Annotated in this window: 42 protein-coding genes and 1 tRNA gene; 29 read left to right on the forward strand and 14 right to left on the reverse strand. The window is 37.9% G+C overall.

Going from position 1 to position 45144, the window contains the following annotated elements; translation table 11 throughout:
- Positions 1-22: 22 nt before the first annotated feature.
- Positions 23-99: transfer RNA gene (locus R5R67_RS04355), tRNA-Ile, on the forward strand.
- Between the two features lie 197 nt (positions 100-296).
- Here the strand turns inward: R5R67_RS04355 and R5R67_RS04360 are convergent.
- Positions 297-1160: a hypothetical protein gene (locus tag R5R67_RS04360; protein ID WP_001124727.1), complete on the reverse strand. Its 864-nt coding sequence runs from the start codon at positions 1158-1160 to the stop codon at positions 297-299.
- Between the two features lie 275 nt (positions 1161-1435).
- Here R5R67_RS04360 and R5R67_RS04365 point away from each other — a divergent pair, with 275 nt between their 5' ends.
- The 3 genes from R5R67_RS04365 to R5R67_RS04375 all read left to right on the forward strand — a co-directional run bounded on the left by R5R67_RS04365 (position 1436) and on the right by R5R67_RS04375 (position 3639).
- The gene (locus R5R67_RS04365) at positions 1436-1996 is read left to right on the forward strand and encodes a TetR/AcrR family transcriptional regulator (protein WP_000037168.1); all 561 of its coding nucleotides are present in this window, start codon (positions 1436-1438) and stop codon (positions 1994-1996) included.
- A gap of 185 nt (positions 1997-2181) precedes the next feature.
- Complete coding sequence (locus tag R5R67_RS04370; RefSeq protein ID WP_000713976.1) at positions 2182-2727, forward strand: 1-acyl-sn-glycerol-3-phosphate acyltransferase; 546 nt, start codon at positions 2182-2184, stop codon at positions 2725-2727.
- A gap of 162 nt (positions 2728-2889) precedes the next feature.
- The gene (locus R5R67_RS04375) at positions 2890-3639 is read left to right on the forward strand and encodes a YebC/PmpR family DNA-binding transcriptional regulator (RefSeq protein ID WP_000907230.1); all 750 of its coding nucleotides are present in this window, start codon (positions 2890-2892) and stop codon (positions 3637-3639) included.
- A 30-nt stretch (positions 3640-3669) separates the two neighbouring features.
- Here the strand turns inward: R5R67_RS04375 and R5R67_RS04380 are convergent, their stop codons facing one another.
- A complete protein-coding gene (locus R5R67_RS04380) occupies positions 3670-4140 on the reverse strand; it encodes an Lrp/AsnC family transcriptional regulator (protein ID WP_000418050.1) in 471 nt (156 codons plus the stop codon).
- Between the two features lie 347 nt (positions 4141-4487).
- On the opposite strand from R5R67_RS04380, the gene R5R67_RS04385 reads away from it, so the two are divergent.
- Complete coding sequence (locus tag R5R67_RS04385) at positions 4488-5804, forward strand: DcaP family trimeric outer membrane transporter (RefSeq protein ID WP_193789705.1); 1317 nt, start codon at positions 4488-4490, stop codon at positions 5802-5804.
- A 50-nt stretch (positions 5805-5854) separates the two neighbouring features.
- Here R5R67_RS04385 and R5R67_RS04390 read toward each other — a convergent pair whose 3' ends face one another.
- The 5 genes from R5R67_RS04390 to R5R67_RS04410 all read right to left on the reverse strand — a co-directional run bounded on the left by R5R67_RS04390 (position 5855) and on the right by R5R67_RS04410 (position 10423).
- Entirely contained in the window at positions 5855-6598 is a 744-nt protein-coding gene (locus R5R67_RS04390; protein ID WP_001132006.1) for an amino acid ABC transporter ATP-binding protein, read from the reverse strand.
- A gap of 13 nt (positions 6599-6611) precedes the next feature.
- On the reverse strand, positions 6612-7289 hold the full coding sequence (locus R5R67_RS04395; RefSeq protein WP_000347804.1) for an amino acid ABC transporter permease: 678 nt from the start codon (positions 7287-7289) through the stop codon (positions 6612-6614).
- Positions 7290-7291: 2 nt separating this feature from the next.
- Entirely contained in the window at positions 7292-8134 is an 843-nt protein-coding gene (locus tag R5R67_RS04400) for an amino acid ABC transporter permease (RefSeq protein ID WP_000110649.1), read from the reverse strand.
- Between the two features lie 94 nt (positions 8135-8228).
- Positions 8229-9122, reverse strand: a complete 894-nt coding sequence (locus R5R67_RS04405) for an amino acid ABC transporter substrate-binding protein (protein ID WP_000830363.1) — start codon at positions 9120-9122, stop codon at positions 8229-8231.
- Positions 9123-9658: 536 nt separating this feature from the next.
- The gene (locus tag R5R67_RS04410) at positions 9659-10423 is read right to left on the reverse strand and encodes a glutathione S-transferase family protein (RefSeq protein WP_001265504.1); all 765 of its coding nucleotides are present in this window, start codon (positions 10421-10423) and stop codon (positions 9659-9661) included.
- A gap of 345 nt (positions 10424-10768) precedes the next feature.
- Here R5R67_RS04410 and R5R67_RS04415 point away from each other — a divergent pair, with 345 nt between their 5' ends.
- The 8 genes from R5R67_RS04415 (at position 10769) to ychF (ending at position 19251) form a co-directional block, all read left to right on the forward strand.
- Positions 10769-12004: an SfnB family sulfur acquisition oxidoreductase gene (locus R5R67_RS04415; protein ID WP_085943456.1), complete on the forward strand. Its 1236-nt coding sequence runs from the start codon at positions 10769-10771 to the stop codon at positions 12002-12004.
- A 12-nt stretch (positions 12005-12016) separates the two neighbouring features.
- On the forward strand, positions 12017-13240 hold the full coding sequence (locus R5R67_RS04420; protein WP_000205188.1) for an SfnB family sulfur acquisition oxidoreductase: 1224 nt from the start codon (positions 12017-12019) through the stop codon (positions 13238-13240).
- The gene (locus tag R5R67_RS04425) at positions 13240-14652 is read left to right on the forward strand and encodes an LLM class flavin-dependent oxidoreductase (protein WP_000753083.1); all 1413 of its coding nucleotides are present in this window, start codon (positions 13240-13242) and stop codon (positions 14650-14652) included. Before R5R67_RS04420 ends, R5R67_RS04425 begins: the two co-directional genes overlap by 1 nt.
- 14 nt (positions 14653-14666) lie before the next feature.
- Positions 14667-15497 carry a MetQ/NlpA family ABC transporter substrate-binding protein gene (locus R5R67_RS04430; protein ID WP_000079415.1) on the forward strand — a complete coding sequence of 277 codons (831 nt, stop codon included), beginning with the start codon at positions 14667-14669 and terminating at the stop codon, positions 15495-15497.
- A 13-nt stretch (positions 15498-15510) separates the two neighbouring features.
- Complete coding sequence (locus R5R67_RS04435; RefSeq protein ID WP_318754766.1) at positions 15511-16344, forward strand: MetQ/NlpA family ABC transporter substrate-binding protein; 834 nt, start codon at positions 15511-15513, stop codon at positions 16342-16344.
- 5 nt (positions 16345-16349) lie between these two features.
- Positions 16350-17426: a methionine ABC transporter ATP-binding protein gene (locus tag R5R67_RS04440; RefSeq protein ID WP_085943457.1), complete on the forward strand. Its 1077-nt coding sequence runs from the start codon at positions 16350-16352 to the stop codon at positions 17424-17426.
- Positions 17407-18066, forward strand: coding sequence for a methionine ABC transporter permease (locus tag R5R67_RS04445; RefSeq protein WP_001153960.1), 660 nt, complete (start codon positions 17407-17409; stop codon positions 18064-18066). The genes R5R67_RS04440 and R5R67_RS04445 overlap by 20 nt, the downstream gene beginning before the upstream one ends.
- Positions 18067-18159: 93 nt before the next feature.
- A complete protein-coding gene (ychF, locus tag R5R67_RS04450) occupies positions 18160-19251 on the forward strand; it encodes a redox-regulated ATPase YchF (protein WP_000506572.1) in 1092 nt (363 codons plus the stop codon).
- A gap of 43 nt (positions 19252-19294) precedes the next feature.
- Here ychF and R5R67_RS04455 read toward each other — a convergent pair whose 3' ends face one another.
- The gene (locus R5R67_RS04455) at positions 19295-19816 is read right to left on the reverse strand and encodes a DUF962 domain-containing protein (RefSeq protein ID WP_000067188.1); all 522 of its coding nucleotides are present in this window, start codon (positions 19814-19816) and stop codon (positions 19295-19297) included.
- Positions 19817-19908: 92 nt separating this feature from the next.
- Here R5R67_RS04455 and R5R67_RS04460 point away from each other — a divergent pair, with 92 nt between their 5' ends.
- Positions 19909-20616, forward strand: coding sequence for a Crp/Fnr family transcriptional regulator (locus R5R67_RS04460; RefSeq protein WP_000342695.1), 708 nt, complete (start codon positions 19909-19911; stop codon positions 20614-20616).
- Positions 20617-20788: 172 nt separating this feature from the next.
- Positions 20789-21124: a hypothetical protein gene (locus R5R67_RS04465; RefSeq protein WP_000736695.1), complete on the forward strand. Its 336-nt coding sequence runs from the start codon at positions 20789-20791 to the stop codon at positions 21122-21124.
- Positions 21125-21196: 72 nt separating this feature from the next.
- On the opposite strand, the gene R5R67_RS04470 is transcribed toward R5R67_RS04465, so the two are convergent.
- The gene (locus tag R5R67_RS04470) at positions 21197-21667 is read right to left on the reverse strand and encodes a hypothetical protein (protein ID WP_000477056.1); all 471 of its coding nucleotides are present in this window, start codon (positions 21665-21667) and stop codon (positions 21197-21199) included.
- 119 nt (positions 21668-21786) lie between these two features.
- Here R5R67_RS04470 and R5R67_RS04475 point away from each other — a divergent pair, with 119 nt between their 5' ends.
- From R5R67_RS04475 to dapC, 6 genes are all read left to right on the forward strand, one after another.
- Positions 21787-22509 carry an AzlC family ABC transporter permease gene (locus tag R5R67_RS04475; RefSeq protein WP_085943461.1) on the forward strand — a complete coding sequence of 241 codons (723 nt, stop codon included), beginning with the start codon at positions 21787-21789 and terminating at the stop codon, positions 22507-22509.
- Between the two features lies 1 nt (position 22510).
- Positions 22511-22852, forward strand: a complete 342-nt coding sequence (gene ygaH / locus R5R67_RS04480) for an L-valine transporter subunit YgaH (RefSeq protein ID WP_001047284.1) — start codon at positions 22511-22513, stop codon at positions 22850-22852.
- A 128-nt stretch (positions 22853-22980) separates the two neighbouring features.
- Positions 22981-23370, forward strand: coding sequence for a tautomerase family protein (locus R5R67_RS04485; RefSeq protein ID WP_000084508.1), 390 nt, complete (start codon positions 22981-22983; stop codon positions 23368-23370).
- Between the two features lie 102 nt (positions 23371-23472).
- Entirely contained in the window at positions 23473-24690 is a 1218-nt protein-coding gene (gene purT, locus R5R67_RS04490) for a formate-dependent phosphoribosylglycinamide formyltransferase (protein WP_085940543.1), read from the forward strand.
- A 27-nt stretch (positions 24691-24717) separates the two neighbouring features.
- Positions 24718-27381, forward strand: a complete 2664-nt coding sequence (gene glnD / locus R5R67_RS04495; RefSeq protein WP_000611170.1) for a [protein-PII] uridylyltransferase — start codon at positions 24718-24720, stop codon at positions 27379-27381.
- A gap of 25 nt (positions 27382-27406) precedes the next feature.
- Positions 27407-28576: a succinyldiaminopimelate transaminase gene (gene dapC / locus R5R67_RS04500; RefSeq protein ID WP_002041015.1), complete on the forward strand. Its 1170-nt coding sequence runs from the start codon at positions 27407-27409 to the stop codon at positions 28574-28576.
- A 57-nt stretch (positions 28577-28633) separates the two neighbouring features.
- Here dapC and R5R67_RS04505 read toward each other — a convergent pair whose 3' ends face one another.
- The 4 genes from R5R67_RS04505 to msrB all read right to left on the reverse strand — a co-directional run bounded on the left by R5R67_RS04505 (position 28634) and on the right by msrB (position 31077).
- Positions 28634-29266, reverse strand: coding sequence for a LysE family translocator (locus R5R67_RS04505; protein WP_000451666.1), 633 nt, complete (start codon positions 29264-29266; stop codon positions 28634-28636).
- 64 nt (positions 29267-29330) lie between these two features.
- Entirely contained in the window at positions 29331-30176 is an 846-nt protein-coding gene (locus R5R67_RS04510; RefSeq protein WP_000535303.1) for an AraC family transcriptional regulator, read from the reverse strand.
- Entirely contained in the window at positions 30176-30661 is a 486-nt protein-coding gene (locus R5R67_RS04515) for a glutathione peroxidase (protein WP_000066032.1), read from the reverse strand. Before R5R67_RS04515 ends, R5R67_RS04510 begins: the two co-directional genes overlap by 1 nt.
- Positions 30658-31077 carry a peptide-methionine (R)-S-oxide reductase MsrB gene (gene msrB / locus R5R67_RS04520; protein WP_000521160.1) on the reverse strand — a complete coding sequence of 140 codons (420 nt, stop codon included), beginning with the start codon at positions 31075-31077 and terminating at the stop codon, positions 30658-30660. Before msrB ends, R5R67_RS04515 begins: the two co-directional genes overlap by 4 nt.
- Positions 31078-31317: 240 nt before the next feature.
- Between msrB and R5R67_RS04525 the strand changes: the two genes are divergently transcribed.
- The 8 genes from R5R67_RS04525 to R5R67_RS04560 all read left to right on the forward strand — a co-directional run bounded on the left by R5R67_RS04525 (position 31318) and on the right by R5R67_RS04560 (position 44880).
- On the forward strand, positions 31318-32748 hold the full coding sequence (locus R5R67_RS04525) for a pyridoxal phosphate-dependent aminotransferase (protein WP_000078699.1): 1431 nt from the start codon (positions 31318-31320) through the stop codon (positions 32746-32748).
- 465 nt (positions 32749-33213) lie between these two features.
- Positions 33214-34521, forward strand: coding sequence for a dicarboxylate/amino acid:cation symporter (locus R5R67_RS04530; RefSeq protein ID WP_000810594.1), 1308 nt, complete (start codon positions 33214-33216; stop codon positions 34519-34521).
- A 683-nt stretch (positions 34522-35204) separates the two neighbouring features.
- Positions 35205-36272 carry a type II asparaginase gene (locus tag R5R67_RS04535; protein ID WP_000956445.1) on the forward strand — a complete coding sequence of 356 codons (1068 nt, stop codon included), beginning with the start codon at positions 35205-35207 and terminating at the stop codon, positions 36270-36272.
- Positions 36273-36486: 214 nt separating this feature from the next.
- Entirely contained in the window at positions 36487-40050 is a 3564-nt protein-coding gene (gene dnaE, locus R5R67_RS04540; RefSeq protein ID WP_001160989.1) for a DNA polymerase III subunit alpha, read from the forward strand.
- Between the two features lie 14 nt (positions 40051-40064).
- Positions 40065-40904, forward strand: coding sequence for an RNA methyltransferase (locus R5R67_RS04545; protein WP_000051404.1), 840 nt, complete (start codon positions 40065-40067; stop codon positions 40902-40904).
- Positions 40897-41712 (forward strand): serine O-acetyltransferase, encoded by an 816-nt coding sequence (cysE, locus tag R5R67_RS04550; protein WP_000917698.1) that lies wholly within the window; start codon positions 40897-40899, stop codon positions 41710-41712. The genes R5R67_RS04545 and cysE overlap by 8 nt, the downstream gene beginning before the upstream one ends.
- 103 nt (positions 41713-41815) lie before the next feature.
- Positions 41816-42757, forward strand: a complete 942-nt coding sequence (locus R5R67_RS04555; protein ID WP_001009738.1) for an ABUW_2363 family tetratricopeptide repeat lipoprotein — start codon at positions 41816-41818, stop codon at positions 42755-42757.
- 116 nt (positions 42758-42873) lie between these two features.
- Positions 42874-44880 (forward strand): esterase/lipase family protein, encoded by a 2007-nt coding sequence (locus R5R67_RS04560; protein WP_000498039.1) that lies wholly within the window; start codon positions 42874-42876, stop codon positions 44878-44880.
- A gap of 53 nt (positions 44881-44933) precedes the next feature.
- On the opposite strand, the gene R5R67_RS04565 is transcribed toward R5R67_RS04560, so the two are convergent.
- The coding region (locus R5R67_RS04565) for an FAD-dependent oxidoreductase (protein ID WP_042053676.1) at positions 44934-45144 on the reverse strand (211 nt) is incomplete at its 5' end.

Here is a 45144-nt window from a genome sequence, read left to right on the forward strand (position 1 = left end):
ATTAAAAGCTTTTCTGATTATAGGGCCTATAGCTCAGTCGGTTAGAGCAGCGGACTCATAATCCGTTGGTCCACAGTTCGAGTCTGTGTGGGCCCACCAAATACAAACCCCAAAAACTTTAAGTTTTTGGGGTTTTTTAACTTTAGATATTTTTAAAATATAGCCAAATATCACTTCATTATTCAAAAATTGTTCAATTAAACATTAAAAGTCTTTTCCAATTTCCGTATTATTGAGCATACCTTTTCAACCTTTAGGACTGTTATATATGTTTGAGTTGATTATTTGACCTGTTCTTAAGCTAAATTTTGTTTCAAGATTGATTTCGAGTTTTCCATTTGAACATCCCAAAACTTTTCCCATAAATCACAGTATTCGAGGCATAGGTTTTCTAAATAAGTGTAGTCTTCTTCTGTACAAGCTTGCATTAAAATAAACCATAGATCTTCTTCATGATCGTCATCTGCTGCCTCAGCAGTTTCATCTTCAGATACTCCATGCACATGGTAATAGCCACCACCCTCGACCGCTATACCTACAGCACTGGTTGCTTTTCGTAAAGGTGGACTGTACAAAATAACTTCTTCTTCAGCTACAGCTAATAAAGCAGAAACGGCTTTATAGTCTTTATAGGAATTTTCTAGAAACTCTCTCACCTGATGTGCAATTTCTGTTGGTTGATAACTCCGGCGCTCTTCCTCCGTCACTCCAAAATCATCAAGGACATCTTCAAATAAAGGATAATGTGCATATTCTGGGTTACCTTGATAATAACCGTCTTTGTCGGTCCCAGGTCGAAACCCAAACTCATCAAATATATTAAGACTCAAAAGACAGCGCGGAAACATCTTTGCACCTGCATGCAACCTAGGTTCTAACTGCTTTGTATGGTATTGAGCCATTAATAAAGCGTCTGTAAATGTTTGTACGATTGCATGGCGATACTCTAAATGAATACGCTTTAAGTTTTCTTTATTAATTTCACCGTTATTTAAAGTTTCTATTGCAGGATGATGAGATACTGGATGTTTCGCAATCTTGGCTCTTAATTGAGTTAAAAAATTAAGATTTTTGTCCCAAAGTTCAGCTGAAATGCTTTGTTTCATCCCTGCAAGTGCTTTTTTCCTAGGATTATTAAAGTCCTCAAATTTTTTAGGCATAATCCACTCTCATTAAACTTATTAATTTTTTAAATCTCTATATTCTATTTTAAAAACAAATAGTTAAGATAAAAACAAGACTCCTTTTGTCGAAAATTCATATTAGAATTAAAATTCTACTAAATCAAATAGAATATTTAAAAAATTTAAAAATAATCTTGAGTAGCTTTTATAATATTCGCTTGAATAAAATTATGTTTTTGATTATGATTAATTTGATTAAAATTTTAAAATCTATATCAAGTAATAATTAGTTTCAATTATATGGAAATGTAATGTCAAAAAAAGAAGATATTATAAATACTGCTTTAGAACTTTTTAACCAAATTGGTTACAATGCTACAGGGGTAGACAAAATTATTGCTGAATCAAATGTAGCCAAGATGACTTTCTATAAATATTTTCCTTCTAAAGAAAGTTTAATCATGGAGTGCCTACATCATCGAAATATTAATATACAAAATTCAATTTATGAAAAATTAAGCTTACATCCAGATGTGAGTCCAATTGAGAAAATACATCTAATTTTTAATTGGTATATTGACTGGGTTAATAGTGAGAATTTTAATGGTTGCCTATTCAAAAAGGCTTTTATTGAAGTGTCTAAACAATACACCTCAATTCGTGAACCATTTCAAGAATATACAAACTGGCTTATAAATTTATTAAATAGTTTATTAATAGAGCTAGATATTAAAGACCCTACTCCACTTACTCATATCATCATTTCAATTATTGATGGTATTATTATTGATGGGACAATTGATAAAGATCTGATTAATCCCTCTAAGAAATGGCAATATATTGAGTACTTGATTAAAACTGAAAATCCTTAATATTTCTAATATATACAATAATATTTTAAAAATTCAATTATATATTTTTCTATTATTAAATTATAATATAATATTTAAAAATATTTTTAAATTAAAATAAATAAAATTTGTTTGGAAGATAATTTTCTACCTTTTTAGACAAACTCATATTAGAATTCTGCAACCTTATTGTCTCCCACATCTCTATGAAAAAGTTTTTAGGCAATTCTATCTTCAAAGCAGTTGGTTGGACCTATGATGCAGATCCTACCATTCTTGAGAAAAAACAAGTTATTATCGGTTTTGAACATACTTCTAACCTTGATGCGATCTTATCAATTGCTTTGTTTCAAATATTAGATTTAAAAATTCATACACTAATAAAAAAAGAACTTTTCAAAGGTCCAATGAAACCTATCCTTGAAAAGCTAGGTGGCATTCCCGTAGACCGAAAAGCAAGCAAAGATATCGTCTCTCAAATGGTCGAAAAATTCCAAAGTAGCGATACATTTAACCTAGTAATTGCACCTGAAGCAACGCGTACCAAAGATGGATCGGAACGCAAACCTATTCGTACCGGTTTTTGGCATATTGCTAAGGCAGCAAATGTTCCGATTGTGCTGATGTATGCAAATGCAAGAACCAAAAAAGGCGGTATTTTAGGTAAGATTTATCCTACCGATTTACAGAAAGATCTTGAAACGATTAAAGAACTTTATGCGCAATATGATATTGATGTGAAAATTAACTAGCTAACTTTCTCATGAAGTTTGAGCCTATATTTTTATGTAAATTTAGGCTCTCTAAGCTTATTTAATTGGCTAACAAAACGTAAGGCAACAGTTTTCAAGAAAACCATGCCTATGCTAATATTCTGTCACTTTTGCATTTTTTAATTTTTGGAGTTCACTTCCATGGCGGGTCATTCTAAATGGGCCAATATTAAGCATCGTAAAGCGAAACAAGATGCCAGTCGCGGTAAAGTTTTTACTAAATATATTCGTGAAATTGTCACTGCTGCAAAACTTGGTGGTGCAGATCCTGCCAGTAACCCTCGCCTTCGTGCCGTTGTCGAAAAAGCGCTTTCTGTCAACATGACACGAGATACCATTAACCGTGCAATTCAACGCGGTGTGGGTGGTGAAGATAATGATGATTTAAAAGAAGTAACCTACGAAGGTTACGGTGTAGGTGGTGTTGCTGTTCTTGTTGAGACAATGACAGACAACCTGAACCGTACAGTTCCAGATGTTCGCCATTGTTTCAGCAAAACTAATGGTAACTTAGGTACCGCAGGTTCTGTTGCTTACCTATTTACCAAACGTGGTGAGATTACTTTTGACGATGTTTCTTTAGAAGATAAGATCATGGACGTTGCTTTAGAAGCTGGTGCAGAAGATATTGAAGTTTCAGAAGATGAAATTTTAGTAATCACTTCTCCAGAGACTTTTGGTGAGGTTCAAGATGCTCTTGCAGCTGCTGGTTTAAAATCAGACAATGCTGAAGTAGTGATGAGCCCTTCTACTAAAGCAGAAATCACCGATATTGATCAAGCTAAACAAGTGATGAAACTCATTGATATGCTTGAAGATCTAGACGATGTACAAAACGTTTATACAAACGTTGAGTTTAGTGATGAAGTTTTAGCGCAACTTGATGCCTAAGATGAGAAAACGCACCAAATGGTGCGTTTTTTATACTTTATTTAATAAGTTATAACAGTTAAATACATTGTATTCTTTAATGACAAAGCTCGAATGCAGAGCAACGACATTATCAATTTTACCAATCCGTCTTAATAAAATTTCGCTATAGTCGTCCATATTACGTGCAACTAATTCAAGAATAAAATCGGCACTTTGACCAGTCACCAAAAAAGCATTTGTTACTTCAGGAATAGCTTCAATTTCAGAAAGAAATTTATCAAATGTCTCACTATCATGCTTGCTTAAAGAGACTTGTAGCAAAATATGCAAGGTAAAACCCAATTTGCTAAAGTTAATTTCTCTTTTGAGTTGCCCCATGATATTAGCTTCAATCAAGTGTTTAATTCGGCGATGAACAGAACTAACTGAAAGATTAATCCGTTCTGAAAGCTCATTCAAATTCAGGTCTTCATGAGACAAAATTTCCAGAATTTGTTTATCAAAACGGTCTAACTCCATTCTTTGCTCCAATTAACACGCTTTATAAATTACAGTATATCCTAAAGCTAAGCCTACTTTGGAAATCAAATACCATTAAAAGAGAGAATTAAGCTTTACCACCCTCTTAATCTAAACTTTTGCTTGTTAACTGTGCAGTAGTATAACGTTCATAGCGCATTTTCAATTACTTATAGCCTATAACTCTTCAATGATTTAATTAGTATATGAATAAAAGCATAATTTAATTTTTAAAAATTTTATAATTTCTTAATTAAAATCAATGAGTTTAAATAATTTTAAAAAGTTGGCACTCTTTTTGTTATGCACATATTGGAAATCTTTTATATCCAATGTGGGGAATGCCTGTGAAAAATATCAAAACATTAGTTCTTGCAATGAGCACTATCAGCTTAACTGGTGTAGTTATACCAGCTCATGCTGCTACTGATGCGGAAGTAGATGCTTTACGCAAAGAAGTTAGTGAGTTAAAGCAACTGGTCCAGCAATTATCAAATCAGCAAAAAGCGGTAACTGTAGTAAATACTCCAACAGTGCCGCCAACTACAATTGCAGCAAGCTCACCCGTTCCTCAGAGCAAACTGGGTTGGATGCAAATGCCTGATGGCCAAACGCAAGTCAAGCTTTATGGGAATGTCCGTGTAGATGCAACCTATGACTTTAAAGGGTCAAATGGCAGCATTTCAAATGGTGCTAACTACCCTTTAAATAAAGATGACCCAAGACAGAACTCATTAAATGTATCTGCAGCGACTACACGCATTGGGTTAGATCTTACTCGACCTACACAATACGGCGATTTAACAGGCAAAATTGAAGCCGATTTTATGGGAGGCAATGGCGATAATGGCAGTGGAACTTTCCGTGTACGCCATGCCTATATGTCTTTAGGCAAATGGTTAGCTGGTCAAACCACTTCACCTTTCGTCAATACAGATACTTCTCCGGAAACACTAGACTTTACCGGTGCAGTAGGTACAGGAACCACACGTACTGTACAGGTTCGCTATACTCAACCAATTAATGCTCAACAAAAAATATTAGTTGCCTTAGAAGGTGGTGATGTTGAAAAAGTGAGTAATGCTGCTGGAGGAAGCCGTTTCCCTGCTCTAACAACTCGTTATGATTTCAAAACCGCAGATAATAAAGGCTTATTACAGCTTCATGGTCTTGCCCATGAAAATCGAGTAGCGCCTAAAGATAGTTCATCTGAAGAAAAATTTGGCTGGGGTGTAGGCATCGGTGGCAAGTACGATATCACGCCTCAGGATAGTGTCGTTGCCAACTATTATCATGTTAAAGGTGATGGCCGCTATTTATCTTATAGCAACTCTGCATATGCATACGATACAACTACTCAAGATATCAACTTAGGTGAATTTGATAGTGCGGTGATCGGCTACCAACGGAAATGGAGCCCTATTCTCCGCTCTACTTTCGCAATAGGCGGTATTCAATATAAAGATGATAACGTCTATGCAAATAGCAATTTAACCAATACTAGCTATAACAAAGAAATTTATAACGCTTTGGTCAACTTAATCTGGAATCCGGTTAAAAATATTGATTTAGGTGCAGAATATACTTACGGCCAGCGTGAAACTTTTGCAGGTGATAAAGGTGATTACTCCCGCATAAATTTATTAGCAAAATATAATTTCTAAAATTTAGATGTAAAAAAAGAGCCACTCATGGCTCTTTTTTATTGTCACAATTAGTGCATTGCCTGAATTTTTTCCAAGAAAATTTTAGCGCGCTCATGACGTGCCTCTAAATTATCAAAGAATTCATGGGTTGGGCAATCTTCAAGAATTTTACCTTCATCCATAAAAATTAAACGGTTAGATACGCGTTTTGCAAAGCCCATTTCATGTGTCACACACATCATGGTCATACCTTCATGAGCAAGTTGCACCATCACTTCAAGAACCTCGCCTACCATTTCTGGGTCGAGTGCCGAAGTAGGTTCATCAAACAACATACAGATTGGGTCCATTGATAAGCCACGGGCAATAGCAACACGCTGTTGCTGACCACCAGAAAGTTGCCCTGGAAATTTATCCTTATGGGCAAGCAGACCTACACGTTCTAAATATTTAAGACCTTTTTCACGCGCTTCTGCAACTGAACGTTTTAAAACTTTTACTTGGGCAATGGTTAAATTTTCCAAAACAGTCATGTGAGGAAAAAGTTCAAAATGCTGGAACACCATTCCTACCCGAGAACGGAACTTTGCAAGATCAGTTTTCGGATCTTTTAGTGAAACCCCATCAACAATAATGTCGCCTTGCTGAAACGGCTCTAAAGCATTTACAGTTTTAATGAGCGTTGATTTGCCTGAACCGGATGGCCCACAAACAACAACGACATCACCTTTTTCAATACTCGTCGTGCAATCTGTTAAAACCTGAAAATCACCATACCATTTAGAGATATGTTGGATGTCTATCATTGGCATTTAAAATCTCCAATTAGCGAATGATGGCAATTTTTTTCTGCAAACGTTTGACTAATTGCGATAGCACAAACGAGCTACAGAAATACACCACAGCGACGATTAAATAGAATGTTGCTTTCGTTTCAGGACCATAGGTATTAGCCAAAGTATCTGCACGACCTAAGAAGTCTGGTGCACTAATGACATAAACTAATGACACATCCTGAAATAAAATGATGGTTTGAGTAAGTAATACCGGAAGCATATTGCGAAAGGCCTGCGGTAACACCACATAACGCATGGATTGTCCATAGGTAAAACCTAAAGCGTAGCCTGCATTGACTTGCCCTTTTGAAATAGACTGAATACCCGAACGTACAATTTCCGAGAAAAACGCAGCTTCAAAAATGGCAAAAGTCACAACGCTGGAAAATAATGGCCCCCAATACGTATCTGATTGAAACTCAAATATCTTTGGCAACAAGAAATAAAAAATAAAAATAACCTGAATTAATGGAATACCACGGAATAAATCGACATAGAACTTCGCAAAGTTACTTGCAAGGGCGTTGTTGGATAAACGCATCATTGCCAAAGGAGTTCCGATGAGGATACCCCCCATCATTGCAAGCACGGTTACGGTAAGTGTAAAAATAAATCCTTCTTTTAATGCCGCAATAACATCAGGGTTATGCAATAGAGAAAAATCCATAATTATTTTCCTCCCGAGCCTAAACCTGGTACAGCCATGCGTTTTTCAATCCATGCCATTATAAATTTAATGGTGTATGTAATGATTAAATAGACAGGTGTAGACAGAATAAGAATGATAATGTCCTGTGAAGTCTCTTCACGCATGGTTTTGGTATAAGCAAAGAAATTTAAAACACTTAAGGCATATAAAACTGCCGAGTTTTTAAAGACGTTCATTGCTTCTGACGTAATCGTTGGCCATACCGTACGGTATGCAACTGGCAAAATCACATAACGATAACTTTGAGCGGTGGTAAATCCCATAGCCGATGCCGCAAACTTTTGACCACGAGATACCGTGTTAATTCCGGCTCTGACATGCTCCGAAACACGCGCCGCAGTATAAAGGCCTAAAGCAAAAACACCGATAACAGCGGGTTGTTGATTTAAAATGTTTTTCCACCATCCCCCTGCTACAACATCTCCACTTCCTGCACTTAAACTGTCCGGTAAGAACTCCGGAAAAACAAAAGCCCAGAAGAATAACTGTACAATTAATGGAATATTACGGAATATTTCGACATAGCAGTTGCCGATAAAAGCAAGTGGTTTATTGGGTAAAGTACGAATTACCCCAAGGAGAGAACCTAATAAAAATGCGATAAGAAAGGCTACAATGGCAGTCCAAACCATAGTAAAGACACCAGAACCTAACATTTGTAACCATGTGGGCGCCTCAGCATAGGCATTGTAGCTAGAACTACCAATAACCTTACAAACTGATTCTGCCCATGCGGCTTTATCGACACCATATTCATTAGACTCCGCACAGAATATAGTCCAGTTTAGTGAGCCGACTGACATGTTTGCCCCTTAAATTAATATCTTTAGAAAATAGACCACTTGTGCAAATGAATTTTTACACCTGCACAAGTAAATTTAGGACAAAAAGATCCAGTTAGATTCCTGCATCTGTTGGGTGAGCTTTGAGTTTTTTATAAGATGAACTTTGTTGCATGTTCAAATTAGTATTTTTCGGTGGAATTGGCGATAAGAACCATTTTTTATATAAAGCATCCATTTGACCAGTTTTCCATAAGTTATTTACAGTACGGTCAGCAATTGCTTTAAATTTTGGATCATCTTTTGCAATCATAATACCATAAGGTTCTGATGAAAGTACTGGACCAACTATTGCAAATGCTTTAGGTGTAGAAGACTTAGCAATTAAGCCTGCTAAAATATTATCATCCATTACAAATGCAGCGGCGCGTCCAGATGCCATCATGGCAAAAGAATCAGCATGGTCTTTACCATAAATATTTTGTACATTAATTGCTTGGCCTTTTTCATTCATCTTAATGTACTTGTCAGATGTAGTACCTTGAGTAGTAACAACTGCTTTACCATTTAAGTCTGCCAAACTTTTAATACCAGAGTTTGCTTTAACAGCCATGCGTACTTCTGTTGCATAGTAGTTAGTTGAGAAACCCACTTGTTGCTGACGCTGTTTAGAATTTGTGGTGGTACCACATTCCATATCAATATTGCCCGCTAAAAGCTCAGGAATACGTGTTGATGAGGTTACTGCCTTGTATTCAACTTTTAAACCAGGCATTTTCAATTCTTTTTTAATATCATTTGCAAACTGGTTACAAATGTCGACTGCATAACCTACTGGTTTACCTGCAACAACATATGAAATCGGGTCAGACGATTCTCGGTGGCCAATAACGATTTTCCCAGTACTTTTAATTTTAGCTAATGTATCTGCTGCCTGAATTTGAGAAGTAGCACCAACCGTACAAAGCATAACTGTTGAAACAATGAGAGAGGTTGCAGAACGTTTCATAAGAACTCCTTGATGATCATTCCCTCTATTTGTCTACAGAATCATTCGTATAGAGAAATAGAGTGATTTATTATTAAATTGCAATTATCGAGCCAACTTTTCCAAGTAGGACACGTCCATTTGCTTCACTTATTATTTATCTGTTTCGCAGAATTAATACCTTTAAAACTGCTCACATGTTTCTACTTTAATCTATGTTTTAATCTTCTGTCTATTATTAAGCTCATCTATTTACACTTAAATGTGGCAATTATTGATTACAATGTAAACACATGCACAATAAAGTGGCTTAAATTTTTCTAAAAACTGTTTTTAGCAAAATTAACTTTTATCCCAAAAATAAAAGATCAAATTTATTAGTAGCTTATACTTAAGATGAATAAACAGTAATAAATATTAAATTAAGCATCAAAATAATATATATAAATGTTTTATTAAAAATCATTTATAAAATTGATAGTAATATTTTTTAAGTATCTTTAAAGTTAAAAAATAAAAAAGCCCCGATTTTATCGGAGCTTTTTAAAAACTAAAATTTAAATTCCTCGCCAGTCAACCCGTGCATTACGTTCAGTTTGATATATTCTTAAAACGTACTGTCCAAGCGGCAAATCAAGTAAATATTTCTGATAATTACTCCAATCAGGCGATACTTCCCCATCTTCTTCCCTTTCCCATGGTGTACCTTTTATTTCTAATAAAGGTGCAAGCATAGAACATACTGAAATATCAGCGAGGCTTAAGCGGTCACTAACCATATAACGTGCTTGGTTTTCAATTAAATAGTGGTTTAATTCATTAATGAGTTCATCCATGCGTCCTTTTGACTGACTTACGAGCTCTTCTTCAAGCTTATAGTTCTTCTTGACTAGAGTCTTGAGAAACGGTTTTGATATTTTCTCAAACTGTCGTAAGTAACCTTGTTCGCCCATCATAATCTCTAGAGCATGATCTCCTTGAGCTAAAGTATGAGCAAGTGCCCAACGACGTACATGCACCCCAAGTTCATCTGCCAAACTATCAATTTTAAGAGTTTGCTGTCTAAGTTGTTCATCACGGCGTAAAAGTGCATGTTCCGGATAAGTATCATCCAGATAAAGCGCAATTTTAGTCGACTCAGCAATCCAGCGATGGTCATCTTTTAAAATCGGCAACAAATTTTGACCTGTTTTAAGTTGTGCAAAAGCACGGTGAAATCCAGGAATCAAATTATGTGCAACGTAATCAAGTTCTTTATGGTCTAACAACCAGCGAGCTTTTTCACAATAATGAGACAAAGGAAACTGATACAAAACCCGCATAAAATCTCCACGTTTATTTTTATTTGACTATTCGTACAAAAATCGTCTTCGGTAAGTAGATACTTTAGAAGCTATTTTTAATGAAAACAATGGATATTGTGCTCATTTTTCACTGACAGTTAGGTCTATATTTTTTATATCTTTTTTTACCGTACTTATAGCTGTTTTTCATATTAAAGTCCTTTTAGTTATTCATTTTACAAATAAAAATTATAATTTATTGATTTTTAATATATTTCTATATCTCTATTTATATATTAAAAATCAAAAAAAGTGCTTTGCATTTTTATTCATAAGCTGAGCATAAGTCCTCGTTTAGTGGAAAAATATTTCTTTTGTAAGGTAATGACAGCAATACAAGGTGTCATTATGTCTAATTCTCTATCTAAAACGACGGCATACGTCCAAGTCATTCAAAATGATCAACAAGCAATTAATGCTGCTTATCAAGTGGCTGATTTTGCTTTAGAGGGTCGTAATACACGTGATCAACAACGCTTATTACCGCAAGAGCAAATCGAAAGCTTTAGCCAAAAAGGCTTAGGCGGAATTCGTATTGCAAAAAAATACGGCGGTGCTTTTGTTTCCAATAAAACACTGGCACAAGTTTTCCGTATTTTAAGTAAAGGCGATGCAAATGTTGGTCAGATTCCACAAAATCAGATTAGCCTGTTAAACCTGATTGAAATCATGGGTACAGAACAACAAAAACAATTTATCTTTTCAGAAATATTAGCCGGTAAACGTCTTGCCAACGGCGGTCCCGAACGAAATACCCATGACTCAAAAACCTTAAAAACTACTCTTACTATTGAAAACGGCAAATATTTTTTAAACGGCGAAAAGTTTTATTCGACGGGAACAAGTTTTGCGCATTGGCTCGCAATTAAAGCGATTCATCCAGAAGGCCATGTCGTTTTAGTGATTGTTAACCGAGATGCTCAAGGCATTGAAGTTATTAATGACTGGAATGGGTTTGGTCAACGTACTACAGCGAGTGGTACAGTTAAATTAAATCAAGTTGAAGTTAATCCTGAACTTATTTTTGATGAGCGATTATTAACACAAGTTCCAACCTATCGCGGTGCGTATTCGCAGTTATTACAAGTGGCAATTGATGTCGGTATTGCGGAAGCTGCTTTTGAAGATACTTTATCGACCATACACAAAGCGCGCCCAATTATTGATGCAAATGTTGAAAAAGCCAGCTTTGAACATTACACCCTACAAGAAGTGGGTAAATTAAATATTTTACTCGATGCGGCAATTTTACTGCTTGATGAAGCTGCTGAATATTTAGATGAACTTGATCAACTTCAAACGGTGACTGACGAACAAGTAGCAAAAGCTTCAATTTTGGTCGCAGAAGCAAAAGTCTATGCCAATGATGCGGCTCTACAGATCTCTGAAAAACTACTAGAGCTAGGTGGTAGCCGCTCAAGCTTAAGCCAACATAATTTAGATCAACATTGGCGAAATGCCCGTGTACATACCTTACACGACCCTGTTCGCTGGAAATTACATGCCATTGGCAATTATTACCTTAATGGTCATTTCCCTGCCCGCCATGCCTGGATTTAAGGAGAAATTGTCATGACTTCATATCAATCGGTTCAAACTAAACAAACATCGGCATCTGGCCAAGCCCACATTATTCAAAATGATGCTGAAGCATTAGAAATTGCCGAACAATTTGCCGAACAATTTAAAAAAACCGCAGTTGAGCGAGACGCTAAGCGAATTTTACCGTATACCGAAATTGATGCATTAAGCCAGTCTGGGCTTTGGGCAATTACAGTACCAAAGCAATATGGTGGTGCCGAAGTTTCAAGCCATACAGTTGCCAAAGTAATTGCGCTTTTAAGCGGTGCAGATGGTTCAATCGGACAAATTCCACAAAACCACTTCTATGCATTAGAAGTGTTACGCAATACAGGTACAGAAACTCAGAAACAACGTTTATACGGCGAAGTGTTAAATGGCACCCGCTTTGGTAATGCATTTGCTGAGTTTAAAACTAAAACTTCAACCCATAAACAAACTAACATTCGTCCGCATGAAAATGGATATCTCATTCAGGGTGAAAAGTTTTACTGCACAGGAAGTTTATTTGCTCACCGTATTCCAACCTTAGTTTTAGATGATGCAGGTCGAGAGTATTTAGCCTTTGTAAAAAGTGGTTCACAAGGATTAAAACTTGTTGATGACTGGTGTGGATTTGGACAAAAAACTACAGGCAGCGGCACAGTTAAGTTTGATCAGGTTTTTGTCGATGCAGATGATGTTATTCCTTTTGATACAGCATTTTTACAACCAACCTTAGTCGGACCTTTTGCCCAAATCATGCATGCATCGATTGAGGTAGGCATTGCACGTGCAGCCTTTGAAGAAAGCTTGCAAAGAGTGCATCAAGCTCGCCCCTGGATTGATTCAAATGTAGAAACAGCCAACCAAGATCCTTTAACGATTTATGAATTAGGACGCATTGCGGTAGATGTACGAGCTAGTGAAGTCCTATTAAAACAGGCAGCTCAATCAATTGATGCCGCAAAAATTGAAACCACACCTGAAAGCATTGCTAAAGCATCCATCGATGTTGCCAAAGTACGTGCTCATAGTACCAATATCGCACTCAAAGCATCGTCTAAGCTGATTGAACTTGCTGGTAGCCGTGGTAGTCAGTCTCAAGATGGCCTAGACCGTTTCTGGCGTAATGCGCGAGTACATACGTTGCATGATGCCGCACGATGGAAATATTACTTTATTGGGAACTACGTTCTTAACGGTGTGCTTCCACCTCGTCGGGGGACATTGTAATGGCAGATTTCAAAGCAAAAGAGATTTTATTAAACGCCTTTGACATGAACTGTGTTGGGCATATCAATCATGGCTTATGGACACATCCACGTGATGAATCACACCGTTTTAATGAACTGAGCTATTGGACAGAACAGGCCAAAACTTTAGAAAATGGTTTATTTGATGGTTTGTTTATAGCTGATATTACCGGTGTGTATGACGTCTATCAAAACGGTATAGATCTCACTTTAAAAGAGTCCATTCAGCTTCCGAGCCATGACCCATCTACACTCATTTCAGCAATGGCGGCAGTCACTCAAAACTTAAGTTTTGGGGTCACTGTGAACTTAAGCTATGAGCATCCATATCAATTTGCTCGCCGCTTTGCAAGTCTCGACCATTTAACTCAAGGTCGTATTGGCTGGAATATCGTGACGGGTTATCTAGATAGTGCCGAACGCTTAATTGGTCAAAAGGGTTTAAAAGACCACGATGCCCGCTATGAGCAAGCAGAAGAGTTTTTAGAACTTTGCTACAAATATTGGGAAGGTTCTTGGGAAAACGACGCAGTTAAAAAAGATAAAGCACGGCGTGTTTTTACAGATCCATCTAAGGTGCATACCATTCACCACCATGGAAAGTATTACCAGAGTGAAGGCGTGTTTCAGGTATCTCCTTCTGTACAACGCACTCCAACCCTATTTCAAGCAGGTGCTTCACCTAAAGGTATGCAGTTTGCAACACGTCATGCTGAATGTGTATTTATTGGCGGTGACAAACCCGAAAAGATACGCGAACAAGTGAAAAAGATTCGTACTCTTGCCGAACAGCAAGGACGCTCAGCGAACGATATTAAAGTGTTTGTCGGCATAACTGTTGTTGTGGCCGAAACACATGATCTGGCTGTACAAAAACTTAATGAATATCGTCAGTATGCGAGCCCTGAAGCAGGCTTAGCGCATTATGCGAGTTCAACAGGCATTGACTTAAGTAAGTTTGCTGACGATGAAGCGATTCCTTACCAAAAAAGTAACAGCATTGTTTCGATTACCGAAAAGTTTAAAGAACAGCAAATCACAAAAAATGACTTAAAAGCTCAGCATGTTTTAGGTGGTCGTTACCCTCTCATCGTAGGTAGTGGCGAAGAGGTTGCTGAATACTTAATTCATCTTTTAGATGAGACTGATATTGATGGCTTTAATTTGACACGTACTGTTGCACCTGAGTCTCACCATGACTTTATTCGCTTGGTCATTCCAGAGCTACAACAACGTGGTCGCTATAAAACTGCATATAAAACGGGTTCACTACGGAACAAAATTTTTAATCGGGGTGATCACTTACCAGAACAGCACCCTGTTCAAGCGTTCCGATGTAGTCCCTATAACAACAGCAAAAACTTAACAAAAATTGAAGAAATAACCGCTTAAATTTGGAGATAGACATGGCTCAAACAGCCTCTAAAAAATGGCTAGGCATAGGCTTGGTTGTTGTAGTCCTTTTTGTTGCTTTGTTCTTATGGAATAAACATCGTCAAAGTGGCTCAAATGAACTTGTGATTGGCATTAGTCCACCATTTGCAAAACCTTTACAAGCTGCTGCCGATGAAGCAAAGAAACAAGGTTTAAATGTAAAACTGGTCGAATTTTCTGACTGGAATACCCCAAACATTACCTTAAATCATGGGGATATTGATGCGAACTTTTTCCAGCATCAACCCTTCTTAGATAATGCAATTAAAGAAACTGGCTTTAAGTTAAAGGCATTTGCAGTAGGTGCAGCCTCACATGTGGGACTGTATTCAAAGAAATATAAAAGTCTTGATGAATTGCCACAAAACGCACGCGTAGTCATTCCAAATGATCCGGTGAACCAAGGCCGTGCCCTACTTCTTTTACAACAAGCTAAGTTAATTACGCTTAAAGATTCAAATAATCACTTATCTGCACTCAAAGATGTTGTTTCAAACCCTAAAAATTTGCAATTTATTGAGGTTGAAGGACCACAGACTGCTCGTGCAATTGATGATGTTGACTTGGCTTTTGGCTATCCACATTACTTGCGCTTAGCAAAAACAGCTGACCCTAATAGTGCGCTTTTACTGGATGACAATACCAATAAACGTTATGCCATTTTGTTTGTAGTGCGTGATGACTATCAGGACAAGGGCGACAAATTAAAGAAATTTGTTGAGATCTATCAAAACTCGCCAAAAGTTAAAGCTGTGTTAGACGCTGAAATTGGGCCAAAACTTTGGTTCCCTGGCTGGAAGTAATAACGGAAAGATTATGGCGATTCAGTTCAAACAGCATAAGCCTTGGTTACTCGGAATTACGATTTTAATCGTAGTTCTGGGCCTTGTCGGTTACCGTTATATTAAAAATAAACAAGCCGATGATGTTTTAACGATTGGCATTAGCCCGCCTTATGCTGAGCTATTACAAAGCGTTGCCAATGAAGTAGAAAAGCAAGGCGTTCATGTCAAACTCGTTGAATTTTCTGATTGGCGAGCACCCAATGTTGCCGTACAAAACGGCGATATTGATGCAAACTTTTTCCAGCAAAGCGTATTTCTACGTAATGCTGTTAAAGAAACGGGTTATAACTTACATGCATTTGGTGTGGGTTCAGGAAGTCATGTGGGTTTATATTCAAAAAAATATAAATCACTTGAAGATTTACCTTTAAATGCACGTGTTGCTATTCCAAATGATCCGGTTAATTTAGCCCGTGCTTTAATTTTATTGCACCGTGCAGGTTTAATTCAGCTTAAAGATATAAATAATGAACTTTCAACCACTCAAGACATTATAGCTAATCCTAAACAGCTGAGCTTTGTTGAAGTTGAAGGCCCACAGACAGCACATGCCTATAACGATGTCGATTTAATTTTCGGCTTCCCCCACTACTTAAAAATGGCAAAGGTAACTGACCCACATAGCGCATTATTTTTAGATCCAATCGATAAAAAATATGCAATTTTGTTTGTGACTCGTCGCGATTACCAAGACAAAAACCAAAAACTTGCAACCTTTGTTAAAGCATTCCAGAACTCAAAACAAGCACAAGATATTCTGGATAAAGACTTTGGTAAAGGTATGTGGTTTCAAGGCTGGAAATAAGGAGAATGACGATGGTGAGTTTTGGATCACAAGTTGATTTTTCTCTACCCCATATCAAAATTCGTGGTTTAAATAAGTTTTACCAATCTCAAGGTCAAAAACTGCATGTATTAAAAGAGATTAACCTTGATATCCCACAAGGTAAGATTTTAGGCATTATTGGTAAAAGTGGTGCAGGAAAATCTTCCTTACTTCGTACATTAAACGGTTTAGAACAAGTAAATACTGGCAGCATTCATATTCATCAACAAAACATTGCTGAATTGAGCCATTCCGAGCTTATTCAAACCCGTCAACGAATTGGAATGATTTTTCAACATTTCAATTTAATGTCGGCAAAAACAGTTTGGGAAAACGTGGCATTGCCCTTAAAAGTTTCCAATTACAACAAAGCAGATATTGACCAACGCGTAAATGAGGTTCTAGCTCTCGTAGGTCTTGCAGATAAATCTAACTATTATCCATCACAACTTTCTGGCGGACAAAAGCAACGTGTTGGTATTGCACGCGCACTTGTTCACCACCCAGAAATTTTACTGTGTGACGAGGCAACCTCGGCACTTGATCCTGAAAGTACTGCCACTATTTTGGCTTTACTTAAAAAGATTAATCAGGAACTTGGTCTCACCATTGTATTAATTACTCATGAAATGCAAGTGATTCGAGAAATTTGTGATCAAGTCGTGGTGATTGACCAAGGTGAGATTGTAGAGGCTGGGCAAGTTTGGTCGGTATTTTCACGACCAGAGCAACAAATTACTCAAGAACTATTAAACCTTGAGCAGATCACTCTGCCTTTTAAAATCAGCCGTCTACCCGATGAAGATTCGACTCATATTATTGTAAAACTGAAATATGAGGCTGAAGCACATCAGGTTCCAGATATTCAAGAACTACTTGCCAAATTCAAAGCACCCGTCAATTTATACCAAAGTCAGGTCGATACCATTCAAGGGCACATTATTGGTTCTCTTTTAGTGGGTATTCCCAATGTAGAAATTGATCTTTCACCTATACAACAAGATGCATTAACAGCAATTGCACAATTTGAGGTACTTGGCTATGCAAGACCAGCTCATTGATTTATTAATTACTGGAACTGTAGATACCTTGCTCATGGTAGGCGCATCTGCGTTCATTGCCTTTTTAATTGGCTTACCTATCGCTGTTATTTTAGTCAGCACTTCTGAACATGGTATTCATCCGTCGCAAAAGATTAATCAGGCTTTGGGTTGGGTCATCAATATCACTCGCTCAGTACCCTTTCTAATTTTAATGGTTGCACTTATTCCGCTTACTCGCTGGATTGTGGGTACAAGTTATGGCGTATGGGCAGCGGTTGTTCCCTTAACGATTGCGGCCATTCCGTTTTTTGCCCGTATTGCAGAAGTCAGCTTACGTGAAGTCGATCAAGGCTTAATTGAAGCAGCACAAGCCATGGGTTGTAACCGCAAACAAATTATCTGGCACGTACTTTTACCAGAGGCTTTGCCAGGTATTGTGGCAGGCTTTACAGTGACTATTGTGACAATGATTAACTCATCTGCGATTGCTGGTGCTATTGGTGCAGGTGGCTTAGGAGACATTGCTTATCGATATGGTTATCAACGTTTTGATATGCAAATTATGTTGGCTGTTATTTTAGTATTGATTGTTTTAGTCATGTTAGTACAAGCGACTGGTGATGCATTAGCCCAGCAACTCGATAAACGTAAAGTTTAAACACAACAGAACCCTGCTCTAGCCATGACTTTGTCATGGCTTTCATGTAAAATCAGCCACAATTTTTAATTTACACATTTGTGAGTGGTTTTCATGGGTTTTAATTGCGGTATTGTTGGTCTGCCAAATGTAGGGAAATCTACCCTTTTCAATGCATTAACTAAAGCAGCGATTGCAGCGGAAAACTTCCCGTTCTGTACCATTGAGCCAAACACAGGTATTGTTCCTGTTCCAGATCCACGTTTAGATAAACTTGCTGCGATTGTTAACCCTCAGCGTGTTTTACCAACCACTATGGAATTTGTGGATATTGCAGGTCTTGTTGCTGGTGCATCAAAAGGTGAAGGTTTGGGTAACCAGTTCCTTGCTAACATTCGTGAAACTGATGCAATCGCTCATGTGGTGCGTTGTTTCGAAGACGAAAACGTCATCCACGTAAATGGTAAAATTGATCCATTAGATGACATTGCAACTATCAATACTGAACTTGCACTTGCAGATCTTGAAACTGTTGCTAAAGCAATTTTACGTTTAACTAAAGTTGCTAAAGGCGGTGATAAAGAAGCTGTAGCAACTAAAGCAGTTTTAGAAAAAATCCAACCTTTACTTGACGAAGGTAAACCAGCTCGCGCGGCTGATTTGTCTGATGACGAACGCAAATTAATTCGTGGTTTTGGTTTAATGACTTTGAAACCAACCATGTACATTGCAAACGTTGCAGAAGATGGTTTTGAAAACAACCCACATTTAGAAGCTGTTAAAAAACTTGCTGCTGAAGAAAATGCGATTGTTGTGCCGCTTTGCAACCAAATCGAAGCTGAAATTTCATTATTAGAAGATGAAGATCGTGCTGAATTCCTAGAAGCAATGGGCATGGAAGAACCGGGCTTAAACGTAGTTATTCGTGCAGGCTATAAACTTTTAGGCTTACAAACTTATTTCACTGCTGGTGTACAAGAAGTTCGTGCATGGACAGTAAAAGTTGGTGCAACGGCTCCTCAAGCAGCTGGTGTTATTCATACTGATTTCGAAAAAGGCTTTATCCGTGCTGAAGTTGTTGCATATGATGACTTCGTACAATACAACGGTGAAAACGGCGCTAAAGAAGCAGGTAAATGGCGTTTAGAAGGTAAAACTTACGTTGTTCAAGACGGCGATGTAATGCACTTCCGTTTTAACGTTTAAGTTAAAGCTTAAAAAAGCCCCACTAGATTGGGGCTTTTTATATTTAATGGCTTAAATCCATCATCTCTCGTTTATTTCGCGCCTCGTGTAAAATTCGCTCATGTAAAGGCTTTCTAAAGCCTAACATAAATATAAATTCTGCCAATACAAATAACGGTCCTATCGCGAGTCCAATCACATCATCAACAAAAGCAGGTTTTTTCTTTTCAAAATAATGCCCCACAAACTGAAAAGCCCATCCCACAACAAAGAAACCAATACTTGCAGCCAACCATTGTCCTAAAGAAAGTTCGGCAATTTGGCTCGCTAATGGATACACAGCCACCAATATCATGAGCATGATTAAGCCAAAAACTTTATCTAGAAATAAATAATAGATCGTACTAGCTGCAATCAGTACCATAGCTAAAGTAACTTTAAAGTTACCAATATCGATTCCTACCCTCGCTGTTAAACATAAAATTGAAAACACGATGAGTGGAATGCCTATAAAATGCGTCAAAATATTTTGATGATTTAAATGATAAGCCGCATATTGGCTCAGTTTCTGCTCCAGATTTGACATGAGTTATTCCCTATTCACTTAACTATAGTCATACTGTACAAATAAGGAAAATTTAAAGTTGTCAGCTATTTGACAAAATAATGAATTTTTTCATGGATGACCGAATATTGGACCTAATTTATATTAACCGATTAAAAGAAAACACATGGTTTAGTGTGCTTCCAGAAGCATTCCAAAAGTTTATTTTAGAACATGGCAAGCAAATTACTTTTGAGAAAAATAGCTACGTTTTCCACGCTCAAGATGAGTTTGATGGAATTTATACCGTCCTTGAAGGCTCAATTAGCTTAGGTTATGTCGATGTAAATGGTAATGAAGCACTTTCTGCAATTGCTGAGCCGATTATGTGGTTCGGTGAAATATCTTTAATTGATCATGAGCCACGGTCACACGACGCGATTGCTTTGAAAAAAAGTATAGTTCTGCATATTCCTGCAAAACCATTAAATGAGCTACTAAAAGAACATCCATATTATTGGTATTATTTTGCACGTTTAACCAGCCAAAAACTCAGGTACGTTTTCTTAGAACAGATTGCGATACAAACACGCAGTATTTCTCAAAGGCTTGCACAACGTCTTCTGTTCATTTTAGAAGGATACGGTAACCATATTCTTATTCAAGATCATCACATTCAGATTTCTCAAGAGCAATTAGCCAACATGCTAACTACATCTAGGCAGACGATCAACCATGAATTGAGCCTACTTGAAAAACAAAATATTATTAAAATTGCTTTTAGAAAAATTGAGATTTTAGATATTGAAAAATTAAAAGTAATTGCTCAAGTTCATTCATAATTGTACGAAACGCCGCTATATAATAAAAACTTAAAATTAAATTAAAAAATTAGATAACACTGCAAATCAAAACATTGTTCAAACTCTATTTCCACAAAATAAATGTTTTAAAGCAGAATTTTTCACCTTACACTCAAGCTGAGCAATAATACTCAACAAGGCGCTGATTAACATGAAAAAATTATCAACAATTCTTACAGCAGGCGTATTGGCTATGTTAAGTGTTTCGGCATTTGCATGTCCAAAAGGAACTCAACTACAAGGCGGTACTGGACCAAATCACAAAGGTGGAAAATGTGTAGCGGTACATGGAAAAGCTACAGCTCAAAAAGCAAAGAAAGAGGCAACTAAAACTAAACAGGAAGTTAAAAAAGACTTAACCATGCAAAAGCATGATGCAATGACTAGTGCGACTCATGCACAACATGAATCACATCAAATGACTCACCAGATGAAGCAAGATGCTGTAAAAACTGCCAACACAGCTAAAGCTGCGACAAAACCTTAATTATCATTCACCCATTATCGTTTAAAGCAAAAAAGCGAGATTGATCATCTCGCTTTTTTATATGTATAGGCTTTATTTAGGAGATGTGTTTCCTAAATTCGGATTTTCAATCGCTTCCTTACACTGTTGTTTATCGCGCTCATAATCTGCCTGTTTTTGAGCAACCGAACTATTATTTTCAAGCGTTTCGCGCGCCCATACATCTAGACTTGTTAAAGCTTTACGACAAAGCGCATATTTTCCTTCAGTGACCGAATCTGTCATTTTTACATTGATACGCCAGTCTGTACTGAGCTGACGTAGTGGTTTACGAACATTATCATTAATTTGGCTGAGCTGTTTTTCATAGACTAAATGATCAACAGTATTGATTAATGTCCATGCCTTTTTTGCATAAACTGTCGCATCATTCGTTAATTTCGGCGCTGGTTTAATTTCTACTTTTTTATCTGAGCTCTGATTGCCATTATCACAACCTTGCAATATAAATACGCTCGCACTCAGGATGGCGATATAAACTAAACGAGTCTTTGATTTGAACATATCAAACTGCCGAATTAAACATTTCGGCACTATGCTATTAAATTCGGCTACAATACTCAATCTTTCAAGTTTTTATAATTGGTTTACTGCCAAGGTGTATTGTGTCAAATCAACAACAGATGGCTGCTCAAACAGCAACTTTTTGGCAAGGTGCCAAAGATAGTCAAGCCATCGTTCTCACCTACTTACCAGTTTCTTTTGCCTTTGGCGTTTCTGCATCTCAATTTGGTTTTAGCCCATGGGAAGCATTTTTTCTTTCTTGTTCCATGTATGCAGGTGCAAGCCAATTTTTAGTGGTCGCACTTTTAGCAAGCGATTCTTCTATATGGTTAACCGCCTTAACAGTCATTGCACTTGATATACGACATGTACTTTATGGGCCTGCTCTTTATAATTTAATTCCCACTAAATTAAATTTAAAGAAGACAGCCGTTTGGGCTTGGGGTTTAACGGACGAAGTTTTTGCCAGTGGTATGATCCAACTTTCACAGCGCAGACAACAATGGTCCGAGTCTTGGATGTTGGGCTTAAGTCTATTTAGCTGGATGTCTTGGGCAAGTGGTTCATTATTAGGCGGGTTATTTGCAGATCAAGTCGCACACCTTCCAAAGTTTTTACAAGCAGCTTTAGATTTCTTATTACCTGCTTTATTTTTAAGTTTTTTATTAGCGGCATTTGAACGAAAGCATAGCCTTGTAGTTGCTGTATCGTTAGTGGTTTCAGCTTTGGCATGTTATTGGATTAACTTATCAGCGGCTATCTTTATTGGCATTCTTTCAGGCATTTTAGCAGGTCTATTTAAATATTATGTGCTGAAACAATTTGATGAGGTTGAAGCTTAATATGAACCTAGAAATTATTTTGGTCGGCATCATTGTGGGTATTGCTAATTTTGCTTCACGCTTCGGACCATTTTTCGTAATACAAAAACTACAGGGCAACCAACAAAGACGCGGCTCAATCTGGTTAAAAATCGCTTTAGGAAGTATTGGTATATCTGCAATTAGCGCCATGCTTGTGGTTGCAACTCTTCCACCTTTACTTGAAACCCCAAATAAGAGTTTAGCAATGCTTATCGGTTTTATGGTTCTAGCTGGTCTTTATTTTAAATTTAAGAAAATTGTTCCTGCCACCTTAACAGCCGCAATCGTTTATGGCCTTATCTATACTTATTTACCTTTATAAATAGATAAACTGATCAACCTTATATAATATATAAATGCTAGAAGTGATTAAGAATAATAACTTCTAGCATAAAAACTTATTTTTGAAATTTATTAGAAGATAAATCCATCTAGCGATTAGAGATAAAAATGTCACAAGTTAAAATTTATGCAAATGAACGAACCATTATTCAGTATCGCGAACTGCTCTCTCATGCGATCCATCAAGCACTTATTGAAGAATTGAAGTATCCCGTCGAGAAAAGATTTCAACGCTTCATTAGTCTTAAACCTGAGAATTTTATTTATCCATCTGACAGAAGCCAGCATTACATTATCATCGAACTTTCAATGTTTGCAGGCCGCAGTCCAGCCACTAAAAAGCAACTTATTCAAACCTTATTTCGCAATATTGAAGAGCAATGCAAAATTGCACCTCATGACATTGAAATTACCATTTTTGAAACACCTAAGGAAAATTGGGGCATCCGTGGTAAAAATGCAGATGAATTGCTTTTAAACTATCAGGTTAATATCTAAAAACTACATTTTTAATTGTCCGACAAAATTACTTTTTTTATGCATGATAAGGCTTAACTCCACCCTAAGTTCTGCTATGCTTAAAAAAATAATTTTGTCAGGATGATTCGCATGAGCGTGACACTCGGTACCCCACTTCAATCTTCTGCATTTAAAGTTTTATTGTTAGGTTCAGGAGAGCTTGGCAAAGAAGTTGTAATTTCCTTACAACGCCTTGGTGTAGAAGTACATGCAGCCGACCGTTATGATCATGCTCCAGCTATGCAAGTAGCACATTTTTCTTATGTGTTAAACATGGCAGATCCAGCCCAATTAAAACAACTCATTGAAAAAGTTAAACCAAATTTAATTGTTCCAGAAATTGAAGCGATTGCGACAGAAGTTTTACTGGAAATTGAAGCAAATAAAACTGCAACAGTCATCCCATCTGCTAAAGCTGTAAACCTGACCATGAACCGTGAAGGTATTCGCCGTCTTGCGGCTGAAGAACTTGGCCTACCTACTTCTGCTTATCGTTTTGCTGATACGCTCGAAAGCTTCCGCGCTGCTTGTGATGACATTGGTTATCCAAACTTTGTAAAACCGGTCATGTCTTCTTCTGGTAAAGGACAGTCTCGTGTAAAAAGTTTCGATGAAGTCGATGCTGCATGGGAATATGCAATGCAAGGTGGCCGTGTTAACCAAGGCACTGTTATTATCGAGTCTCAAATTGATTTTGACTTTGAAATTACACTCCTTACCGTTCGCGCTAAAAACCCTGAAACAGGTGAAATTGAAACTCATTACTGTGACCCAATTGGTCACCGCCAAGATGCCGGTGATTATGTAGAAAGCTGGCAACCTCAACCAATGACTCCTGCAGCACTCGAGGAAGCCAAACGCATTGCAAATAAAGTGACTACAGCACTTGGTGGCTGTGGTATTTTTGGTGTAGAACTGTTTATTAAAGGCGACAAGGTTTGGTTTAGTGAGGTTTCACCTCGTCCACATGATACAGGCCTCGTCACTTTAGCATCTCAATTTCAAAGTGAATTTGAATTACATGCACGTGCAATTTTAGGCTTACCTGTAAATACAGCACGTCACAGTGTTGCCGCAAGTGCGGTAATTTATGCTGGAGTTGATGCTAACAATTTAAGTTATAGCAATCTGAATGTGGCTTTAGCTCATCCAGATACCGACTTACGTTTGTTTGGTAAACCGGAAGGTTTCAAACGTCGTCGTATGGGTGTGGCAACTGCTCGCGCTGAAAATACTGATCTTGCCCGTACTTTAGCGAAAGAAACCGCTGATCAAGTAAGCGTTCAAACTAACTCTTAATTTTTACTTATTGGTAGACCCATTTTCATGATCAATACATCGCCATTGCTGAACTATGTCTCAAGTCATCATGATATTAAAGCCATTAATCAGTGGCGAACGGATGTAGAAAAGCAATTGCAAGATTCATATGAAAATGGGCAATCTATTCGAGAAATCATTAAAGCCCGTTCAGACTTAGTAGATGAAGCGCTCTTCTTTTTATGGAAACATGCAGAACTTGACCAGTCAAAACTAGGTCTTTTTGCAGTAGGTGGTTACGGGCGCCGTGAAATGCTGCCCTATTCTGATGTAGATATCATGATTTTGTCTGAAGATGAAATCAGTGAAGAAAATGAAAAGCGCATCTCCACATTTATTTCCTCTTTATGGGATGTAGGAAATTTCAAACCAGGTATTAGTGTTCGCACCATTCAAAGCTGTGTTGAACAAGCCGCTACCGATTTAACTGTTGCCACCACCTTAATTGAAGCGCGTTTAATCACGGGCAATACACAACTTGCGAAATGGCCTCGCCGTATTGTTTCACAGACATGGACAGACAAAACATTTTATGACGCAAAAATGGCCGAACAAGCCAAGCGTTACCACCAACACAACAATACTGAAAGTAATTTAGAACCTGACATTAAAAATGCACCGGGCGGTATTCGTGACATTAATCAAATTGGTTGGATTGCCAAACGCCACTTCCGAGTGAACCGTATCTATGACTTAGTGCATTTAGGTTTCATTTCAGAGTTTGAATTGGCTGTTTTAGAAGAAGCTGAAAGCTTTCTTTGGGAAATTCGACATCATTTACACCGTTTAGCCAAACGTGATGAAAACCGTTTACTCTTTGACCATCAAAGAGAAATTGCTGCTAAATTTGGTTATGTTCGTCAAGAAGGCCAACCTGTAAATTACGGCGTTGAGCAATTCATGAAACGCTACTACCGTACGGCGCAGCAGGTTTCAACACTCAATGAAATGTTACTGGCGTATTTTAGTGAGTCAGTCATTACTCCTCGACTCCCCAACTATGAACGCAAAATTGAAGTTGTTAACGATCACTTTAAGATTGTCGACAATAAACTTGCAGTACAACATCATAAAATTTTTGCAGAGCATCCGAGCGCGATCTTAGAGTTATTCTATATTTTAGCGAATCGACCAGATATTGAAGGTATTCGCGCTCGGACTCTACGCTTACTTATTCTTGCTGCGAAACGAATCAACCAAAGTTATCGCGATAACCCAGAGCATCAAGCACTGTTTATGTCGATTATTCGCTCACCATATCGTTTATACGATACCTTGGTTGCGATGAAACGTTATGGTGTTTTAGGAAACTATATTCCTGCTTTTGGCCAAATTATGGGCCTTATGCAATATGACCTATTTCATATCTATACGGTTGATGCTCACACCTTATTATTGCTGCGTAATTTAAATCGTTTTAGAGAACCTGAATTTGCCAAAGAATTCCCTGTGGTAAGTTCGGTTTTCCAACGTCTTGCTCGTCAAGATATTGTCTTTATTGCTGCTTTATTCCACGACATTGCAAAAGGCCGTGGTGGTGACCATAGTGAACTTGGCGCAGAAGACGCGATTGAGTTTGGACGTGCACATGGCTTTACTGAGCGTGAATGCAAATTAATTGCATGGCTTATTCAAAACCATTTGCTCATGTCACTTACAGCTCAGAAAAAAGATATTTCTGATCCTGACGTCGTGAAAGATTTTGCAGAAAAACTTGGCGACATGGAGCATCTTGATTATCTCTATACTTTAACAGTTGCAGATATTAACGCCACAAATCCAAAACTTTGGAACACATGGCGCGCATCGCTTATGCGTCAACTTTATACGCATGCCCGTGATGTAATCCGTACAGGTTTAGGTCGTCCTGTTGACTACCAAATGTTAATTGAAGACACCAAATTTGCAGCAAGTGAATTACTGGTAAATAACTTTGCATTGGCTGATGTCGAAAAAGTATGGCAAGAACTTGGTGATGAATACTTCATTAAAGAGTCGGCAGATGAAATTGCATGGCATACACAAGCAATTTTAAAACATGGTGATAATCCAGAGCCATTAGTCCTCTTGCGTGCTCACCGTAAAGCAGCTCAAGATGCGGTGCAAATCTTTATTTATACACGTGACCAACCTAACCTGTTTGCTACTACTGTTGCTGTTTTAGACCGAATGAACCTAGACGTTCAGGATGCAAAAATTATCACGGCCAGTACAGCATTTAGCTTAGACACTTATGTTGTACTCGATCGTTTCGGTACATTGCTTACCGACCCAGAACGTGAAGAAACCGTTAAAAATGCATTAGTGAAGGCGCTTAGCCAACCAGACCAATACCCGGGACTCATGCAACGTCGTATTCCACGTCAATTACGTCACTTCGATATTGAAAATACAGTCGACGTAACATTAAATGAAGCCTTACAGCAAAATATGGTCGAAATTTCAACACTCGATCACCCTGGCCTACTTGCACGCGTGGGTGGTTTATTTATGATGCAAGGTTTAGACATCCATTCAGCCCGAATTGCAACTTTAGGTGAACGTGCCGAAGATATTTTCTTTGTCACCAAAAAAGATGGTAAACCGCTGAATAACGAAGAGGTCAAACTCTTCTCGGAAAAACTGAAAGCTGCATTAGATGAAGCATCTAATCAAATTTGTCAGCACTGAAACTCAACTACTTGGTAACTGTTTAATGAACTCTAGCTTGTCGTTATTACATCCGTATCCATTTGAAAAGTTAAACCAACTTTTTAAGGATACTACTCCTGCTAACCTTCCCTTGATTCCTCTATCAATTGGCGAACCTAAGCATCCAGCACCAGAGTTTGTTAAACAGGCTATTATTGATAACTTTAACCATTTATCAACTTATCCAAACAGCAAAGGCTTACCAGAGCTTCGCCAAAGCATTGCAGATTGGTTAACTAAGCGCTTTAAACTTAACAGTATTAGTGCTGAAAACCACATCTTGCCTGTCTCTGGTACACGTGAAGGCATTTTCTCTTTTGTACAGGCATTAATTAATCGTGAAGATGCACCTTATGTGGTGATGCCAAATCCGTTTTATCAAATTTATGAAGGTGCGGCTTTACTTGCAGGTGCAAAGCCATACTTTATTAATTGCACAGAAGAAAATGGCTATTTAGGTGACTTTGATGCTGTGCCAGCAGAAGTTTGGGAAAAGACAGCCCTTCTTTTTGTATGTACACCGGGTAATCCAACAGGTACTGTGCTTTCTAAAGAACAATTTAAAAAGCTGATTGCCTTATCTGATCAATATAATTTCGTTATTGCGTCTGATGAATGCTATTCAGAACTTTGGTTTGACCAAGCCCCTACGGGTTTATTAGAAGTATGTGCTGAGCTTGGCCGTGATGACTACAAAAACTGTATCGTTTTTCATTCACTTTCAAAACGCTCAAACTTACCGGGTATGCGTTCAGGTTTTGTAGCGGGTGATGCTGCTTTATTAAAGCCATATTTGCAATACCGTACCTATCACGGCGCAGCAATGCCAGTACAACATCAGCTTGCCTCAATTGCAGCATGGAATGATGAAAGCCATGTTGAAGAAAACCGTAAGCAATATCGTGCAAAATTTGACTTATTTCAATCTGAGCTAGGTCATTTACTTCCATTACAAAAACCAGATGCTGGTTTTTACTATTGGTTAAAAGTGGATAATGATGAAACTTTTGCCAAAATGCTGATGGAAAAAGCACACATTAAAGTTTTACCGGGCCGTTATTTATCTCGTGATACCGAACAAGGTAACCCTGGAGCTAACCATGTACGTATGGCGTTAGTGGCAGATTTAGCTCAATGTGAAGAAGTAGTTAAGCGTTTAAAAGCGATTCTGTAAGCCTCTTCTTAGCAGTTGTACAGCCTTTTACTCAGGTTGTACAACTGGGCTATAACACTATTTATATGTAATCAAAAGCACAGCAAAAAGAATAAAAGCTACCGCAGAACAATAATATAAACCTGTTGCAGAGCGCTTAATTTTGACTAAGATTCGTTCATAGGCCAGCAGTTTAACCAATAAGATATTCCAGATTAACACTACACCGACCATCCATACACTCATAAGCAGTTTTTGAAATAAACTAAATTTATGTTGTATAAGCAGCATTAAGCTACTATAAAACATAATATTTTTTGGATTTAGAAGACTCGATTGCAAACCTAATACCAAGCTTTTAATTTTGTTGTGCTTATCTTCTGCTTGGTCACTTAAATTATTTACATCGGTTGAGAAATTTAGAACTGTAGATCGGGCTGCATTAAAACAAAGAAAACTCAAATAAGCCAAATACAAAGCGCCAAGCCATTTAAATATTAAAAGTAAGATACTACTTAGATTTCCAAGCAACATAAAACTAAACAGGCATCCAGCCAGAATTAAAGCATTTCCCAAAGTGATTCCTAGAACAATACCATATGTATAACGGCGTCCTTTTTGTAGAAGACTAGTGAGAATAAGAAAGAAATCTGGACCCGGTGATAAGAGTGCTAAAAAATGAGTAAATGCAATAACTAAAAAAACTTCCATAACAGCTTCATCTGTAAAACAGTCTGGAAAATCTTAAAAATAGAGCTAAACAATTTCTTGTAAATTATTGCGCGGCTGCGAGCTGGAACTGCCGAGGAGTTACCCCTGTATGTGCTTTAAAAGCTTTATGGAAATGACTTTGATCACTAAAACCTAAATTTACAGCCAATTCGGCAAGTGGCACGCCTTGTTTGAGCTGCTCTCGAGCCTGATTAATTTTTAAATTAATTTGAAATGCATGTGGAGTTAAACCTACATTTGCTTTGAATAGACGTATGATTGCATATCTGCTTAAACCTACTCGTTGAGCAAGTTCTTCTAAAGAAATAAAACCCTCTGAGGAAGAAATCACATCGATCAGGTTTAAAAAGTCTTTATATAAATATTGAGGCTTTTGTATTTCTTCTAAAATAAAATGAGGTAATAACAAATGAATCAGGCAATGGAGAAGAGACTGCTCTTTTTCAAAAATTAATTTTTGCGCATCAAATAATGTCTCATTCATTTCAGTAAAAGCTTCATATAAAAATTCGTCTTTTATAATGAGCGGCTTATGCTGAGGTATATGTAAATCAAGACCTTGCTCTTGAAATTCTGAATACAGTTGATTTAACCATGCTAGATCTAAATGAAGCATCTGGTAACTCCATGCCTGATTTGGCATAGGATTACATGAATGCTCAACATGTGCGGGCACAATGACCAATGTACCCGCCGAGATCTTTTGTGCAGTGCCAAAAGAACTTTGAAAAACACTATTCCCCTCATCTATAGCACCAATTGAAAATGTTGGGTGGCTATGAGACTTATAACATGTTCTGCCAAAACATGACCTTCGGGTTTCCACATAAGGCATTCGCCGATCTTGCCAAAACTCGAAAGTTTGAGGAATAGCGTTCATTGAACCCATTAACTCGCTAATGCTTTTTCAATATCAGCTTCCAATGCTTCAGGCTTGGTTGTTGGTGCATAACGATTTAAAACCGAACCATCTTTACCCACTAAAAACTTGGTAAAGTTCCATTTAATAGTACTGCTTCCTAAAATTCCTTTTGCTTCACGGGTTAAATATCTAAAGATCACATGAGCTTCAGGACCTTTTACATCTACTTTGGCAAACATAGGGAATTTCACTCCATAGTTACGCTGGCAGAATGTACCTATCTCTTTATTGCTTCCGGGATCTTGCCCACCAAACTGATTGCAGGGAAAACCTAAAACTTCTAAACCTTGGTCTTTATATTTTTCATAAAGTTTTTCGAGGCCCGCAAACTGTGGAGTAAAACCACATTTACTTGCAGTATTTACAATTAATAAAACTTTACCTTTGTAATCAGCGAATTGTTTAATATCTCCCTCTAACAATTCAGCTTCAAACTGATAAATGTTACTCATGGATAGGTTTCCTCATCATTTTTTTCTTGTGTTTTCAGTTGTAATGATGCCGAGTTCACACAGTAGCGCAAACCTGTCGGCTGTGGTCCATCTTCAAAAACATGCCCAAGATGAGCTTCGCAATCATGACAAACAATTTCCGTTCTGACCATACCATGCGTTAAATCTTCATGTTCATCAATAACGCTTCCATTCAGAGGGCGAAAGAAACTTGGCCAACCACAACCGCTATCGTATTTTGCATCTGACGAAAACAATTCCGCGCCACAACAACGACAAACATATGTGCCATGTTGCTTAGTATTCCAGTATTGCCCCGTAAATGCTGGTTCAGTGCCCTTTTGTCGCGTTATCCGATATTCTTCAGGTGATAACTCTCTTTGCCATTCTCGGTCTGTTTTATTAACTTTTCCCATGACCTGCACCTTTTATTCTGATGTAAACATAAATTGATAATCGTATTTTATATTTACGCCATTCATCAAAAAAACACTAGTCTCTGAACGTAAAATTTGTTGGATTTTAAACATCTAAGTAATAGAAAGCAAAAAGTAAGCAAAATACAAAAACAAAAGAAAGCAATTTTTTATTTTATTTCCTTTTAAGGAAGCAAAGATGGTGCTATTCTTGTGTGGCACGGTTGTATAGGACAAAACATGTCTCAGAAAAAAAGTGTGCTTTTCCAGCAACTATTACCAGTTATCAAACAGTATCAGCAATTGGGCTTTACCCATGAAAAAATTGTTGAATTACTTAAAGATCAACATGATCTGAATTTGGTAACAGTCAAAACATTTAAAAGTTATTTATACCGATATGCAAAAGTGAATCCAGCTATGTCTAAAAATACTGCTACTCTCCAATCCATGCCAACTTCACGAGAAATTAAAAAATCATCGAAGCTTGAGCATGTTTGTTATGACATTCGCGGACCAGTATTACGAGCCGCCAATGAAATGGAAGAGCAAGGACATAAAATCATTAAGCTGAATATCGGCAACCCTGCTCCATTTGGTTTTGAAGCACCACAAGAAATTATTAATGACGTTGCTTTAAACCTACCAAATGCAATTGGTTATGTAGATTCAAAAGGTATCTTTCCGGCACGTAAAGCAATCTGCCAGTACTACCAGCAAAAAGGCATCTTAAATATGCACGTTAATGACGTGTATATCGGTAATGGTGTATCTGAACTCATTGTTATGGCTATGCAAGGCCTACTCGATGATGGTGATGAAATGCTCATTCCGATGCCGGACTATCCGCTATGGACAGCTGCCGTTAACCTGTCGGGCGGTACAGCGATTCACTATAAGTGTGATGAAGAAAACAGTTGGTATCCTGATATTGCCGATATTGAAAGTAAAATTACTTCAAACACACGTGGTATTGTCATTATCAATCCGAACAACCCAACTGGTTCGGTATATCCACGTCATGTGCTTGAGCAAATTGTGGCACTTGCAAAGAAACATGACCTGATTTTATTTGCTGACGAAATTTACGACAAAATCGTTTACGATGGCATTGAACATGTTGCTGTTGCTTCTTTAGCAGGCGACCAATTATGTATTTCTTTCAATGGGCTATCAAAAGCATATCGTATTGCTGGTTTCCGTTCAGGCTGGATGGCAATCACAGGCGATAAGAGCCGTGCAGCAGACTATATCGAAGGTCTGGATATGTTAGCTTCAATGCGTTTATGTGCAAACGTACAAGCTCAGTATGCAATTCAAACAGCGCTTGGTGGCTATCAGTCTATTAATGACTTGATCCGACCAGGTGGACGTTTATATGAACAGCGTAATATCGCATGGGAAATGTTAAATGAAATTCCTGGGGTAAGCTGTGTTAAACCAGAAGGCGCAATGTATTGTTTCCCGCGTCTTGACCCTAACATTTACCCAATCGAAGATGATGAAAAGTTAATGTTAGATTTACTTCGTGCTGAAAAAGTACTATTAGTTCAAGGAACAGGTTTTAACTGGCCAACACCAGACCATTTCCGTGTTGTTTTCTTACCAGCAGAAAACGAATTACGTGAAGCAATTGGTCGTTTAGGCCGTTTCTTAGCCAATCGCCGTTAAAAAAATGCATAATAAAAAAGGTATCTTAAATTAGGTGCCTTTTTTTATTTTTATATCATTTAAATAATTATTTAATAACTAATATCACCTATTTTAATCAGATCAATAAACCAAATTAATATACTGAATAATATAAACTTTTAAAAATAATATATAAGACTTATTTTCTCAAAAAATCTCATCCATATTTTTTACCAAACGTTTAAATTACTATATTTATCCCCTATTCCTCCTTTCGTTATTATGCAAAAAATGCATAAGTTGATATTTTTTTGCATTTCACACTGCTTCAAAATCGAGCAACAATCCCTTCCCATAACAACATCACCATATTCGATTCGGTTAATACTGATGCAAATTTAGGAAGATGAAATCAGTTACAGGACCGAACTGAACTACAAGGAAAGCTTTCAATCATCGTTATCCCATCAAAAAGATGATTGAACCCAAAGGATAGAGGTTCCTATGAAGCAAAAGAAATTGCTCAAGTATATTGTAGTTGCTATTTTACTAGGAGTATTGACGGGTTGGATCTGTCATCACTTCTTTAATGAAGGCGAGCAACTGAAGCAAATCGCTTCTTATTTCAACATCGTCACAGATATCTTTTTACGTCTCATCAAAATGATTATTGCCCCATTGGTATTTGCTACAATTGTGTGTGGCATTGTATCAATGGGCAAATCAACTTCAATTGGTAGCATTACACTTAAGTCAATGACTTGGTTTATTACCGCTTCGTTTGTCTCACTTGCCATCGGTATGGGTTTAGCAAACTTTTTCCAACCTGGCGCGGCGCTAGACCTAGCATTACCAACAGCTCAACAACTTAGTAGTTCTTCTCTCCCAACAACTACTGGTTTTACCTTGCAATCATTCTTGAGTCACGTGTTCCCACGCAGCATTGCAGAAGCAATGGCGAACAATGATATTTTACAAGTCCTTGTTTTCTCTATTTTCTTTGGTTCAGCTCTTGCTTTTGTAAATCAGGGCAAAGAAAAAGACTCAGTTATCATTCGCTTAACTGATGAACTCAGTAAAATCATGTTCCGCATTACTGACTACGTAATGATGTTCGCACCTTTTGCAGTATTTGCTGCAATCGCTTCAGCAATTACAGTACAAGGCTTAGGCTTAATTGTTGATTATGGCATTTTAATCGCAGAATTCTACTTCGGTCTGCTATTACTTTGGATCATTTTGTTCTCTGTTGGCGCAATCGTACTTAAAAAAGATATCTTCCGTTTAGGTAAATTGATTCGTGAACCTGTAACACTTGCCTTTGCTACAGCTTCAAGTGAGTCAGCCTATCCTAAAGTTATGGATGCTTTAAATAAGTTCGGCGTGCCTAAAAAAGTAACTAGCTTCGTTTTACCTTTGGGTTATTCATTTAACCTTGATGGTTCGATGATGTACACCACCTTTGCGGTACTCTTTATCGCCCAAGCTTACAATATTGATCTGAGCTTCACTCAACAAATCTTGATTTTGTTAACGCTTATGGTGACAAGTAAAGGTATTGCGGGTGTTTCAAGAGCTTCTATTGTGGTTATCTCGGCAACACTCACAATGTTCCATTTGCCTGAAGCCGGCATTCTATTATTGCTTGGTATTGATCAGTTCCTTGATATGGGCCGTACTGCAACAAACGTAGTAGGTAATAGTATTGCGACTGCAGTTGTTGCCAAACTTGAAGGCGATAAATTAGCTGATACTGAAGAATTACCAGAGCCTGTATTAATTAAATCAACTCAAGAACAAACAATCGCTTAAGTTTCCTTTTTCTCCCACTCTCCCAACTTAAGAGCAATTTTATACGACCTTATAAAATTGCTCTTTTTTTCTTTCGAACTAAACAATAAAAAGTTATCAGTATTTCTATATTAAATAATAGGCCAAATTATGGATTTTAATTCCTATTAAATTTCTTAAAATTAAACCTTAAAAACAGAATAAAAAACAATCATTCAAAAATTTATATACTTAGAAACATACACTAACTGATTATTTTTTAATTCAATTTATGATCGATTCATTATATTAAACAACTAAGATTATTATTTAATTCGAACATGAAAAATTTTATTTTATATTCTTAATAAATATAGTTTTAAAAATCAATTCAATAAATCCACCAAATGTTAAATAAAGACCCAACCCAACCTATTATTTTTTAATTTTATAAAGACTAAAAAATCATTTGCGTGAATTATATTAAAAAGTAAATAAATTCAGATAAATTAGAAAAACTTAATAGATTTTTTATTTTTTTCATGATATTTATTAGCGCTGAATAAAAGCAATGTTTAAATGATTGTTGTCGAAACAAAATGATATTCAAGGATGCTTTTATTCAAACAAGTTACGGATATGTTTTACATGGTATGTATTTTGCTTAGGAAAAGCAGGCGTATTCGGCAAACTTTATACTTCGTCACTTCATAAGGATATTTTCGATGTTGACTAAAACTGTTAAATCTTTCGGTTTAGCGATGGGCTTATTAGCCTGCTCTCTCCCACTTTACGCAAAAAACAATGTTGTTGTTGTCGCTACTGGCGGTACCATTGCTGGTGCTGGCGCAAGCTCAGCAAATAGTGCAACTTATACGGCGGCAAAAGTTCCAGTTGATGCTTTAATCAATGCAGTTCCTCAAATTCAAGATTTGGCGAATGTATCTGGTATCCAAGCATTACAAGTAGCTTCTGAAAGTATTACTGACAAGGAATTATTACAAATTGCTCGTCAAGTAAATGAACTTGTTAAAAAGCCAACTGTAAATGGCGTTGTGATTACACACGGTACAGATACTTTAGAAGAAACAGCATTTTTCTTAAATCTTGTTGTTCATACTGATAAACCAATCGTACTTGTTGGCTCAATGCGCCCATCAACTGCTCTTTCAGCAGATGGTCCACTTAACCTTTATAGTGCTGTTGCATTGGCCGCATCTGATGATGCAAAAAATAAAGGCGTTATGGTTCTCATGAACGACTCTATTTTTGCTGCTCGTGATGTAACTAAAGGCATCAACATTCATACAAATGCTTTTGTAAGCCAATGGGGTGCTTTGGGTACACTTGTTGAAGGCAAACCATATTGGTTTAGACAATCTGTTAAACGTCATACCAATGCTTCAGAATTTAATATTGAAAATATTAAAGGTGATGCTCTTCCAACAGTACAAATCGTTTATGGTTCTGACTCTATGCTTCCTGATGCTTATGAAGCATATGCAAAAGCTGGCGCTAAAGCGATTATTCATGCAGGTACAGGTAATGGTTCTGTAGCGAAATATATCGTTCCAACATTACAAAACCTTCATGACAAAAACGGTATTCAAATTATCCGCTCATCACGCGTTCCACAAGGTTTTGTATTACGTGATGCAGAACAACCTGACTCTAAATATGGTTGGGTAGCAGCTCATGATTTGAATCCTCAAAAAGCACGTCTTCTTGCAGCGTTGGCACTTACAAAAACCAACGATGCGAAAGAAATTCAACGCATGTTCTGGCAGTACTAAAATTTCTAACCAGCCCAAATCAATTTGGGCTGGTTCTTTTTATTCGCTTTAATTTTCTATTTAAAAATAAAAGAACAACTTTGATCAATCCTTCACTTTCGTGTTCTCAACCTTCTGTTTAAATACTAAAATCCATAACAGTTGCCAAAATATTAAGCATTTCGTTTGAACTTTGCGTGTTAAACTATGCTGCGGTCGCATTAAGGATTGGTTTATGCAGTTTGTTCATCTCGGTATTTACACAGAATTTTCGATTACAGAGTCGATTGTTCGCATACCCGACTTGGTCAAGACTGCGGTAAAGGATGAAATGCCTGCGCTGGCACTTACCGACTTATCTAACCTTCATGCTGCTGTAAAGTTTTATAACTCTTGCCTTAAGAAAGGCATTAAGCCTATTTTGGGTAGTACAATTCGTCTTAATGATGCCCAACATCGTGCAACTTTGCTTGCAATGAGTGATATTGGATGGAAAGGACTGACCGAAATTGTTTCGCGTGGCTTTATTGAAGGTCAACAACTCAGTATCCCTTGTGTACAAAAAGAATGGGTCCTAGAGCAGCATCAAGATATTATTGTTTTACTTGGCCAACATAGTGATGTTGGGCAAATGCTTTGCTCATCTAACCCGCAAAAAGCAGAACCTTTACTTGAAGAGTGGATTGAAAAGTTTGGTAATCGTGTTTATCTAGCCTTAACACGTACTGATCGTCCTGGCGAAGAAGACTTTATTCAAGAAGCTGCCAAACTTGCAGCTAAATATAATGTTGGTGTTGTTGCACACAACGATGTGCACTTTATTGAAAAAGAAGATTTCGAAGCGCACGAAGCTCGTGTATGTATTGCAGATGGTTATGTTTTAGCAGATGATCGACGTCCGCGCTTATATAGTCCAGAGCAGTATTTCAAAACTTCTGATGAAATGATTGAGCTGTTCTCAGATATTCCTAGTGCTATTGAAAACACCTATCAAATCGCTAAACGCTGTAATGTCACTTTAAAGCTCGGCACTTACTTTTTACCTGAGTATCCAATTCCTGATGGTTTTACCATCGATACCTATTTTGAGCACTTATCAAAAGAAGGTTTGGAAGAGCGCTTAAATTACCTTTACCCTGTCGAAAAGCGTGGTGAAGACTGGCCTGAAATTCGTAAACCATATGATGAACGAATAGATTATGAAGTCGGAATCATCCTGAAAATGGGATTCCCTGGTTACTTCCTGATTGTCATGGACTTCATTCAATGGGCGAAAAACAATGGTGTCCCTGTTGGACCGGGTCGTGGTTCAGGTGCAGGTTCATTAGTAGCTTATAGCTTAAAAATTACAGATCTTGATCCACTTCGTTATGACCTACTCTTCGAACGTTTCTTAAACCCGGAACGTGTATCAATGCCCGACTTTGACGTCGATTTCTGTATCGCAGGTCGTGACCGTGTGATCGATTATGTATCACGTACTTATGGCCGTGAAGCGGTGTCTCAGATTGCAACGTTCGGTACGATGGCTGCGAAAGGTGCGATTCGTGACGTTGCCCGCGTTTTAGGGAAGTCTTATGGTCTAGCTGACCGTATTTCAAAAATGGTTCCAACTAAGCCACTTGGTGTGGATTTGGCAACTGCGATTGAAATGGAACCTCAGCTTAAAGATATTGTTACCAACCCTTCCAACCCAGATAATGATGATGCCAGCGAAATTTGGGAAATGGCATTAAAGTTAGAAGGTATTACCAGAAATACAGGTAAACATGCCGGTGGTGTTGTTATTGCACCCGGTAAAATTACCGACTTCTCTGCTGTGCTTTGTGACGCAGACGGTACTAACCGCGTAGCACAGTATGATAAAGATGATGTAGAAGCTGCAGGTCTCGTAAAGTTCGACTTCTTGGGTCTACGTAACTTAACCGTTATTGAAGATGCTATTCAAAATATTAATAAAAACCGCGATAGCAATGATCCTTTAAACATTTCACACGTCCCTCTTGACGACCCTAAAGCTTATTCTGTCTTTGCTGATGCAAATACAACCGCGGTATTCCAGTTTGAATCCGTCGGTATGAAACGAATGCTTAAAGAAGCGCGTCCAAGTAAATTCGAAGAAATTATTGCGTTCGTATCTTTATATCGTCCGGGTCCGATGGATCTGATCCCAGACTTTATTCACCGTATGCATGGTGGAGAATTTGAGTATCTTCATCCATTGCTTGAAGGTGTATTAGAGCCAACCTACGGGATTATGGTTTACCAAGAACAGGTAATGCAAACTGCACAGATTTGTGCAGGTTACACACTCGGTGGCGCCGACTTGCTCCGTCGTGCAATGGGTAAAAAGAAACCTGAAGAAATGGTGAAACAGCGCCAAATCTTCCTTGAGGGTGCTGGACAAAAAGGTATTGATGAAAGCACAGCTAACCATATCTTCGACTATATGGAAAAGTTCGCAGGCTATGGTTTTAACAAATCACATGCCGCAGCCTATGCGCTTGTTGCATACCATACAGCATGGTTAAAAGCCCACTATCCTGCCGAATTTATGGCAGCAGTAATGTCATCGGAAATGCAGAACACTGACAGTGTCGTATTTTTGATTGATGACTGCCGAAATAACGGACTCGAGGTCTTACCGCCATCAGTCAATATGTCGACTTATCATTTCCATGCGAGCGATGATAAAACCATTGTTTATGGTTTAGGGGCAATTAAAGGTGTTGGTGAACAGGCAATGCAGTCTGTTATTGACTCACGTCGCCAACAAGGGCCTTATACTGACCTATTTGATTTCTGCCATCGTATTGATTTGAAAAAAATCAATAAACGAACCTTAGAAGCACTTATCCGTGCTGGTGCGCTTGATTGTTTAGGTATTGAACGTTCAAGTTTAATGGCTCAATTGCCAGAAGCTGTACAAGCTGCCGAACAGGCACGTAGTAACCGTGAAAGCGGTATTATGGACTTATTTGGTGAAGTTGAAGAAGTTCAACGTAAACCAGCTAAACCTGTTAAGCCATGGAGTGATGAAGTTCGTCTCAAAGGCGAAAAAGATACGCTTGGACTATATTTAACAGGTCACCCAATTGATGTTTATCGTCAAGAACTCAAAGCGTTTATTCCTGCAAAACTTAATGAAATTACCGCAACTCGTCGCGGTGTAACGACTGTTTATGCAGGACTCGTCCTTGATGTAGCGAATTTCCCAAACCGTGTTGTTATTGTACTTGACGACGGAACAGCACGTATTGAAGTCAGCTGTAACCACGAACGTTTCCAACGCTTTAAAGATATTATTCAAGTTGAGCGCGTAGTCGTCTTTGAAGGCGAGATCTATGAGCGTGAAGGTTTTGATCGTCCAATGGGACGCTTGAACAAAGCGTTTAGCTTAAATGAAATCAGACAAAAACGCGCCAATAGTATTCAAATCAAATTAACCCATGATCTATTGCAACCAAGTTTGGCAAAAGATCTACAAAATATATTATTACCTTATTGTAATGTCGATATGCATCAGCATATTGCAATACAGTTACAGATTGACCAACCATATGCTCAGGCTGAGCTTCAGCTTGGCCCACAATGGAAAGTCGCTCCTTTAGATGAACTTCTTGCCAAACTAAGAGATTACTTCGGTAAGGATAATATTCATATTGAATATCAGGTAAAATCTAAGGCAGCTAAAGCAGCAGAACCTGTTCGTCCACAACCTGTTGCCTCACCTCCTGTGGACATGACTATTGATGATGCATTGGATTCATACCAAAGCGAAGTTTCTCAATATTCGTAATTTCTGGAAATCTTATGAGTTTGTTTGACGACACCGCCGTGTCAAAACAATTAGCACAAGTGCGTATTGTCATGGTCAATACCACTTTACCGGCTAATATTGGCAGTGCTTTACGCGCAATGAAAACGATGGGCTTGAGTAAGTTGGTTCTGGTTTCACCAAAAACGTATCCACATCCAGATATTCAGGCGCTTGCTGCTGGTGCACAAGATTTATTAGAACAGGTTGAAATTGTTGAAACACTCGAAGAAGCAATTAAAGATTGCCATTTAGTTTTCGGGACAAGTGCAAGAAGCCGTACTATTCCATGGCCTTTGTTAGATGTTCGCCCTGCTTCAAAAGAAGCAATCAAGGCGACTGCTCAAGGACAACAAATTGCGATCGTTTTTGGACGTGAAGACCGCGGTTTAACCAATGAAGAATTGGCTTTGGCAAACTATCACCTTACTATTCCTGTAAACTCGGACTATGGTGTACTTAACGTTGCTCAAGCGATTCAAGTGGTTTGTTATGAACTTCGTATGTCGGTATTAGAGCAAAAAGAAGTTGCTTCTGATGCTGGGCAAATGCCGCTTGCTCAAGGTCAAAGCATGCAATGGGATGAGCCGTTAGTGACTCAGCAGCAAATGGAAGAGTTCTACCCTCATTTGGAAAAAATGCTCACCGAAATTGAATTTTTAGATCCAGAAAATCCACGTTTACTACCTTTACGCTTGCGTCGTTTATTTGGTCGTATACAATTAGATCGTATGGAATATCATTTACTTCGCGGTATTTTTAGTCGAGTCCAAGCCCTCACAAGCGGCAAATGGAAAAAAGCATCATCGGACAAGGAGGATCAATCCAATGCTTAAACAGCTTAAAGAAGATATACAGGCTGTATTCGCGCGAGATCCTGCTGCACGAAATACACTCGAAGTACTTACCACTTACCCGGGTATACACGCTTTACTTTTGCATAGGCTTGCACATGAATTGTGGAAAAAAGATTGCAAAGGTACCGCCCGTTTTGTTTCGTCATTTAGTCGTTTTGCAACGGGTATTGAAATTCACCCTGGAGCTAAAATCGGCAAACGCTTCTTTATCGATCATGGCATGGGCGTTGTAATTGGTGAAACTGCTGAAATTGGTGATGATGTAACGCTATACCACGGTGTTACCTTAGGTGGTACGACTTGGAATAAAGGTAAGCGTCACCCAACTTTAGAAGATGGCGTGGTTGTTGGTGCTGGTGCGAAAATCTTAGGTCCATTTACGGTAGGTAAAGGCGCCAAAGTTGGTTCAAATGCTGTAGTCACAAAAGCAGTTCCTGCTGGTGTAACAGCTGTTGGTAACCCTGCACGTTATATCTATAAAGATGCCGACAAAACTAAAGATAAAGATGAAGAACGTCGCCGTGATTATGCACAAAGTATTGGTTTTGCTCCGTATGCGACTACTGCTGATCAATCTGACCCAATTTTAGAAGGAATGCGAGTTTTACTTGACCGTATTCAGCACAATGAAACGCGTATGAATAATTTGTGCCAGCGTTTGTCCGAACTTGACCCAACTTTCAAAAAAGAAAGTCAAGATGAACAGCCTTTTAGTGATGAAGAGCTAAAAATTCTTGAAGAAGTTCGTCGTGAATGCGGTGCGCAAAACAAGACATCAAAAACGTAATATTCTTGATTCATAATGTAACACGCTTACCCTTGCATGTCGGTTTAGGTTTTCCTAGACTTGTTGTACCTTATTTAACTTTATAAAATGAACGGAAGATCCTATGAATTTTAAGCCTTTGGCATATATCCTTCTTGCGACCTCAAGTTTAACAGCGTGTACCATGGCACCTGTAAAAGAACAAAAAATTGAGCCGTTTGTTTTTAAGGAACCAGAGCTTACACCTCCATTTTATGCATTAAACCCATTTAATTATGATGCTCCGCCTGCATTTGAAGTTGCTTTAAAAGAAGCTGCTGCACAGCCTGTAACCAAAATGGTTGTAACTCGTCAGGACGATCCAACCAAAACACTTACATTAGATACGAATAAATTGATCGTACCTACAGTCAACAACTCACAACGTTCAATGAAATACGCAGTTTTAGCGGGCGATAATGAAATTGATGTAACTGAAATTGATGACTTCTTACAACTTGTTGAAGGTAAAGCGCGTCACTATCCGCCTCGTTTTACTGACCGTCAAGAACGTAAAGGCTTTGAAAGCAAACTTAAGGAAGTTACTCAGCGCTTAGATACTTTAGCTGCTAATCCAGATGCTTCATTTGATATTCTTATTCGTGCTTTTAAAGCAAGTGTACTTGCCCGTAACCTTGATTTAGGTACTGCTCATACCACTAAGTCTTTAGAATATGCACAAAGACTTTTAAAAATTAATCCAGATGATGCTGAAGCGAATTTCTGGTTTGGTTTTGGTTTGTCTGAAGGTGGTGGTCAACGTGAGGCTATTCCGTATTTAGATAAAGCTATTAAAGGTAATGTTCAGGAAGCATATTTAGCCGCTGCAAATAACTATATTGCAATGGAACAAAAGAAGAATGCGATTCAAACTCTAAAAAATTACAAGGTTAAATACCCTGATGAAGCTGAAGTAGCAGACCGTTTAATTCAAGAAATTGAAAAACAAGGTCGCTGGAATGTATGGCAAGTTTTAACAAACCCTGCTATGTCTTCTGCTACCCCAAGCGCAGCTACAAAAAAGTAAGCACTTAAACTTTAAAAAAGGGCTGATTTGATAGCCCTTTTTTTATGTTTGATCAATTGAAAAATACTTTAAAATTTGTATGATCAGCATATTACTGATCCACATATTTGACCATAATGTTTGTTAGAAAAAGAAACTCAGCGCTCTTCACGGTCATACTCCTCGGTTCAATCCTGAGTGGATGTCAGGTCGTCAATGTTAAGCAACAAGCTCTCAACGTTACTATTGCAAATGAGCGTAATAGTATTCTTACCCAAGATAAACTAAGTGAAGCAAGTCTTAACGTTTTGTCTATGTCAGGGCAAGAAGCTAAGGCCTGTACAGACTCTCCTGATACTTGTGTTAATCAACTTAAAAATCTGCCCCAAATTTTAGATGAACAGCTGTTATCGGCTGCAAGTGAAATGTATCTGGCGAAAGCAATGGCTTTGTCAGATTCTTCTGAATGTAAAATTAGTCGTTTCACTAAACATAAGCCAACTGAAGAACAAAAAGTTATTCAAAATAAATATGATGAATGCTTAGATCAACAGTTAAGTCTACTCGATAAGAGTATCCGTTATAGCTATGCTTATCTGTTTTTTACAAAACGTCAGCCAACTGATCGTATTTTTGATAATAGACAAGTTCAGATACGCGACTTCTATAATCAAGCGATTGCCAAAATGGTCAGTGTGTATGATTTAAGGTATCCACAAAAAAATGTGGTAGAGCCACAAATCCATATTGGTAAGAGTGTATATTCAATTGATTTTGAGTTTCATAGACAATTATCTGGCCAAAAATTAGAAAAATTAATTTCAAGTTATAACTTAAATTTCTCAGGTTTAAGAACAATCAACCGTCGTGATGGTTTCGGTTCCGAATTTGTGGCTGTCTTCCCGAGTTCAGGCAAAGAAGATATTAATGAATACATTTTAGATCCCCTCAATTACAGCTATAAAAATGGTGTAAATCCTAATATTCACCATGCACGTTATTTAGCAGCAACTATTGTTGCAGAGCCTAAACATGCTAAAACCGTTCAAGAAATTATTAATGATCCAGAATTTGTAATTCGGGTTTATGATCCTTATCGAACCGATAATATTAATGTCGCTGGTAAGCAATATCCTTTAGCTGCAAACTTCTCAGCTCCTTATGGTCTATGGTTAGCTGAAAACAACCTAGGTGTAGCGGCTTATTTAAGCTTGATTGATCGTGATCAGCACTTAACCATGCCGCATTTATATATGCTTGAACCTTATAATCCAAACAAAAAAATTATTGTGTTGGTCCATGGTTTGGCAAGTAGTCCTGAGGCATGGATTGCACTCACTAACGATGTCATGGGCGATACTGTTTTAAGAGATAACTATCAAGTTTGGCAAGTTTTCTACTCGACCAATATGCCAATTTTGGAAAGCCGGTTCCAGATTTATGCCCTTTTGAAACAAGCATTCGGTTCGTTAAACCCAAGTGATCCTGCCGCGCATGATGCGGTGCTTGTTGGTCATAGTATGGGAGGAATTATTAGCCGTTTACTTGTAAGTGATGCTGATATTACTAAACCTGCCTTGGAGATGATGACGATCCGTCAGCAAAACCGTTTTAAGAAACATCCTATGGTGACTGAACGGCTGCAAATGCATTCAATTAGTAACTTTGATCGTGCAATTTTCTTGGCATCGCCACACCGAGGTACTGATTATGCAGATCGTTGGTTTACCTTGGCAGCACGTAAAATTATCCGCTTACCGGGTGCTTTTTTATCAGCTGTTGCAACTTCGCTCACCACAGAAAATTTAGATATTAAAGATTTCTTGAATAATATTGATAATGGCCTGATTCAAAATGGACCAAGCGACTTAAGCCATCAATCTAAATTTATGGAACTCACTGAGAATATTAATCCCCATCAAGGGTTAATCTTCCACTCAATTATGGGCAACATTACCAAAAGTGATGATCCAAATGTAATTACCGATGGTATTGTTCCCTATAAAAGTGCTCACTTAGAAGGTGCTAAATCTGAGAAAGTTCTACCGGGTGGACACTCCATTCAGTTAACACCACAAGCCGTATTAGAACTACGTCGTATTTTACGAGAGCATTTAGTTGAACATGGTTTGTATAAACCATAAAAAATAAAAAGAGCCAAAGGATATCCTTTGGCTCTTTTGTTTTAGGTTAGATTTTACTGCCCAGAACGAATGATGTAATCAAACGCAGAGAGTGATGCTTTAGCGCCTTCACCTGTAGCAATAATGATCTGCTTGTAAGGTACAGTGGTACAGTCACCTGCAGCAAATACACCTTTTACATTGGTTTCGTTGCGGTCATTAACAATGATCTCGCCACGGTTGGTTAACTCAACCTCACTGTCTTTTAAGAAGTCAGTGTTTGGA

The organism is Acinetobacter sp. OYA S30, assembly GCF_033599315.1.
In the GTDB taxonomy this organism is placed as follows: domain Bacteria; phylum Pseudomonadota; class Gammaproteobacteria; order Pseudomonadales; family Moraxellaceae; genus Acinetobacter; species Acinetobacter baumannii.

What these genes read in the sequence shown, in the direction of transcription:
- R5R67_RS04360 (WP_001124727.1), bottom strand. Translation starts at nt 1,160, where the DNA reads ATGCCTAAAAAATTTGAGGACTTTAATAATCCTAGGAAAAAAGCACTT.
- R5R67_RS04365 (WP_000037168.1), top strand. Translation starts at nt 1,436, where the DNA reads ATGTCAAAAAAAGAAGATATTATAAATACTGCTTTAGAACTTTTTAAC.
- R5R67_RS04370 (WP_000713976.1), top strand. Translation starts at nt 2,182, where the DNA reads ATGAAAAAGTTTTTAGGCAATTCTATCTTCAAAGCAGTTGGTTGGACC.
- R5R67_RS04375 (WP_000907230.1), top strand. Translation starts at nt 2,890, where the DNA reads ATGGCGGGTCATTCTAAATGGGCCAATATTAAGCATCGTAAAGCGAAA.
- R5R67_RS04380 (WP_000418050.1), bottom strand. Translation starts at nt 4,140, where the DNA reads ATGGAGTTAGACCGTTTTGATAAACAAATTCTGGAAATTTTGTCTCAT.
- R5R67_RS04390 (WP_001132006.1), bottom strand. Translation starts at nt 6,598, where the DNA reads ATGCCAATGATAGACATCCAACATATCTCTAAATGGTATGGTGATTTT.
- R5R67_RS04395 (WP_000347804.1), bottom strand. Translation starts at nt 7,289, where the DNA reads ATGGATTTTTCTCTATTGCATAACCCTGATGTTATTGCGGCATTAAAA.
- R5R67_RS04400 (WP_000110649.1), bottom strand. Translation starts at nt 8,134, where the DNA reads ATGTCAGTCGGCTCACTAAACTGGACTATATTCTGTGCGGAGTCTAAT.
- R5R67_RS04405 (WP_000830363.1), bottom strand. Translation starts at nt 9,122, where the DNA reads ATGAAACGTTCTGCAACCTCTCTCATTGTTTCAACAGTTATGCTTTGT.
- R5R67_RS04410 (WP_001265504.1), bottom strand. Translation starts at nt 10,423, where the DNA reads ATGCGGGTTTTGTATCAGTTTCCTTTGTCTCATTATTGTGAAAAAGCT.
- R5R67_RS04415 (WP_085943456.1), top strand. Translation starts at nt 10,769, where the DNA reads ATGACAGCAATACAAGGTGTCATTATGTCTAATTCTCTATCTAAAACG.
- R5R67_RS04420 (WP_000205188.1), top strand. Translation starts at nt 12,017, where the DNA reads ATGACTTCATATCAATCGGTTCAAACTAAACAAACATCGGCATCTGGC.
- R5R67_RS04425 (WP_000753083.1), top strand. Translation starts at nt 13,240, where the DNA reads ATGGCAGATTTCAAAGCAAAAGAGATTTTATTAAACGCCTTTGACATG.
- R5R67_RS04430 (WP_000079415.1), top strand. Translation starts at nt 14,667, where the DNA reads ATGGCTCAAACAGCCTCTAAAAAATGGCTAGGCATAGGCTTGGTTGTT.
- R5R67_RS04435 (WP_318754766.1), top strand. Translation starts at nt 15,511, where the DNA reads ATGGCGATTCAGTTCAAACAGCATAAGCCTTGGTTACTCGGAATTACG.
- R5R67_RS04440 (WP_085943457.1), top strand. Translation starts at nt 16,350, where the DNA reads ATGACGATGGTGAGTTTTGGATCACAAGTTGATTTTTCTCTACCCCAT.
- R5R67_RS04445 (WP_001153960.1), top strand. Translation starts at nt 17,407, where the DNA reads ATGCAAGACCAGCTCATTGATTTATTAATTACTGGAACTGTAGATACC.
- ychF (WP_000506572.1), top strand. Translation starts at nt 18,160, where the DNA reads ATGGGTTTTAATTGCGGTATTGTTGGTCTGCCAAATGTAGGGAAATCT.
- R5R67_RS04455 (WP_000067188.1), bottom strand. Translation starts at nt 19,816, where the DNA reads ATGTCAAATCTGGAGCAGAAACTGAGCCAATATGCGGCTTATCATTTA.
- R5R67_RS04460 (WP_000342695.1), top strand. Translation starts at nt 19,909, where the DNA reads ATGGATGACCGAATATTGGACCTAATTTATATTAACCGATTAAAAGAA.
- R5R67_RS04465 (WP_000736695.1), top strand. Translation starts at nt 20,789, where the DNA reads ATGAAAAAATTATCAACAATTCTTACAGCAGGCGTATTGGCTATGTTA.
- R5R67_RS04470 (WP_000477056.1), bottom strand. Translation starts at nt 21,667, where the DNA reads ATGTTCAAATCAAAGACTCGTTTAGTTTATATCGCCATCCTGAGTGCG.
- R5R67_RS04475 (WP_085943461.1), top strand. Translation starts at nt 21,787, where the DNA reads ATGGCTGCTCAAACAGCAACTTTTTGGCAAGGTGCCAAAGATAGTCAA.
- ygaH (WP_001047284.1), top strand. Translation starts at nt 22,511, where the DNA reads ATGAACCTAGAAATTATTTTGGTCGGCATCATTGTGGGTATTGCTAAT.
- R5R67_RS04485 (WP_000084508.1), top strand. Translation starts at nt 22,981, where the DNA reads ATGTCACAAGTTAAAATTTATGCAAATGAACGAACCATTATTCAGTAT.
- purT (WP_085940543.1), top strand. Translation starts at nt 23,473, where the DNA reads ATGATTCGCATGAGCGTGACACTCGGTACCCCACTTCAATCTTCTGCA.
- glnD (WP_000611170.1), top strand. Translation starts at nt 24,718, where the DNA reads ATGATCAATACATCGCCATTGCTGAACTATGTCTCAAGTCATCATGAT.
- dapC (WP_002041015.1), top strand. Translation starts at nt 27,407, where the DNA reads ATGAACTCTAGCTTGTCGTTATTACATCCGTATCCATTTGAAAAGTTA.
- R5R67_RS04505 (WP_000451666.1), bottom strand. Translation starts at nt 29,266, where the DNA reads ATGGAAGTTTTTTTAGTTATTGCATTTACTCATTTTTTAGCACTCTTA.
- R5R67_RS04510 (WP_000535303.1), bottom strand. Translation starts at nt 30,176, where the DNA reads ATGGGTTCAATGAACGCTATTCCTCAAACTTTCGAGTTTTGGCAAGAT.
- R5R67_RS04515 (WP_000066032.1), bottom strand. Translation starts at nt 30,661, where the DNA reads ATGAGTAACATTTATCAGTTTGAAGCTGAATTGTTAGAGGGAGATATT.
- msrB (WP_000521160.1), bottom strand. Translation starts at nt 31,077, where the DNA reads ATGGGAAAAGTTAATAAAACAGACCGAGAATGGCAAAGAGAGTTATCA.
- R5R67_RS04525 (WP_000078699.1), top strand. Translation starts at nt 31,318, where the DNA reads ATGTCTCAGAAAAAAAGTGTGCTTTTCCAGCAACTATTACCAGTTATC.
- R5R67_RS04530 (WP_000810594.1), top strand. Translation starts at nt 33,214, where the DNA reads ATGAAGCAAAAGAAATTGCTCAAGTATATTGTAGTTGCTATTTTACTA.
- R5R67_RS04535 (WP_000956445.1), top strand. Translation starts at nt 35,205, where the DNA reads ATGTTGACTAAAACTGTTAAATCTTTCGGTTTAGCGATGGGCTTATTA.
- dnaE (WP_001160989.1), top strand. Translation starts at nt 36,487, where the DNA reads ATGCAGTTTGTTCATCTCGGTATTTACACAGAATTTTCGATTACAGAG.
- R5R67_RS04545 (WP_000051404.1), top strand. Translation starts at nt 40,065, where the DNA reads ATGAGTTTGTTTGACGACACCGCCGTGTCAAAACAATTAGCACAAGTG.
- cysE (WP_000917698.1), top strand. Translation starts at nt 40,897, where the DNA reads ATGCTTAAACAGCTTAAAGAAGATATACAGGCTGTATTCGCGCGAGAT.
- R5R67_RS04555 (WP_001009738.1), top strand. Translation starts at nt 41,816, where the DNA reads ATGAATTTTAAGCCTTTGGCATATATCCTTCTTGCGACCTCAAGTTTA.
- R5R67_RS04560 (WP_000498039.1), top strand. Translation starts at nt 42,874, where the DNA reads ATGTTTGTTAGAAAAAGAAACTCAGCGCTCTTCACGGTCATACTCCTC.